This window comes from Aeribacillus composti (assembly GCF_031760945.1).
Taxonomy (GTDB): Bacteria; Bacillota; Bacilli; order Bacillales; family Aeribacillaceae; genus Aeribacillus; species Aeribacillus composti.
In genome coordinates this window covers 618,186-675,856 of sequence record NZ_CP134501.1, presented here as the reverse complement: position 1 = coordinate 675,856, position 57,671 = coordinate 618,186, and the positions used below count along the sequence as shown (strand labels likewise).

Here is a 57,671-nt window from a genome sequence, read left to right as displayed (position 1 = left end):
TTAAATTGGTAAACTGACAGTCGCCTGCTTGCTCTGCTTTATCATATGTTAAGCTTTGGTGAAGGAGATTCGGCGAACAGTTTTGAACCTGCAGCGGAAAGGATTCCGTTATTTTCTGCAAATCTCCGCTCCAAACTTTCAAACTCAGCTCCTCTCCCTCTTGTAAAATGATGCCGACAAAATCACATGAAAACTGGGAGCGGAAGGAATCAGCCAAAAATTGCAATGCCTCTTCCTCCGTATCAATTTTCACTAGATGTCTAGCCGTTTTTCGCAAATGATTTTCAATCTTTCTCATTAATTTTTCCCGTTTTGATTCTGTCAAAGAGGACTCCTCCTTTTTGAAGAAGCTTGTGTCAATATTTCAAAAAATGAAAAACATGCTATAATTCAATTTAAACAAAAACAAATGCTGCGTACAAATTTTATTTGAAAAATGAAAACGTTGATGGTAATTTGTTAAATAGCTGTGGCTTTATCCACGCTTTTAAAAATTTTGCTACGATCTTTTGCGAGGATGGTACAAATGATCAATATTCTTGTCACACTGAATTCAAATTATATTCCCCCGCTGAAAGTTATGTTAAATTCATTATTCCAAAATAATATTGAAGAAAAATTTTCGATATATATCATGTATTCAAATATTTCCGATCAAGATTTACACGAATTGGATCAATTTGTAAAACGTCATAACCAAAGTTTATATCCAATATACGTAGACCCTAAGCTCTTTGAAGATGCACCCGTTTTTCGCCATTATACATCAGAAATGTATTATCGATTAGCTTCCCATCAATTTTTGCCAGACGATTTGGACCGAATTCTGTACCTTGATCCCGACATCGTTGTAATCAATCCCATCAAAGATTTTTACTATAGTGATTTTGAAAATTGCTTGTTTATTGCTTCTGAACATACACATTCTACAAAAGTTGCCAACCTTTTTAATAAATTAAGGCTTAAAACCCCGAATGCGAAAGGATATTTTAATACGGGCGTTTTGCTTATGAATTTGGAACGGATTCGGAAAGAAGTGAAATTGGAAGATATCTATGCATTTATTAATGAAAACCGTTTAAAGCTTGTCCTTCCTGATCAAGATGTGCTCAATGCTTTATACTGGGATAAAATTAAACCTGTTGATTGTTATCGATACAATTATGATGCAAGATATTATGAAATTATTAAATTGCTTCCAAATGCAAAGCATGGGATGGAGTGGATAAAAGAGAATACTGTTTTTATCCATTATTGCGGGAAAGACAAGCCTTGGCAAAAAAACTATAAAGGAGAGCTGGGAGCTTTTTATAAAAAGTACGAAATACTATAAAGAGCGGCAAAAAACATTTATCATCACATCTCCGCGTTAATAAAAGGGGCTTGTCTAATAAGTCGTTTTTTCGGCTTATTGACACCCCTTTCTTACATTTAGTCAAGTACTTTTTTAAATTCTTTTGGAGATATGAATTAATGTTTTAGAAAACGTTGATATATCGACGTTAATGATTTTTTGTTTTCAATGGGGATTTGACTTTCTGGACGGCTCTTTTTGACTAAAACTTTCCTGACTTAAAAATGGAAAATAACAGCCACAAAAACATGAGCGTTGCTACGCCAAAACCGATTTCAATCGCTGGAATTTTCCAAAGCAGTGTTGATTGCCTTCCCATTGAAGAACCAATAATAATCCCTACCATAATAATACTGAATGCCAATAGCACGATGCTGAACGATAACCGATTGCTGATGCGGTCAAGTTTTTTCAGAAAAAGATCTAATTCCGGAATCGTGATCTCATGGCGGAGTCTGCCCCGCTTCATTAAAGAAGCGATCTCTGCTACATAAGCTGGAAAATCCATTAGCAGTTCTGTATAATCTGTTACGTGTTTCCATGCATTTTCAGCGATATACTTCGGATGCAAGCGCTCCTTTGCCAGCCGGCGACCAAAAGGCTCAGCAACATCGATAATTCTAAAATCTGGATTCAATTTTTCGACCACGCCTTCAACCGTCAAAAGCGTTTTTCCTAATAGTGTTAAATCAGAAGGGATTTTGATGGAATGTTTGAAAGCTGCTCGAAAAAGGTCGTTCACAGCTTCACCGATGCTGACTTGGTGTAACGGAACACCGTAATACTTTTCCCGTAAATCTTCGATGTCCGCTCTCAATTGCTTTAAATCGATATCTTCAGGAACGATGCCCATGCGCAAAATGGCTTTCATGACGCCATCCGTACTCTGCCTCATTAAAGAAATCACTAATGATGAGAAATGATGCTTCATGTCCGATGTAAGCCGGCCGGTCATTCCGAAATCAATGAAGGCAATGATTCCGCCCTGCTTAATGATGACATTTCCAGGATGGGGATCGGCATGAAAAAAACCATCTATAAATATTTGCCGGAAAATTTCTTTTGATAAAATTTCTGTAATATGATCCAAATGGTATCCATTTGTTTTTAGTTTTTCAATCTCATTTAGTTTAATTCCTTCTACATATTCCATTGTTAATACTCTTTTCGTCGAGTACTCCCAAAACACTTTCGGAATGTAGACAGCTTGTTCATTTGCACTCTGTTTAGAAAATTTGTCTGCATTTCGGGCTTCAATGGTATAATCGAGCTCAGCACGAAGAGCCTTTGAAAACTCTTCAATCATGTCCCTGACCTGATACTTTGCAGCCCATTTTAGCCTATGCTCCGCTAATACCGCTAAATCTTGAAGAATTTCTAAGTCCGTTTCAATCACATTCGAAATATGAGGGCGTTGAATTTTTATAGCCACTTTTTCACCCGAATGCAAAACGGCTTGATGAACTTGTCCTATTGAAGCAGCAGCTAACGGAGCATGATCAAAGTGCCGAAAAATTTTTTCTATTTCACCGCCCAATTCTGATTGAACAATCTCACGCACCTCATCAAAAGAAAAAGGCGGAACTCGATCCTGCAATTTTTCCAATTCACTAATAATCTCCTCCGGCAGCAAATCAGGACGGGTGCTCGCAATTTGACCTAATTTTATAAATGTCGGGCCTAATTCTTCCAATACAAGCCTTACCCGTTCACCTATCGTTTTGGAATGATGCTCAGTTTTTCTGCCAAAAAAAGCTTTTTGCGGCAAAGAAAGAAATTGCGAAATACCCATTTCCTCTACGACGAATCCAAATCCATTGCGAATTAAAGCAGACGCGATATCCCGATAACGGCCAATATGCCGCATCCTTTTTCCAACCACTTTACCGCCTCCTCAACAACAAAGGACCTTTTAACAGGTCCTCTTTTACTCATCTTCCTTTTCCAATTTGCGAATCTTTTCTTCCAGTTCTCGGATATCCTCCTTCGTTGCTATATCTAGTTTGTTGATCACCTGAGCCACTTGCTCTCGAACAAGACGCTGCAGTTCAGTTTTTTCTTCTTCACCGCGCTTGATTAGCTGGTTAAAAACTTCTTTTGATTCTTCAATCGATATCTCGCCTTTTTTCACGAGTTCATCTACAAACTTTTTCACTTGTTCTTTGCTTGCTACAGCTAAACCAAGTCCGAACGCCAATCCCTTTTTGAATAAATCCATTATGCTTGCCCTCCATTTCTTTCGAATTTCAACACGAGGCTTTATCCTTGTTATCACCTTAATCTTCTATTTTATTCAGTAAAATTCCTTCACTTTCTTTTCGAAGTGTAAAACAACAACCACATCTTATAAAATTCGGCTATTTTTGTTATTTCGTCACATCTTCCAGCTTCGCTTCTGTTACTTGCTGCAAATCTTTGACGCTGAGCTCCATTTGCACGCCGATTTTGCCCCCGCTGACAATAATATGCTCGTGTTCCAATGCAGTTGAATCGATAATCGTCGGGTAATGTTTCTTCATGCCGATCGGCGAACAGCCTCCGCGGATATAGCCTGTCCATTTTTGTAAATCTTTTACTGGCAGCATTTCGATTTTTTTCTCTCCTGTTATTTTCGCAGCTTTTTTTAAATCTAATTCTGCCTCAACAGGGATGACAAATACATAAATGTTGCCGGCGCTGCTCTTAGCAACTAATGTTTTATATACTGATTCAGGGCTTCTGCCAATCATTTGTGCAACAGAAATCCCATCAACCTTCCCCTTTTGGACATCGTAAGTAATCACGTTGTATTGTATTTTTTCTTTATCAAGAATTCGCATTGCGTTTGTTTTTGTGTTCATTGTTTATACCTCTCCAAAAGCAGAATATTTTAGGATGAGCGATGTGATGAAAAATATAAATGGACGGCATCTCCAATACAGGCTGTTGTGTCTCAATCGTTAAACAGTTCACTTAACACCTTTTTTCTATTTTCGAGAAACCGCCTAGTAATAATATAATGCATAGTTTCTTCATATTTTACTTCCTTTAGCGGATGTTCATCAAAATTTAAGATTTGGGCATTTGGATAGCCGAGTAAAATGGGAGAATGAGTAGAAATAATAAACTGCGCATCGTTTTCCAAATCTTTTATGATTCTTAATAAAGTCAGCTGTCTAGCAGGTGAAAGTGCTGCTTCAGGCTCATCCAACAGATAGATCGCTTTTTTTCCAAAACGATTTGTTAAAAGTGAGAGAAAAGCTTCCCCGTGCGACTGTTTGTGAAGAGAACGGCCTCCATAATAAGGGAGACTTTCAGGAATTGTATCGAGATACGACGCAAAATGATAAAAGGTCTCAGCTCGCAAAAAAAACCCGTTCGTCACTTTTGGCATCCATGACAGCCGTATGTATTCCCCAAGGGCCGCATCGGAAGCATCTACATGAAAATTATTGTTTTTGCCTCCTCCGGCTGTATTAAAGCCACACTGATAAGCTATTGCCTCAAGGAGCGTTGATTTTCCGGAACCGTTTTCCCCGACAAAAAAAGTAATATTGGAACGAAACGAAATGGATTTTAAATTTTTTATTGCAGGAATCGAAAACGGGTAGCTATTTAAATCAATATCTTTATTTCTTAAAATTTCGAGGCTTTTCAAATACATTGAATTCATCTCCAAAGTCGTTCGTATTTTCATATTCACTGTGCACGTTTCACATAAAATAAACAACTGCCGATTGCTTGATGTTTTATGGAAAAAATTTTTTGGAATATTGCGACCTTTGAAGTTGATCGCTTTGAAAATCATCAAATGTTGTATTCCGACTTCCAAATTTCTGCATTCATTGAAAAAGTTTCATTATAAACGAAACGGGCGATGGAGATTTTCGTCTCAACGCTGCATATTTTCTTAGTTTTTGATAAATATGTCGCAAAAACTTATTGTTTACAATTAAAGCTCGCCAACGAATAAATGATTTTTGTATGGTGGCCATTGATTCGAAAAAGTGTTTTTTCCTATCTGATCATCGTCTTGTAAATATGATAATTTTCGTCATCAAAACAAACGAACAATATTGATTGAATGCTTCGGATGAATTGATTTTGAATACACTCCTTAACGGTCTCTAAAGCAATTTGGGCCGCTTCATGCTTTGGAAAACGATAAACACCAGTACTGATATTTGGAAATGCGATCGTTTTCACGAAATGCTCTTCCGCAAGCTTTAAGGAGTTTATGTAGCAATTTCTTAGCAACTCCCTTTCTTGATAGGCTCCGCCTTTCCATACTGGTCCGACAGTATGAATAACGTATTTGGCGGGCAAATTTCCTGCAGTAGTAATAACTGCTTCCCCGGTCGGACATCCTCCTGTTCTTTCCCTGATCTTTTTGCATTCCTCCATAATCTCCGGCCCGCCTGCTCTATGGATCGCGCCGTCGACACCCCCGCCTCCCAAAAGTCCGTTGTTAGCCGCATTAACAATCGCGTCAACAGTACACTTTGTAATATCGCCTTTTATTACCTCCAATTCAGTATCGTTAATAACGATTTTCATTAATATCAACCTCCGTTTTTATACAAATATGAATTTGTATACTGACAGTCAGCTCCTAGTTACGGAAACCCTATTAGACGATACTTTAAACCTTATTGTGTTATATCCACGATCGTTTTTTGAACGAATTTGAACAATTCAATGATGTCTCAATTGTGCGACCTTTAGGAGTTTTCATATTGACATCATACAACCATTTCTTCTTTGTCTTATCATAACAAATATAAATCGGAAAATACATATAAGACCAACTGTTACAATAAAGCTTGCATATTTTTTTACCACACAAATCAAACTATAAATACTTTTAAAAATAAATTGCGGAGGACATGAAGTGAGACGTGCTATAAACAGTTTAAATGAATTTTTAAAAGGAAATTATATGGCAATTCACGCTTATAATGAATATATAAATCGTGCTAAGCAACCGGAACTTAAATTACTGTTACAACAGTTACAGCAAAATCATCAGCAACATGCGATGGAGATAACGAAAAGAATACAAGATCTTGGCGGAAAACCAGTTGATCATCCTGGAATCAAAGGGAAAAGTATGGAGATATTTAAAATGTTAACAGACCACAACAATGAACCGGACCATATAGTAAAAGATGCACTAGCTGGTGAAAAACGTGGTATTGAAATATCACAGAACATTGTAAATGGAACTTTAGATGACCAAAGCTACAGACTTGTTCAACAAATTTTAGATAAAAACATAAAACATCTTGACCTTTTGAATCAGGCTTTACATGACATACAAAAAAAAAAGCCGATTGATACAATCGGCTAAAATGTGTGTACAATGATAATGTCATATACCCGTGGTGCTAGATAAAATCTCGAGACATAAAAACAGCCCTTGCATAAGGATCTCCTTTAAAATGAAAGTGCGAACAAACATTCAAAAGGAGAAGTTCCATGCAAGAGCACTTTCATTTTACAATAAACCAAGCAAAAATTCAAAAGCAATATACCGCGATCTTATTCGTTGTATCAGCACAACTGTCTTGTATTCAGATGTATTTGCAACGTCGAAATCGTCATTTGTTGAAGCAAGAGGATGAGGTTATCATCGCCATTCACGTTCTTGGAAAATTGCTGGGTTTTACTTCGGAACGGGCTTGGCATCGATTTGTCATTGGAAACCTGTTCACCAAGGAAAAGTTCCTAGAGCGCTCTCGATACAACCGTCGATGCCGTTCTTTGCGTTGGGCGATCAAATGGATTCGTCACCAACTCGCCAAACGTGGACAACATCACGCTTATGCGGTAGTGGACAGCTTACCCATTGAACTCTGCCACCACGCACGAATGTATCGCGTCAAACGATTTCAAGGAATCGCAGATATTGGGTATTGTGCATCCAAAAAGATGGTTTACTATGGGTTTAAGCTTCATCTTCAGATTACCGACCAAGCGCTTCCGATGGGATATGTCCTGACCGAGGCATCCTGCCACGATCGGACAGCTGCGGAAACAGTGATGACTCAACTTCCTCATCCGTATACACTTGGCGACAAAGGATATGTGAGCCAAGCCCTGCAAAAGAAGCTGTACGATGAATACAAGATCGCTTTTTGGACGCCTGCCCGAAAAAATCAACGTGTGGTGCAATCAAAAGAATGGAAACAATGGATGAAGTGAAAACGCAAAATCGTCGAAACCGCGTTCTCGGTTTTAGTGGATTCATTTCGGATCACGAAAATTCGCGCCAATTCGATCTCTGGATTTGAAACGGCGCTTGATGCCATTTTATTGGCCTATTCGCTCGTTGTTCTTGGGCTAGTTGAGCGTTGACGCTCAACTAGCACCATGGGTAATGTCATATACATTTTTGTAGGTTATTTCTCTTTTGCAAGAATTTAGGAGGTAAAAGCCAACGGATAAATGTAAACCATCTTAACTAACCGAATTTCATTTCTCCTCCCGGTGATCTTCATTCTTTATGAAAAGTGAACATCTTTAAACATGATCAACTGCTTATGAAGAATGAACTTGCTTTGTCTCCCCAAGTTTTCTTTTGCGAATGGGAATTAGGATCAAAGTAACGAAAATTGTCATGATCGCTAAGGTTACGGCAGAATAAAAGAGTCCATTGTAACCATCTTGTGCTGCCATTAAGGTGATTTGATCGACACTCGATTGGATCACTTCTTTTAACCCTGGATCTTTGACTTGATTGATGATTCCCAGCATCTGATTTTCGGAAAATTCCCCAGATGACGTACCAAATTGTTGAGATAGTTGGTAAAACTCCTTCATGGCTTCCGAACTTAAACTCGTCCCTCCTATCTTTTCCTTTAGTATAATAGGAAAATGGGATTTAAATAACTCGGGAATGTGATTGAATCCCCTAGCGATGAAACCTGCGTAGATCGTTGGAGCGAGGGTCATACCGATTTGTCGGCTTAACGATAAGGTAGAAAGTGCGGAACCTTTATCCGACTTCAGCGTTTCTGTCGCTAAAATATTTAACGGGGCACCGAGAAGTATTCCCATTCCCAAACCTGCAACCGACGAAGAAATAATGAACTGCCATTTTGAATCAATCCATGTCGGGAACAAGAGAAAACCGATGGAAGTTATGATTCCCGATAATATCACCGCTGAAATTGGTCCTCTTTTATCAACGAATGCTCCACCCATAGATGCACCGATTCCCGCCATTATTGCAAGGGGTGTTAACCAATACCCGGAATTTTCTGACGCAATCCCGAGCACTTGTTCTGTAAATGCCGGGATAAAAATCATGGCTGCCAGCAACGCCCCAGAGAAAGTCCCTATTAATAAAGTTAAAAGGTACGTAGGTTGTTTTAACAAACGATAAGGAAGAACAGGGTCGCCGCCATTTCTTTCGAGTTTGCTTTCATGAAAAATCAAAGCAATGAAAAGAACAATCCCCGATAAAATAAAACCATACACATTTGGGCTCAACAAGCTGTCTACAAATTCGACACCTTCGATATTCGTCAATCCATACATGATTCCTAAAACGGAAAGAGATAGTAAAACCGTTCCGAACAAATCGAGACGCCCAGTTTCCGGGTCTTTCGTTTCTTCTAATTTTACCCATCCAAAGATAATTAAAAATATCGCTATCGGGACATTGATAAAAAATAATACATGCCATTTACCTGTTAAATCTAATAACATGCTGCCAATATTCGGTCCCAAAACGGCGGCAATCCCATTCATTCCACCCAACATTCCAAGGGCTTTTCCTTGTTTTTCAACCGGCATCGTACTTAGTACATGTGAACTACCGATAATGAAGATTCCCCCTCCACCAAGAGCCTGTAAGAATCGAGCACTTAAATAAAAAATAAAATTTGGGCTTAAAGCAACAAGTAAAGATCCCAAACCAAACAAAGCAATTTCAACAATAAATAATTTTTTTCGTCCATATCGATCCGATATTTTTCCGATGATCGGGACACTGATAGCTAATCCTAATGTATAAAGGGTAACTCCCCATGCCCCCCAATTAGCAGAAACTTCGAACGAATTGTTAATCGTTGTCAGTGCAGCACTAATGATTCCATTATCTAAAGCAGCCATAAACACGCCAATTGTAAATAATATCATTGCCCATGTTTGGCTAGATGCTTTTTCTTTCAAATAAGTCACTCCCTTACTTTAAAAATACAATAAATAACTATAGTTACGCCATGTAAATTACACAACAATTGTCATCTAAAAAAAACAACAAACAAGTATCCCTTTTGCTATATGAAACTGTTTTTTTGGGAGTATCTTGCTTTGTTTTCTGATAAATAAACTCGACAAAGATGCGTCCCTTCTAGTTAAAGTCGCTGTTGGATTTCTCGTCATACTGTACACATAAACTAATAAAACTAGAATCCAATACCGTTTCACCGCCCAACGCCTGCTAATACGGTACCCATCGGGCTTAGTGGTCTTTCGCTTGATGGAAAAAGAATCGATCGACCAACGTCGACATAGTAGCGCAAAGATGTCTTTGTTACATAGCTTTCGATCGGTACTCAAAACGCAATGAAGATTGTCAAGCGTCATGGTTGATCGTCTTTTTAAGCAGAGTAGCACCACGGCATATCTGATACTTTTGTGCGCCCCTTCGTAGCGGTCAACGCGATAACGTTCTTCTCCCACCATGGACGAGATGAGTGTCTTTCAAAGAGAGTGGTCAAACTCCTTTGCCTGAACCGCCATGTCTTTTGGATAAAAAACGATTGGTCTTGAGCGTTGCAATCACGTGGAATCTTTTTTTCAAGCAAGCTTCCATGAGCGTTTGAGATTGATACCAAGAGTCCATTAGCACATAAACGGGACGGTTCACATCCAAAGAAGAAGGCATTTCAACCGCAAGTTTCCACTTTTTTCCCCAGCCGTATTGTCGTAGGGGCGAAACACGAAAGAGAAAGTCTTGAGTCATCACATGAACCGTGAGCCAAGCGAGAGAATGTACCCAGATTAACTATTTATCGGCGTGAGAATCATTCCAATCAACATCCTTGAATGATATGCTTTGTCCGTGACGAAGGATTTGTTTTTTTTTGCCAAATTGTATCGTCGAGCGAAACAAAAATGGATTGATTTTCATGTTTAGCAATGCGTTCAATGCGATGAAGCATCCCCTACTGATACTGAGTTTGCGAAGTAATGTCTCTTCATTCCAGGTTTTTTTGAGAAAAATGGCTAAGTGTCGAGCGATGATTCGGTGAAAGTTCCCAGGTAGTGATCAGTAAATGTTTTAGAAAGCCTTTCATAATCATCGCATCTTCAAGATGAACGGAATGCTTCATGATAGGTTTTTAATAAATAAAGTGCCAATGTGCTAATCTATTCATAAGACATGAACCTTCTTGTATAAATGGTTTGTTGGCACATCTATTTTAACCAAGGAGGCGGGGGCATGCCTATTTTCTTATTTGGATGTAAATATTTGTTAGATAATTTGCTCACCTACAGATTATGTAGTTCATTTGCCCATCTACAGTAAAAAGTAAAATTACTAGCACACTGCTTTGATATTTTATGAATAAACTGTAACAATCGATAAAAGAGCTTGTCAAGTTACCCTATTAATCTACTACGAAAAGTACATAAATGGTTTCAATTTCTTCTGTTTCCCCCTAGTTTGTATATTCTTTCCTCAAACAGTAATTACAATGTTCTTTTTAGAATGTATGTGCCATCTCACCAGTATTCTCTTCTCGACTATTTGAAGCATTTTGGGCTTACCAAATAAGGATATATGCCTTTACTCTCTATAATAAAGTTGCGAACGGGCTAGTACCCGTCATATCAAGTGAAGTAGAAATCCTTCAGCTCTGAGGAGTAATTTTGTATATCACACCCCTTTTTATGGAAAATGTCTTAGTTACATTGAATTTTTTGTCAATTTGTTTTTCCGCTTCTACAGTAAAAACGACCCGAAAATCTTTTATTTCTTTTTTAAATCGTCAATACCAATAAAAAACGTACATTTAATATACATTAAATAGAATGGAGATTACAGCAACTTTACTGGAGCAACGGACATGATTGCCTGCCGATGTTTTACACATCTCCTTCTTGACAGAAGAATCACGCCCGCAGAGGCTCATTGTCGAGTGTCACTGCCTTACCACACTTATACGGACAGGAACTTCATGAAAAAATTTGTGTTCAAAAATCTGACTTATATCCATAAATCTTACATTGCTGAACTGTTGTTATTATGTATGCTGCTGTACACGCATGTATTTAGAAAAAAACATTTTTTTCAATTTGTATTCTGTATCATTTGACTGCTTATCACTTATGCGTACCTTTACTATGATTCCTACATAATGACGGTATGCGAATCAATCAAATGAATCGATATTTAGGGACTCCTCCGAAACAACAATGCCATCATTGTCAGCATACACATACGCATTTGGGGTCCAGCGCACTTCACCAAATTCAAGTGCGACATCACGGCTTCCTTTCCCTTCTTTTTTACTTTTAACCGGACAGGTGCCGAGTGCCTTTACCCCAATCGGCATCGTCGCAATTTCAGCGGAGTCGCGTATACATCCATTTATAATCACGCCAGATAATTCACGTTCACATGCAATCTGAGCTAAACGATCTCCTAAAAGCGCGCAGTTTCGTGAACCTTTTCCATCCACAACAAGAACTGAACCTTTTGGGATCGTTTCTAGAGCTTGACGAACTAGCACATTATCTTCAAACACTTCAACCGTTGCAATTGGACCTGAAAATTTCTTTTTTCCCCCATAACTGATAAGCGGCAATTTACAAACTTGAAGCTTTTCTAAATATTGATCGCATAAATCAGCAGTTTTCATGATGAATTCTCCTTTCCCATCTATGATTGATACAAAAATATATTTTGACAACCAAGAAGTAAATCCCTTTCAAATTGAAAAAATAATCAAAGGTCAAGATTCGCGCTCGCTTTTCGTTGTTTGGCCGGGCTTGCTGGATACTAGCCGGCGCAACACAAAGCCAAACTCTTCTCTATTGCACTTAGTGATTCATTAATTCTTTCTTTAAAATATTTCGATGCATTAGCATTGCATAAATATAGTTAGAATTTTCTGTTAATTATTTTTTGTGAATTTGTGCCAAAAAGACAAAACCTAAAGAAAGGTGGCACTGCCCATTTGGTAAATATATACAGTTAAACCAGAGCGACAACGACAAAAGGGAGATTATGGACTGGCTCGCCCATCAAATTTTCGCAACCAAACATAAGCTGGTTTCCACAGAGCTCTCTTTAACCAACGAGTAATTCGAAGTAGGGATTTCTTACTTTTCATCTCCAATTGAATGAGAACATGTAAGCAATACGTGATAAGGGCTAAGAAAATTTGATTTTGAATAGCTGTTTCACTCATTCCATAAAAGTGCTTAATTTCTACGTGTTGCTTGAGCCATTTGAAAAAGAGTTCAATAGCCCAGCGAGATCGGTAAATATCACTTATCTCTTCTGGTTTTAAATCAAATCGGTTGGTGATGAAACGAAGTAAGTTCCCTTTTGTGTCCATAACTTCTAGTAGACGATAGACATTTTCAGTACGATTTTGTGTGGTACCAATGTAGACCATTTTATCGGATAGAACGTGACAATCATCAGGAAGTGAAAATGTATAGACTTCACGAATGACTGCGTTTTTCTTCAGTCTTGAAACGAAGAAATAGCCATCATCTGTCATCCGGTCAAAACGTTCATAGTCCACATAACCGCGGTCAAACACATACATGGCTTCTTTATCATCCACTAGGACTTCGAGTTGATTTCGGTCATGTTCTTTTGCTGTCGTAATCACTGCTTTTTCAGGATAGACGGTGTCTTTATCCATGAAAACGAGCCGTAAGTGTAGCTTTACACCAGCTTTTGTTTTACGGAATTTTGCCCATTTATAATGGGTCAAATTCAACGGGAGTGTACTTGAATCAATGATTTTCAGTGGCATATTCTTTCCGTTTTGATAATGGTACCGTTGAATTTTCCAAACAAGATCCAAGAACAAATTTGCAAGAATTAGTGGGTTGATCTGATTGTTTTTTCGGGATAGCTGAGAGGCACTTATCGATTCAAATCCGAGTGCTTTTTGAAGATCTTCGTCTACAAGTGCATCACTCATTTCCTCTAAGCTCGTAAATTCGAGCAGCTGGGCTACCAATAAAAGTTTAATATAGGCTTCTGTTGTCAGCTTTTTTGTGTAATAGTCCTGTTTCAATTCTTTGACTTGTTCGCTAAGTTTTTGAATATTTATGGGTGAAACCCATTTACCAAATGATGAAATTAGTGTATTCTTGTCCATAACGGTTATCCTTTACGATTGGATTTGGACAGGAACCACCTGTACTTCCATTGTAAAGGATTTTTTTGTTTTGAAATCAATAAAAAATTGAACATTCTTAGCATTTTGAATCATCAGATTTAATTACTGCAATGCTAGTGATTTCGATGAACTCCCCCCTCCCACTTGCTTAGAGGCGGGCTTCATGTAACCGTTTTAATGATATGAAAAGGACTGAGCCGTCAAATCTGTTCCACTTAGACAGCCGCAATTCTTCCTTTCCATACAATTTCAAAATTTAAATCAATTTTTTCAAAAAATATATTGATTCTAACGTTACGTCAGGTTTTAAGATAAAACTAAGAAGGAGAGAAGCTATCCAGCAATCCTGATTCAAAATGGCCCGAACGTAAAGGAGAGATTCGTTGTGGAGAATTTTGAAAAAAATCAAACTTCATGGCAAAATTTTAAAAAGTTGATAAAAATGGCTAACCCTCCTTTCTGGATTTTTGTTGCGGCAATCGTATTAAGTCTTTTGGAAGCAGCTACAGGATTAGTCGTTCCGATCTTTACACGGGATTTGATTGATCGTTTTTCAACTTCAAGTATTGAAACTCATTTAATCTTTTTATTGATTGCAGTTTTTATTCTTCAGTCAACTACATCAGGCTTCTCCTATTATCTTATGTCTTATATTGGCGAATATATTGTGGCAAAAATCCGTTCAAAGCTTTGGAACCATGTGCTGTATTTGCCGATACCTTATTTTGACCGCCATGAATCTGGAGAATTGATGAGCCGCATAACACAGGACACTTATACAGTAAAGTCGCTCGTGACCGAGCATTTAGCTAATTTCGTTTCAGGAATTGTTACGGTCTTAGGGGCTGTCGCTATTTTAATTATCATTGATTGGAAAATGACGCTCATTCTGTTTATTTTTGTACCGCTTGCTATCGTATTGGTTCTTCCACTTGGACAGAAAATCTATAAAATTTCCATGCAAACCCAAGACGAAATGGCCACTTTCAGCGGCAATCTAGGCCGCGTGCTGAGCGATATCCGGTTGGTAAAATCAAACATTGCCGAACCTGTCGAAAAACAAAACGGAAATCAAAAAATTCAGCAGTTGTTCCGATTCGGCTTGAAGGAAGCAAAAATCCAAGCGATTATTTCACCTTTAATGACAACGATTATTATGGCGGTGTTAGTCGTCATTATCGGCTATGGAGGAATTCGTGTTGCCAGAGGGGAATTATCCGCAGGTTCGCTCGTTGCCATCATAATATATATGGTGCAAATTATTGTACCTTTTAGCCAAATGGCAGGATTTTTTACAGCTTTCCAAAAGGCAATGGGTGCGACAGAACGAATTCAGCAGCTTTTGAATACAGAAACAGAACATAATAATGGAAATACAAGAATTGATGTTCATAAACCAATCGTGTTTCAAAACATCTCGTTTGCTTATGAAAAAGGAAAAACGATTTTGCAAAACGTTCATTTTGAAGTGAAGCCCGGCCAAACCGTCGCGATCGTCGGACCAAGCGGTGCTGGTAAAACAACTATTTTTTCCCTTATTGAACGGTTCTATCAGCCAACAAACGGGGCAATAAAATTAGGGAATACCGACATTCGCGAATTTCCGCTTTTTGAGTGGCGCCAACAGATCGGTTACGTTTCTCAAGAAAGCCCGATTATGTCTGGCACGATTCGTGAAAATATTTGCTACGGGCTAAATCGTACAGTCAGCGAAGAAGAAGTGAGAAAAGCCGCGCAATTGGCTAATGTAGATGAATTCATCGAACAAATGCAAGACGGCTATGAAACGGAAGTCGGCGAAAGAGGGATCAAGCTATCCGGTGGGCAGCGTCAGCGCATTGCCATCGCGAGGGCACTGTTGAGAAATCCAAAAATTCTTCTGCTGGATGAAGCTACATCCAATTTAGACAGCAACTCCGAGCAAAAAGTGCAAAACGCTCTCCTTCATCTTATGAAAAATCGTACAACATTTGTCATCGCCCATCGACTTTCAACTATTATTAATGCAGATTTAATCATCGTCCTCGAAAATGGTAAAATTACCGGTCAGGGAACACATAATGAGCTGTTGCAGTCCCATCCGTTGTATCAAAAGCTTGTCAGCCGACAAATGCAAAATTTTGCTCCCGCCAACGATTAAGGCGGGAGCCGCATATAATTTACAAATGGAAGCTGACCGCTTAAGCCCGTTTCCGCTCCATAATGTTGATCCCTAACCCCATGAACACAACAGCCATCAAGAATAGGATGCTCATCGGATAGAGCAAATCGCTGAATGAGTAGCCGTAAACTACCGCCCCTTTTAACAGGTCCATTCCATACGTAACGGGGACAAATTTTGAAAGCAAGAGAAGTGCATCCGAAGAAACAATTTCCAGCGGCCAATAAGCTCCTCCGAGCATCGCCATGCTGACAGAAACAAGCGGAAGCACCGCATGAAACTGCTGCTCATTATTGACAATTCCTACTATAAAAATTGATATTGCGACAATTGCCAGTACATAAGGGATGAGCAATACGAGCACAAACCAAAATTTATCGCTGAAATCTACATCAAACACAAAGTGAAAGACTGCAAAAATAAGCGCCACCTGAATATAGCCGGTTGCAAAACTGTAAATTAAATTTCCGGTATACATCTCCCATTTTTTGACCGGCGACAAAATCATTCGATCCCAAATGCCGTTTCGCTTTTCCATTAATATATTGAAAACGTTGTACGCAATCGTATAAATGACAAAAAATAAGACACTGCCGAAAATCGATTGCATTTTGCTGTTGATGATAACAGTTTCATCCGCACGGAAATGTTTTGTCTCTACGGTAAACACCGGATCGTTTTTCGCTTCCGCAAGCGATTTTGCCACTTGCTTTGCGCTTGATTCTCCTTGTTTTTCCTTCACCTGATCGATGATCGACTTGGATTGTAATGCTTTTGCGTAAACTTTTTGAACCGTTTGCTGAACCAAATAGCTATTGGGGGTATTGGAAGCAACGATTATGCGGAAATCGTCCTTTTTAAGCTCCACACCTGCTTCCGCCTTACCTTCGCCAACCAGCTTTTCAACTTCCTCTTTTTTCATCCTTTTAAACGAAAATAGATTATACTGCTCAAGAGAGCGAATGATTTCCTTCACTTCACTTTCAGGCAGTGCGCTGTATACTGGGACAACTATAGTCTGTTTGTTTACGGAACTGATGAGCATAGCAAAAACGACAGAAAGGATCGACACCATTAAAAATAGCCAAGGCTTCCGGATAAAAAGACGCAGCTTTGCTGTCAAAACTCCGATCACGCCATTTCACCCCTTTTTGGGAAAACTAGCAAGCTCAATACGAACATAACAAAACCGAAAAGACATAAGTATATGACAGTCCAAATAAATTGCGACAGATCATAGCCTTGCAAAATTTTTAAATAAGCTGTCATGCCGGCTCCATTTGGCGTCATATCCCCCAATTTGTGCATAAATTCCGACATTTGCGAAACCGGGAAATAGCTGCCGCCAAGAAAAGCCAAAATAGAAACGACTCCGCTTGAGAAGAAAATGGAAACATTATCTGAATTTATTCGATAGCTCAATGATGTTAAAAAGGTTCCTATTCCTCCGACTGCCACACAAAGAGCAAGCGTAACAATGATAAACGAGACGAGATCCGGCCACTTGACACTGTAAAAAACGGCTGCTAAAGCATATAACAAGGAGAGCTGAAAAAAGGCAATGATCAAGGAAGTTATGAAAATAGCAGCCATGTATAAATTTTTCGGTACATTGGCAAGCAACAAACGATGGAATGCGTTCGACTGTTTTTCTTGCAAAGCATGAGACGAAATATACGAGGCCAGATACAACACAAACATAACGCTTATGCCGACTGTATAATAAGTAAAAGAATTAATTGGCTCCCGTTTTGTCACGGTTTCCATTTCTCCCTTTACTTTTGCGACAGGCAGTTCAAGTGATTCGTTTAAGCCAGCCTGATCCAGTTTAGAAATCAAAGAATATTGCTCTTGAAATTCAGTGATGAGCTCTTGAACAAATTGGGCTGTAATTTCTTTGCCTTCGTTGACATATATACTAAGCTTCGGCTTCGTTTTCTCGCCAAATATTAAATGGTTTAACAACGTGTATGAAAAATGCTCCGGCACTTCAACAATGACTGTATATTTGTCATTTTCACGAATTTCCTCCAATTCAGAAGGCTGAAACTCTGCCATTTGTATATACGGTTCCAGCCCTTTTGAGCCTAAAATTTCTTGTTTTAAAATGGAAATAGGCATCATTTTTTCCACTTGTTTTAATAGAAATTCCTTTTCCTCATCCGGCATTTGCACGTTTTTTACGTCGTTGGCGAATTTTTCGAAGTCCTCTTGTTCATTGCCATGTTCGACAATCGCTACTTTCGCTTGAATATCCATTTTTTTGCTGTCCATTACACTTGTGAGCGCAAAACCTAAAATAGATATAAGAGTGAACGGCATTACTAATAGAAGAAGCAATTCCTGCTTATTGCGGATCATTATTAAAAATTGTTTCTTAATAAATTGTCCAATCATGATCATCACCCTTTTAATTTCGTAATGCTCTTCCAGTTAAATGAAGAAACACATCTTCCAAAGTAGGTGTTTTAATCTCGATAGATGTCAACATTGTGTTTGTTTCCTCAGCAATTTTGAACAATATGGAAAAAGCATTCGCTTCTTTTGGCGTTAATACGGTAATTACCCGATCTTGCACAGTCACGCGATTGACAACCGGATGATCACGCAGCGCTTGAATAAATGAATCGTTCACGCGCTCGACAGTAATTTGGATTGTGTTTTCTGCCGATAAAATATTTTTTATCTCCTCTTTAGTACCGGCCGCCAAAATATTCCCTTTATCCATAATGTAAATGCGATTGCATAAAAATTCGACTTCCTCCATATAATGGCTCGTGTACAATACGGTCATTTTTTTCTCCTTATTTAACCTTTTGACCGTTTCCAAAATATAATTTCTTGATTGCGGATCAATGCCGACTGTCGGTTCATCCATAATGATCAATTCAGGTTCGTGCAGCAAGGCAGCCCCGATGTTCAATCTTCTCTTCATTCCGCCTGAAAAATTTTTAACAAGATCATGCTGGCGATCCGTTAAACCGATCATTTCCAAAACTTCCTCTACCTTCTGTTTTAATTGCGAACCTGACAGCCGATAAATTTTGCCGAAAAACAGCAAATTTTCCCGCGCTGATAAATCGGGATATAATGCAATTTCTTGCGGTACAACCCCTAAAATTTTTCTGAGCTTTTCCGGCCTTTTGATGACACTTTCGTTATTCAAACGAACATCACCGCTTGTCGGCGGAATCAGAGTAGAAATAATTGAAATGGTGGTCGATTTGCCGGCGCCGTTTGGCCCCAAAAGCCCGATGATTTCCCCTCTTTCCAAAAATAAATTCACACCGTTTACAGCATGCGTTTGTTTAAACCTTTTCGTTATTTCAACAGCTTCCAGCATTTTTTATCCTCCCTCTCAACGTTCTATTTGTATATTACAGCGTCCGCACTTTCTCACATACTATCTGCAGTCACTCTTTTCACTGAAAAACTATGACTTAGGTCATACATTTACAAAGTCTCTAGGAATAGCGCTGAAAATCAGCAAACATTCCGAGTCGAAGCAAACATTTTTCAATTATGAACGCTTCATTAACATAGAGCTTTAAAATTTCACGGCATTATTTCAATACAAAAAAAGACCGGCCTAAATAGCCGATCCTAATCAAACAGCTAGCAAATATCATGTTTAATGGCATAAATAGCGAGCTGTGTTCTATCCCGCAGCCCAAGCTTATTTAAAATTTGCGTCATATGGTTTTTGACAGTTCCGATGGACAAATGAAGGTCAGACGCAATTTCTTTGTTCGTTTTTCCTTCGCCGACAAGCTTCACAATCGCCAGCTCACGCGGTGTTAAAGGAACGTTCACCATCTCTTTTTTTGGCTTTTCCAGCAGCTTCGGTACCATTTTTGCCGCTACATCTTCATGAATGGACATTCCGCCTTTCATACAGCTATGTATCGCATCAATCAGCTTTGCCGGTTCAGATGTCTTCAGCAAAAAACCGCTTGCCCCATCCTTCAACGTCTGTACGGCATATTCCTCATCATTAAACGTTGTTAAAATAAGAATTTTCGCATCAGGCCACCGCTCTTTTATTTTTTTAGTCGCTTCTACTCCGTTCATAACTGGCATGCGAATATCCATTAAAATCAGGTCTACAATTGTCTTTTCCATTATTTCGATTGCTTTTAACCCATGCTCAGCTTCCGCGACTACTTTTAATTGCTCGTCCTGTTCGATCATCATTTTCAAGCCTTGGCGGACAATGGCTTGATCTTCAACAAGTAAAATACGGATGGTCATCATTCATACTCCTTTATTGGCAAAGTCCCATGAACAACAAACTCATCATTTGTTTGAAATATGTTCAAGCTTCCTCCAGCTTCTTTCACACGCTCTTTCATATTCGTTAAACCGAAGCCTTTTTGAAACGGTTTGGCATCCGATATCCGGTTTTTTATCGTAAATTCCAAGTCACCGATCGCATTTTTTCCTAATATGATATACACTTCCCTTGATTGCGCATGCCGCATCGCATTCGTTAGCGCCTCTTGGATGACTCGGTACAAAACGACATTTTGCTGATTAGTAAGACGGGCCGATAAAACCCCTTGCTTCGTCGTAAAATGCACCATAATATGACTTTCCGATTCCAGCTTGCGAATGAGCTGAAGCACTGACGAAATCCCTTCACTTTCATCCATTTTTAGCGCCCTAACTGCATGTCTCGTTTCCTCTAAACTTTCGCGAACTAAAGATTTTAATTCTTCATATTCCTTCCTTTTCTCTTTGATCGAAAGCATCTCAAGCTGCATCAGCAATGCCGTTAATTTATGCCCGACAGAATCATGAATATCACGGGCAATTCTCGTTCGTTCTTCCAATCTGGCCGACCGCTCGTTTTCATAGCTGATACGCTTTAATCCTCTATATTCTCCCAATAGTTGTTCATACAGCTCCCTTTGTTCCTTCCTTTCAAAGATATATTCATTTAAAACAACAGAAATGAAAGTAAATATAGCAAACGCCGTCAGCCATTCAAAAGGATTAGGAAGGAATAAGGCGATCAGGATCGAAACAGAAACATGAATGACGGCAAACAGACGAAAGGGCTGTTTTTTTAGCTGAAAAATCGCTTCGACATAAAGATATAAAATTAATAAAAGAGAGGCATGATTGCCTGCAGCAGACTGAAGCCATCCCGCTGACAAAATAAAAAGATCCACGATGATGTACAACAGAAGAGTATTTTTGACAACAGGCAGAAAAAAATAGCAGCCAATTGTACAAGCACTTAAAAATACCAATAAGGTGAGATGTGCTGAATGATCCAAAAAAGCTGAAAATAAAAAGTACGTCCATAAAACGGCAAAAACGAACACTCTGAATAAAAAAGCCTTCACTGACATCCCACCCTTTGTAATCTACTATCAACCTACTGAAACTATAAAAGAATGTCAACGGCTTTTCAAAAGAAATGTCGGACATTTCTCAAATCATGTACCAATTAATTAAAATACTGAACTTCTCCCTTATTCTCTCCAAAATAATTACCCTGTGATTTTAGAATTCAACATTTCTAAATAACAACCTCTATAATTAAAGACACCGGTTTAATCTAACCGATGTCTTTAACTAAATCCTATAACTAACAATAACAATTCCTATATCTAATTAGTTAATGTAAAAACCGCATAAAAATCAATATTCCAGCGGTTTTTATAAATAAAATTTTTTCTTACTAGTATTCCATAGTATGTAAAAATATCCTCATACTCTCGAAATTACACATAATAGATATAATAATAAAATCCAGGAAAACAAAAAGGAAACTCCTTCAAAAAGGAATTCCCTTGAAAATTTACTTGCTGCCATACAACAGCACTTGCGCTATGCCGACAAAATATTCTGATTCACGAATAATATGGTTCAAAACAACTTTGGCGGTCGGATTTTTTCGAACAGCAGCGCTTTCCGTTTTAATTTGCCGGCATAATTTAATAAAATCGAGACTTTGCTTTAAGCAAAATGACACCAAATTCAATACTCGTTGATAAAGCTTTGCTGGAATATAGTAAGGGGAGCGTATGACAGACTCAATATAGCGCACAACCTTTTGATGCGTCTTCGACAATTCTTCTTCCCAATTTAACAAAGCATCTACATAGTTTTGCTCTAAATTTGCCACCAGCTCTCGGATCACAACAGTATGCTCTTCCTCTTGATGCTTCCAAAACTCCGCTTCATCCAATATGCGAAGCGGCATTTGCTGACCGTAATAAAATTGCATCATCCATCCTCCCATGATCGTCGTTCATTTCAATTGTATGGAAGGAATGGATAAGGTATGATAGCTCATGCTATTTGAGGATCTTTTTATTTTCAACACACTAGCTTCTATTAACTATGACACCGTAAAAAAAAAGCGCCTTGCCTAGGCATTTTTTTGTTTTAAAAAATTTGAGATGTGATGACATGTGAAGAGTTTAGTGAATATGATTGGATTTACGCGAGAAAATCGGCTTATGTTTGTTTTAGCTGATATTTTTTTAACTTCCGATAAAGAGTGGACCTGGCAATATTCATTTTTTTGGCGACAGCTGATAAATTCCAGCCTGTTTCCTCTAAAAGCCTGACAAGCACTTTTTGCTCTTCGATTTCAATTAAAGATAAATCTTTAAGCTGGTTATTGATGGAGAGGCTCATTCTGTTTTCAATAAAGTATGCCGGTAAGTCTTCTATCCTAATAACAGGAGAATCACTAAATATGACGGCATACTCAATGACATTTTGCATTTCTCTTATGTTGCCGGGCCACGAATATTCTAAAAAGTAATTTAAAGTTTCTTGCGCAATGGAAAGGGATTCTCTCGCATACTTTTTTGCAAATTTTTTTAAGAAATAATCAGCAATCAGAGGAATATCTTCCCTTCGCTCACGAAGAGGAGGAATATTAACCGTAACAACGTTAAGTCTAAAAAATAAGTCTTCGCGAAAAAGCCCTTGTTTACACAAGGCATATAAGTTCTTATTCGTTGCAGCAATAATTCTCACATTGATTGGAATCGTTTGAGATGAACCCAGCCTCATAATCTCCTTTTCTTGCAGCACCCTAAGCAAATGGACTTGCAGATCTAGCGGCATCTCGCCGATTTCATCTAAAAACAAGGTTCCTTCGTTTGCTTCCTCAAATTTTCCTTTCTTCCCTTCTTTCGAACCTCCGGTAAAAGTTCCACTTTCGTAACCGAACAGTTCACTTCCAATCAATTCTTTCGGAATTGCGCCACAGTTTATTGCTAAAAAAGGTTTGTCTCTTCTCTGACTAGATTGATGTATTGATTTTGCAATTTTTTCCTTTCCTGTACCGCTTTCTCCCAACAGAAGAATCGGAACATTTGAAGGAGCAGCTTTATAACATTTGTTTAGTGCTGTTAACAATGCATCCGATGTCCCAATAATATCGTTCCATGGTTCATCCTTGAGAATGTATCGCGCAGTGGTACGGAATACCTTTTTGTTATCCTTCAACACGACCATATATCCAGCAACTTCCCCTTTAAAATGAATCGGCTCGATTGCTAAAACCTTGAAATCTCGAACCATCAAATCGCTGGAAATATCGTTTTTCGCAGAGAATTTGGACATCCTTTTCATCTCATTTATTAAAGGATGAAAATCAGGATTTACCGCCAAATCTCCTGCATGTTTCAGGTTAAATAATTCCTTTAGCTTTTCACTGCTCTTCACAACATAAAAGGCATGGTTCAGTACTAGAATATGATCGTTTTTCCATTTATTTGCGCATTGAAAAAAATAATCTATTAAATAGTTATTCACTTTCATATAGACGTATGCAAGCTGTTTTTCAATCACTTGTGCAGTGGATACAGCTAAACCAAGTGTATGAGGCTGAGCATCTTCCCAAAATCCTGTAAAATCGATGACACCGATGACCTCTTTTGTGAAGGGATGAATGATAGGAGCTGAAGAACATGTCCATGGATGACATCCTTGACAAAAGTGTTCTGCAGAAAAAATTTGAATGGGATTTTGGGTGACGATACACGTTCCAATCGCATTTGTACCTGCTGCATTTTCGCTCCAGTCCATGCCAACTGTGAAATTCATTTTTTCCGCTTCCCGCAAAACATACGGTTCACCTTTTAAATAAATTATGCAACCGTTTTCATCCGTCAGCGTGATAAGATACCGAGTACCTTTCAACTTATAAAATAAATTATCAATAATCGGTTTCGCAATTTGATATAGCTCAGATCCTTTTAACAGATGATTTAATTCGTATTCTGTTAAAGCTGCCTTCGTTTGCAATTGCATCGGGTCAACTCCAGTTTCCTGACAGCGGCTCCAAGAATCTAAAACATTTTTTCGTATTTTGCCCGATATTTTATCTTCCCACGATCTTTCCACAAACATTTCCCATAAAGTTTCCAAATCTCTTTTTTTATCTGGCAAGTTGTGCGTAGAGAAAATAGATATATATGGATTGCCCATGTACTCCCCCCTCCTCTTGGACATATTATCAAAATTTTTCGAAAATAGATTATAAAAATACTTTATTCGGGGCTTTAAAAGCAAAAAACTTACCACCCCCGTAGTTCTTAAGGAATTACACACCAGTGATGATCAGCAAGGAAGTGACAAGTGTTACCACAATTATTAACGTATTTACTCGAAGATATCAAGTGTCTAGATTCGCATTTTTAATCTTTTGAATCAAATTCATGCGTTCACCATCGCTTTATCAAAACGATGTCAAATGTTTAACGCATTTGCTCAAGTGTGCATGCGACAGATTAATTTTGAGCAATACGTTTTGAACTGCTTGTCGTAAAAAATTCTGTTTCTTTATGGTATTCTCTCTAAAAATGAAATAATGTGTCAACTTTCTATAGTTTTTTTAAAACTGCTTTAAATAAAAGTGGATAACCTTTGTGATGAAAACACTAGGTTATCCACTTGCTGTTCGATTGTGTCAGCCTTTAGTCAGAAACGAACTCCTGGTTGATGGTTTATTTCACTTGAGGTATCGGACGCTTCAGCCATTCATTGTAAAATGCATCAATATCTGGTTCAAAATCTTTTAAGATTGGATACCAAGGTGTTACAGCTTCTACCTCCAGTTGACTTGCACAATTTGGGCAATAGTATTCACGTATAACCTGCCACTCCGGATCTGGAGCAAGCAGCTTCGGATACAGCTCCACCATTTTTTCCTCTGTATCACGAACGTGTATAAGCGCATGAAGTTTCCAGTTGTCACTTGCCTCACAAAATTCATGTCCGCAATCACACTTTACGACTCGTTTGCCATCTGGCTTCAAAACGATATAAAGGTGAAGTCCAGCCGGCAATAGAATTGGATCATCCCATGGAACTCTTTCCTGCAAAATGCTGATATATTTATCAAATCGGTCAGTATCCTTAAAATTTGAAAGCATTTCTTTTAATTTGTAAAAATCAATTGTTCCGTCGATCAGCTCTTCAATCGTCTTACGATCATATTGTGCCATGTTCTCACCCCGTTTTTTTCTGATGATTTATTTTTGCTCCGAAGGTTGGTACACCTAACTCCTCTTCTGATAAATGCCATTCTGTCGGCAGATTCCAGAACTGTTTAAACTCATTCGCAAATTTTTCACTTAAGGCAAAGCTGCCGGCATACATATGACGAACCTGTACAGCCGCTTCTTTGTTTAGAATTTTTTGTCTCTCCTGCTCCATCCATTCTTTTACAGGAACCCCGCGCTTTAGACGCTCTTTTCTCATTTTTTTGCGGCGTTTTTCTGTCGCTTTTTCATCAACGATATACTTGCCTTTTTCATTTTTGCTGACAACTGCTCCGTAAACGATTTCTGCATAACGCGGCAGCAGCAGTCCTTCATTTAAATCATCCTCAATCATTTTCGGCTTGCGCTCAAGCGGATCCCCAAAACCAGGGCCCCCACGAAGGTAATTTAAATACAGATCGTAATTTTCAAAAATTGTTTCTGTTGTAATGGATTGCTTATCACGGATAATTTCCTTTGCTTCCATTAAAGTATCGTATTCTGGATTATCCGGATCACTGTCTCCCCCTGTAGGAATAGGCAGTCTTTTTTCGATCCGTTCTTTCAAATTCGTTCCATGTGCTTCAAAACGGTATCCTGATGCTGCTGGATAGCCTCCCATTAAACCGCAGTCACTTGACATATAGCCATTTCCCATAAAGAACATCGTCCAGTCTTTTGCACCATATACCATCCGCAAAGTCTCGTAGCCGCTGCCTCCCCGGTATTTTCCATACCCTGCTGTATTTGGTTTTATGCTTCGTCCCAAATAAAGAAGCGGTTCTGCGAGCTCCCAAATTTCCATATCTCCCATATCACCTTCAGGATTCCAGATGGCTGCCGCATGGTTAATACCGTCTCTTACCGCACTTGCTCCGACCCCTTCGGCTGCTGATTCGAAGCTGTTAACGGCATGATTTTCGTTAAATTGGTTATATCCTCCTCCTTGCAGCCAGTTAGAAGTGTTGGCATTTCCGGCGTTAACTTCTTCTAAATACCCGCGTGCAAAGTAGTTGCGGCTAAGTGCACGCCATAATGGACTCCATGCAGATACAAGGAAGTGCCATGCATAGCTGTGAGCGGTCCGAATATCGTCCGGATTTAGCCATGAACCGTAAGGCAAGTCGAACTGGCTCGCATAATAAGCGCCATCATTAACCCGATCGTTCGGGATGAGCGTTTGCGACATCATGACCCATATTCCGCTCGTAATCGAAACAGGTGTAGCATTGTAGCTGTGCCATCCCCATCTGTTAACGCCTTCAAAGTCGATTTGGAACTTGCCATCTTTGTGAACAGTCAGTTCTGTTGGGGCATGCATAATCGTGTTTACACGAGCGTAAGGAGGAACATCTAGGTTTTTATACGGTACGTCCACAAATGAAACTTGGCGGTATTTACCCGGAATCAGCAACGTTTTTACTTGATTGACAAAACCGCGCCGTCCATCCTCAATTACCTCGCGAATAAATTGTTTATAAGTGTCGACACCTTCCTCCTTGACAATATCAAGGACAAGGTCTCTGATCATATGGCAGCCGGCTACGCGAGTCCGTTCATCAAGAAGCCAGTACTTTGTTGTTCGGACAGAACGCTGGCTTTCAATAAGCCAATCTTTTAAGAGCGTATCGTTTTTACCGATTTTACGGCAGGCCACTTGATAACCGTCATCGTAACGGCTAACTGGTCCAACGGTCATACTTCCTGGTGCAGTCGCCCCAACATCAATTACGTGGGTAACTCCGCCAACCCAGCCTATCAGCTCGCCCTCGTAAAAGATTGGAACAATTGTATGAACGTCACATGGGTGCACATTTCCGATCTGGCAATCATTGTTACAGAAAATATCTCCGTCTTCAATTCCCGGATTCTCTTCATAATCGTTTTTAATCATGTATTTAATCGCTGCGCCCATCGTCCCGACGTGAATGATAATTCCAGTAGAAGTTACAATCGAATCTCCTTCAGGAGTGTATAAAGTAAAGCATAATTCCCCTTCTTGCTCAACAATCGGGGAGGCCGCCACTCTTTTGGCCGTTTCCCTTGCATGCACAACTCCTCCCCGCAATTTTGAAAAGATCTTTTCATAGCGGATTGGATATGACTCTTTTAATGGCAATGTTTTTAAACCTGCGTAATGTCCTGTCTCTCGGCTGATTTCATCAATTTCTTTACGCATTTGCTTGAGTGTTTTTCCGTGCCAACCAATATTTTTCTGGCTTTGTATTGTTTTTTCAGTAATCGTCATGAAAAAATACCCTCCTTTTTCCTTAAAGTTCTTTTAAGTGGAAAATGCGATGCTCATCAAGATATGTTTCAAAACCAGGCGGAATCACAAACGTTGTGGCTGGAGATTCTAAAATTGAAAATGCACCGATTTTGTTCCCTGGCTTCAATTTTTCCATTTCCCAAATGTTTGCTTTGATCCACTCGCCCTTCCAATACACATCACGCTGGCCAAGAAACGCTTCTGACGGCGGAGTTTCTCCAGATAAAGGCTCCTCAGGAATTTTCGGCTTTGCCACTTCAACAATACCGCGTACGATTGCTCCTGTGATGCTGTAACCGAGTTCAGGCGATTTGGCCGCTTTTGCGTAAATTCTCGCATACGTTTCTTCGAATGCTTTGACAAGCTCTTCCCAGTCGTTAATATCCTTAAACTTTTGAATCGGCGATTCAATTTCAAGGTCGTTTAACTGACCTTGGTACTGCATGCGGAAATAAAGACGGAAACTCACATCTTGTCGTTTAAAGTTATTTTTCTCAAATTCAGCTGCCACTTTTTCGATTAGTTCATCCCAAGCATCCTGCAATTCTTTACCTGCCTTCAGCTTACTGCTGTCTTCATCTCCGTTGTTTACATTGATATCAAGTGTTTTATCATAGCGGTATTCAAAGTCTGCCGCACCGCAGCCAAAAGCAGAAAATCCAGCTGCCCACGCCGGTACTAGAACATCTTCAAAGCCAAGACCTTTTGTGTAGCCGGCAGTATGAAGCGGACCGCCGCCTCCATAAGAGAAGCATACATATTGAGATGGCGAATACCCTTTTCCAAGGATCATAGATTCAAGGTAATTGCGCAGTTGCGACTCAAGCAGATCGATAACACCGTATGCTGCGTCTTCAACAGATAATCCGAGCGGATCGGCGACCTGCTTCTTCAATGCTTCATAAGCTCTTTCCGGATATAGCTTAACCTCGCCGCCAAGGAAATTATCCGGGTTGATTAGTCCAAGAACAACGTGGCAGTCGGTTACTGTTACCGTTTCTATGCCGCCCTCCGGATAACAAACGCCGACTCTCGAACCTGCGCTGTCCGGTCCAAGTGTTAATGATTTGAAGTTCGGATCCACTCGCACAAAGCTGCCTGCCCCAGCTCCAACAGTATCCATGGAAACAAGCGGTAATGATAGTACAAGCCTTGCCATATCTGGGCTTGTATTAATACTCAAATCCCCTTGAGTAATAAGAGCCATATCAAAACTTGTTCCGCCGATATCCGAGCATGCAATATTGCGAATACCGAGTTGTTCACCGAGATATTTCGCGCCAACTACTCCCCCAATCGGACCTGAAACGAGCGTTCTTGCCAGTTCATTTGCACGCGTACTTATCGTTCCACCGTGGCTGGCCATGACCCGAAGATCAAATTTTGCCCCGTGATTTCTTAACATGTTATCAATTTTCGACAATGTCTCCCGAGACGGGTCTGCTGCATATGCTTCAATAATGGTTGTATTTGTGCGGTGAGACTCTTTTCTAACAGGGTAATAATCAACCGATGCAAACACAGGCACTTCTTTTCCGACTTTCTTCATGACTTCCTTTGCAATATCCCTAATTTTTCGTTCATGCTGCGGATATTTGTAAGAATGAAGCAAACTGATCACAATTGCTTCGACATCCTGTTCCAGAAGGTCCAATACTGCTGGTTCCACTTCATGTTCATAAAGTGGAATGACAACGTTTCCAAATAAATCGACTCTTTCTGTTACGCCTCTTGTCAATTCTCTCGGTACAAGTGGAGGATCGTAACGATGAGTATTCAAGTGTAAACGGTCTGAATAAGAATATCCTAGGTAAGCCTGGATCGCCCGGCCCATTCGATGGAAATCCTCCATCCCTTTATTAACGATCAGACCGACGCGGCGTCCTTTCCTTGACACGAGACGATTCAGCATCGCTGTTCCGGAGTAGACACCCGCAAGCAATTTAGGAAATTCTTCTTCTACTGTTGTGTTCCAGTAAGTTAGTGCATCCCTTGCAGAGTTGAGAAGACCAATTGATTCATCTTCAGGTGTGGATTGTGCTTTTCCGACGACAAATTCACCATTGTCGTCAATAATGAAGGTATCTGTCATCGTTCCCCCTGCATCGATAGCAAGTATTTGTGCATTGCGAGTTGTTACTGCTTCCATCCATTTCTCTCCTTTCTTTTTTCAAAAATTGATTTTGTTTTCGCTTTTTACTTTGCAACATTCGTGCCAATATTAAAAATTATCAAAAAATTAAGGAGAGAAAAGGCTTTCGAAAATTAGAGAATGGTGAAAGAGAATGATGAATTGTAGCGAATCGCTACACTGTTTCGCTACAATTTTTTCGTACAACAATACAGCTAAAAAAGAATTTGTTGCAATTCGCCCATAGAATTTTGTTGCTTGCTCCATACAATTCGACAGACAGCTTAAACTCGATCAAGAGATTTTTTGTAAAAAAATAGACCATCTTTTAGTCTAGTAAACATAAAAATAACGACAAGGAATTTTCCAAGGGACAACAAAGACGACTTGAATGACAAAGCCACTATTGTACCGTCCTAATTTTATGATGGAAAATTTGATGAACAAATAACTGCAGTTTCATTTTGTTTCTAAGTAAAAAACAAGTTTGAATGTTCTGAAATTTTAGTTGGAAACAGTTGATACTTTGATGAAAGTCGCCATTATCGAAACGATAAATACGTTTGAAAAATCATAATGGATTTTCTTTAAGCATTTCCAGCAATTTTTTTAAAGCAAATGAGTGATATCTGCCTTTTCTCGTAATGATGCCGAGTCTCCAAAGAAGAGGCGGATCTTTAAGCGGAACAATCGTGATGTTGGGGCTGTTCTGTTTATGAAAAATCATTTTCGGCATTAAAGTAATACCTAGTTTTGATGAAACAAGCTCAAGAATTAAATCCCATTGCGAGCTTTCATATGAAACAATTGGAGTAAAGCCTGCATTTTTACATGTGTTGATGATGTAATCGTGGAGTTTGAAGTTTTTCGAAAACAATATAAACGGTTCATCTTTTAATTCATGTACTGAAACTGTTTGTTTTTGTGCAATTGGGTGGTCACGATGAATAAACAAGACAAATTCTTCTGTAATAAACGGATGAATATGAAAAACGGATTCGTCTACAGGCAGTACAACTATGCCAATGTCAATCTCTCCTTCTTCCACTAATTGTTCGATGACCTTTGCCCCAAGCTCTATAAGTTCAAGTTTCACATTCGGATAGTTTTGATGAAACATTCTAGCAATAGAAGGAAAAAACAAAGTTCCAATGAGCGGCGGAACCCCCATCTTAATCTCTCCAGTCGCAAGATTAGAAAGTTCATCTAATAACATTTTCATTTCTTCCAACGTTTCAATCAATTTTTTTCCTTGCTGATATACAATTTGACCTGCATCTGTCAAACGGAGATGACGAGTTGACCTTTCGATCAGTTCAACATGCAGCTCAGCTTCAAGCTTTTTAACGGCTTTGCTCAATGAAGGCTGTGATAAGTAGGAATATTCAGCAGCCTTTGTAAAGCTGTTATGATTGGCAACATCAATGAAAGATTGAATATCACGAAATTCCACCATACTCCCCCCTTATTTATTCACTATTGGAATAAATTGTATTCTTTTTATCTATTTTACTTATAGATAATGGGAATGTAAACTCTTACATAAGACAAAGAAAGGAGGAGATGTTCATGAACAAAATCATGAATTCATTTTCGGAAGCGGTTTCAGACATTCAAGACGGTGCATCCATTGTTGTAGGCGGATTTGGGTTGTGCGGAATTCCAGAAAAGACTATTCAAGCTTTACGTGACAAGGGGACAAAGAATTTGACTATTTACAGCAACAATTGTGGTGTCGATGATTGGGGACTTGGTCTTCTACTCAAAAATAAACAAATCAAAAAAATGGTCGCTTCCTACGTCGGGGAAAATAAAATTTTTGAACAGCAATTTTTAAGCGGCGATTTAGAAGTAGAACTTATACCACAAGGTACTCTTGCAGAACGAATGAGAGCAGGCGGAGCAGGAATTCCGGCTTTTTATACCGCAACAGGTGTCGGAACGCCGATCGCAAAAGGAAAAGAAGAAAGAGAGTTCAACGGAAAAACATATTTGCTAGAGGAAGCCATCGTTGCAGATTTTGCTTTTGTAAAAGCGTGGAAGGCTGATACTTATGGGAATCTTGTGTATCGGAAAACAGCGCGAAATTTTAATCCGCTTGCCGCAATGGCAGGTAAAATCACCATAGCGGAAGTGGAACAAATTGTTGAACCTGGTGAACTTGATCCGGACGAAATTCACACACCATGTATTTATGTTCAACGCTTACTGGTAGGAACGAATTATGAAAAACGCATTGAGCGGAGAACAGTGGTTACTAAATAAAAGAAGGAGTGATCAGGATGTCTAACAATCGATTAAAGATTGTTAAGCGTGCGGTAAAGGAAATTGAAAACGGAATGATTGTCAATCTTGGCATCGGAATGCCAACACTTATTGCCAATGAGATTCCGTCCAATTTCAACATCTTATTACATTCAGAAAATGGGCTGCTTGGCATTGGACCTTATCCGGTTGAAGGGGAGGAAGATCCCGATTTGATTAACGCTGGTAAAGAAACGATTACTACAGTGCTCGGCGCTTCATTTTTTGACAGTGCCGAATCATTTGCAATGGTTCGTGGAGGACATATTGATCTTGCTATTTTAGGAGGTATGGAAGTTTCAGAGAACGGCGATTTAGCCAATTGGATGATTCCAGGAAAAATGGTCAAAGGTATGGGCGGAGCAATGGATCTTGTAAACGGTGCGAAACGTGTCATCGTCATTATGGAACATTTGAACAAGAGCGGGGAATCGAAAGTGAAGAAAGAATGTACACTTCCACTTACTGGAAAAGGTGTCGTCCATCGATTGATTACCGATTTAGCCGTGTTTGACTTTACAGATCAAGGGATGGTGCTGATTGAAACAATGGATGGTGTTTCAGTTGATGAAGTGATAGCAAAAACAGAGGCAAAATTCACAGTTTCTCCTGAACTTTCGGAGGTGAATTAAATGGTAAAGACAGTTATTTTAGAAGGAGCGCGTACCCCGATTGGAAAATTTAACGGATCGCTTGCTCAATTAACAGCATCACAGCTTGGCGGTATTTCGATGAAAGAGGCTTTAATGCGAGCAGAAGTAAAGCCTGAAGATGTGAATGAAGTCATTTTCGGAAATGTTCTTCAGGCTGGACAGGGACAGATCCCGTCGCGCCAGGCAGCACGTGAAGCAGGTATTCCTTGGAGCATTAAAACAGAAACAGTGAATAAAGTTTGTGCATCCGGTCTTCGCAGTGTAACAATGGCTGATCAAATCATTCGGGCAGGCGACGAAGAAATCATTTTGGCAGGCGGCATGGAGTCAATGTCAAACGCTCCATATGCATTGAAGAACGCAAGATGGGGGTTAAGAATGGGTAATGCACAGATGGTTGATTTAATGATTCATGATGGCCTGTCATGCAGTTTTACTGGTGTTCATATGGGGACGTACGGAAACAAAATTGCGAAAGAGTATGAAATATCGCGTGAAGAACAGGACAATTGGGCTGTGAGAAGCCATAAAAGAGCAATTGCAGCAATCGAAGAAGACAAGATGGCAGAAGAGATTGCAGCGGTTGAAATTCCACAGCGTAAAGGCAGCCCGCTTGTCATTTATAAAGATGAATCACCGCGAAAAGACACAACGAAAGAGATTCTGGCAACATTACCTCCTGTATTTGACAAAGATGGAACGATTACAGCCGGCAACGCACCTGGAATTAATGATGGAGCTGCAGCGCTTGTACTGATGAGCGATGAACGGGCAAAAAGAGAAGGTAAAAACGTTCTTGCAACCATCATTGGCCATGCAGAAGTTGCGGTTGAAGCAGAAAATTTTCCAATAACACCGGGCCTTGTCATTCTTGAGCTATTGAAAAAGACGGGGAAATCTGTCGATGATATCGACTTGTTCGAAATTAATGAAGCATTCGCAGTCGTTGCACTCGCTAGTATAAAAATTGCGGGAATCGATCCGGAAAAAGTGAATGTAAATGGCGGTGCTGTTGCCCTTGGTCACCCAATCGGCGCAAGCGGCGCGCGTATTCTTTTGACACTAGCGTACGAATTACGCCGTCGCGGAGGAGGGATTGGAATCGCAGCGATCTGTTCTGGAAGCGGTCAGGGAGATGCCGTGATGATTGAAGTAAAATAAAATGGATATAATTTGAAACCTATAAACAAAAAGAGTGAATTTGACCAAACTAATTATTATATTGATTTAATAGAAACATAATCGCCATTTTGCATCAAGCTTTGATTCTATTAAAACATTTAGCATCAGTAGTTTTGTGCGCCAGTGCAAAATAAAAAAAGAAGCCTCCATAAAATCAGGCCCCATTGAAAGCAAAAAATCATAAACATCGATATATCAACGTTTCAAAACATTAAAGGGGGCATCAATAAGCCGTAAAAGCGACTTATTAGACACCCCCGTATTTTGTATTAATTTTTTATTTTTTTCATCACATTGTTCGTTCCGCGGCCGAAATAGTTTACCAATTTTTTATACTCTTCATAATACAAATTATATTTTTCTACGTGATCCTGTTTCGGATAAAAAACTTTGTCTTTTAATTTGGCCATATTTGCTGCTGCTTCTTCGATCGTATCGTATCCACCTAGTTTTGATCCTGCAGCAACAGCTCCGAACATTGCAGCTCCGATGGCTGATGTGATTTTGTTAGATGCGATCTTGATTGGTCTTGCCGTTACATCTGCATATATTTGCATGAGCATTTCATTTTGATGAGGCAGTCCGCCGCATGCAACCAATTCATTAATTTCGATTCCTGCATTCTCAAAGCTTTCAATGATCAAGCGTGTCCCGAATGCTGTTGATTCAATTAATGCACGGTAAATTTCTTCAGGTTTTGTATTCAGCGTAAGACCGACTAATAAACCTGACAAATTGGCATCAACTAACGGAGTTCTATTTCCATTATGCCAATCCAATGCCAGCAATCCTTTTGATCCTGGAGGCAATGTGCTGGCTTTTTGTTCCAAATATTGATGAATAGATAGATTTTTGGCCTCCGCTTCTCTTTCGACATAACCCGGCACAAGCTCTTTGACAAACCATGCAAAAATGTCGCCAACAGCAGCCTGGCCTGCCTCATATCCGTAGTAGCCAGGGATTATTCCATCTTCGACGACTCCGCTGATTCCTTCGACAAACTCTTCTTTTGTGCTTAACAGCATATGACAGGTGGAGGTTCCCATAACCATAACCATGCTTCCAGGTGCGGTAACTCCTGCACCTGGAACAGCAGCATGAGCATCTATAATTCCAATGGCAACCGGTGTTTTTGGTTTTAGTCCAATTTTTGCTGCAAACTCTTCCGTCAGCTCGCCAGCCTTGCTGCCGATCGGAACCACTTCACCCGACAGTTTTGTTTCATAAATATTTTCCATCAATGGATGAAGTCTTTTTAAAAATTCTTTTCTTACATAGCCTTCCTGTTTATGCCACATTCCTTTATAGCCGGCAGAACAGCTATTTCGTTTCACTTCACCGACCATCAGCGACGTCAGCCAATCAGCTGCTTCAAGGAACAATGCCGCTTCATGATAGAGCTCCTCACGATCATGTATAATCTCTAATATTTTCGGCAGCATCCATTCTGACGAAATTTTTCCACCATAACGCTTTAACCATTCTTCATTCGACTCGCTTGCTAATTGATTAATTGTATCTGCTTCTGGCTGCGCTGCATGATGTTTCCATAATTTTACCCATGCATGCGGCTCATCTTTCCATTTTTCCTGAAAACATAATGGTGTTAATTGTTCATCGACAGGCAGAATTGTACAGGATGTAAAATCAATTCCTATGCCGACGATATCATCTTTGCTCACCCCGGAATCCTCTAACACTCTCGGGATGGACGTTTCCAGCACATCTAAATAATCTTGCGGGTGCTGAAGAGCTGTACTGTTTTTCAGCTTCTTCTGCTTATGAGGAAGAGTTTCCGTTATGACTCCATGTTTATATTGTGTGGAATGAGTACCAGCAACCTCACCAGTTGCAACATCTACTAAGACAACTCTTCCAGATTCAGTCCCAAAATCTACTCCGATTGCGTATTTTTTCATAAGCATCCCGTTCCTTTGTTACTTGTTATTTATAGATCGGCCCAAAGTTTTTACATGCTCTGTAATCAGCGCCTTCAAGATCTTTTGTTCCAAACATGCTCCAAGCATCTGGTCTGAATATTTTTTCCTCAGGTACATTGTGCATATTTACCGGAATGCGAAGAATGGATGCCAGCGTGATTAAATCGGCTCCAATATGACCATAGCTGATGGAACAATGGTTGGCTCCCCAGTTATTCATAACCGAGTAAACATCTTTAAATGCACCTTCTCCGGTTAGATTCGGAACAAACCAAGTGGTAGGCCAAGTTGGATCGGTCCGTTTGTCAAGCACGTCATGAACTTCTTCCGGCAAATCAACCGTATATCCTTCTGCAATTTGCAGAACAGGACCCAGCCCTTTAACAATATTTAAGCGCGAAATCGTTACAGGCATGCCGCCTTTTGTTAAAAAGTCAGTTGAATATCCGCCGCCTCTGAAGTATTCAGTTGAAGCAGGTCTAAATTGTGTTGCTTCCAAGCATTTTTTAATATCTTCATCTGTCAATTCGTAGTATGGTTTAATAACTGGTTTGCCGTCTTTTGTTTGTTCTCCTGTTCCATCCAATGCAGCCGCTCCAGAATTAATTAAATGGATGATTCCGTTTGCCGCTCTCCCTTCAAGAGTATAGCCAGTTACCCGCTTGACAGCCTCCGGACTCCAATAAGTTCTCACGTCGGCAAAAATTTGCGCCGTATTAGTTAAAAGGTAGCCGAACAACATGGAAATGCCGTTCAAGTTATCATTTTCCGTTGCAAAAATATATGGCGCTCTTTTTCCGTTCCAGTCAAAAGATGAATTTAAAATCGTTTCCATAAAATCTCCATTTGGGAAATAGTCGGTCCATTGACGCTGTCCTTGGAAACCAGCAACAATGGCGTTTCTTCCTAGAGCTTCTTCTCCATATCCCATTTCTTCTAATTTTTTATTGCCAACCATTAAGTCGCGTGCGATAAGAGCCATTTTTACGCTGATTTCCCAATCTTTTTCCTTCTGCTCTTCTGTTCTTTTAAAGCCGTCGCGATTGTTGTCCGGACCAACTTTACAGTTTTCCTTCACCCATTTTAAGGCTCTTTCATATTCCTCTTTATCGTAAATTTCCAGTTCAATTCTGCGCACGAATTCGCTCATATCAACATATTCATTTCTCATTCCAAGATAGTTTTGGAAAAAGTCTTCTTGCACAACACTTCCTGCAATTCCCATTGATACAGATCCAATGGAGAGATAAGATTTACCCTTCATCATAGCAACAGCCAGTCCTGCTTTTGCAAAACGAATGAGCTTCTCTTTTACATCTTCAGGTATATTCGTATCTCCTGCATCTTGAACATCCTTACCGTAAATTCCAAAGGCAGGAAGTCCTTTTTGGTTATAACCTGCTAGAACAGCAGCTAAATAGACAGCGCCAGGTCTTTCTGTTCCATTGAATCCCCAAACTGCTTTCGGAATGTGAGGATCCATATCCATTGTTTCAGTTCCATAGCACCAGCATGGAGTAACAGTAATCGAAACGCCAACGCCTTCTCTTGCAAACTTTTCAGCTGCTTCTGCCGCTTCTTTTACTCCTCCAATACATGTATCTGCAATCACACATTCCACTGGCTGTCCATTATAATAAAAAACATTTTCCTCCAGTAATTTAGCTACAGCTTTTGCCATGTTCATTGTTGTTTCTTCTAATGATTCACGAACTCCTTTTCTTCTGCCGTCGATCGTCGGGCGTATTCCTATCTTTGGTAGATTTCCTACATATCGTGGATCTTTTGCCATCTTTCATTCCTCCTGTATGTTATTTATTTAATGATTGCTAGAAATGATTTATAATGTTTTTCCCAATGATCACAGTTTTCGGGTTCATATGTTTTAAAGCTAAAGGAGTTGGTAACAATTTTTCTTGCTTCTTCTAAGTCTGCAATTTCTCCAAGGGCAATTAATTGAGAAAGCATATTGCCGATTGCGCTGGCTTCCACCGGCCCTGCATAAACGGTACGCTTTGCGGCGCCAGCAATAAATCGACAAAACCATTTGTTTTGTATTCCCCCGCCTCCCATATGAATCGACCGGATGTTATGATGGATTAAATTTTCCAGCCGTTCGATCACGAAACGGTATTGAAAAGCTAAGCTTTCCAATATACATCTCAAAAATTGCCCTTTCGTTTCCGGAATAGGCTGTAAAGTTTTTTGACAATAATCTTGAATAGCCTTCAGCATGCTTGGCGGGTTAAAAAACGATGGATCATTTGGATTTATAAAAGAACGGAACGGTTCTGCTTCTTCTATCAGCCGGCTTTCTTCTTCATAGGAGATGCCTTCGCCATTATCGTTCCATTCTTTTTTACACTGTTGAATAAACCATAAGCCGGTATTGTTTTTTTGCAAACGGAACTTCCCGTCAAATGTTCCTTCATTTGTGAAGCCCCATTCATAAGCTTCATCTGAAACAACCGGCTTTTCAACCGTCACACCGATCAGCACCCATGTTCCGCAGCTCATAAAACAGCTTGTTTGATCATTTTGAATCGGCATGGCACCTAAAGCACAAGCTGTATCGTGTCCTGGAACCGCGATGACATTGGCCGGATCGATCCCTAATTCCTTATTAATAGATGCTTTCGTTTTGGCCAAAATGCGATTCGTTTCTACCAGAGGTGCAAAATTCACCTTATCTGCAAACAGCTTATTTAAAATCGTCTCATCCCAATCTTTTTTTTCCCAATTTAATAGTTGAGAAGTCGACGAGATTGTAAATTCATTTTTGATTTCACCTGTAAACAAATAGGCGAACAGACTCGGTGTCATTAATATATATTTTGCCTTTTCTATTAGCTCAGGCCTTGTTTTCAAAATCGCATACAGCTGATAAAGCGTATTGATGGCAGCTGGCTCTACGCCAGTCATTTGAAAAAGTTTTTTCTTATCTATCTTCTCATGGACTTCATCCATAAAGAGAACGGTATGTGTATCCCGATAAGAATACGGGTTTTCTAATAGATCTCCTTCCTCAGAAATGAGACCGAAATCTACTCCCCATGTATCAAAACCAATTCCATCGATCCTTTTTCCATAAACCTCGACAAATTTTTTTATTCCTTTTTTCATTTCAGTAAATAAGTAGTTTAAATCCCAATGCAAATGATCTCCGATCGTGATGGGGTTATTTTGAAAACGGTGAATTTCTGTTATGTTTAATTTTTTATTTTCATATTCTCCGAGTATTAATCGACCATTCGAAGCACCCAAATCAAAAGCTAGTACTCTTTTCATGTCATACGCACTCCCGTAAAATAAGCCTGTTTATGACTTCTTCTTTAACAGACTGGCCCGATACTTTTCGGATGATAAATTTCGTAAATCTTCGCACTCTTGTTCCGTTAAAATTCTCGGAGTACCGACAGTTGAAGCGATGGTAAATACTTTTGCTGATTCTTCGGTTAACTGCATATAAAAAAATGCTTCTTTCATCGTTTTGCCGACTGTGAGCACCCCATGATTCCTCATCACAATGACATCGCTGTCATGGATGACTTCTCCAACAGCTTCTGCTAAAAGATTGGTTGTAGGAATAATATAATCTAAGTAGGAAACTTTCTTTACCATTGCAGGAAAATCGGGGAAAAGCATTGGGATATCTTTCCCTGCACTAGAGACTCCAACAGAGTAGCTAGGATGCGCATGCAACACTGCATTGATTTCTGGATTTCGCCGAAAGCATTCTAAATGCATGAGCAATTCGGAGGAAGGTTTTAAATCTCCAAAAACTTCTCCAGTGTCAATTTTTACTTTAACCCATTGATCATCTTCAATCTCCTTTAAATCAAAGCCGCTTGGTGAAATGTACATATATTCACCATCACGCATGCTGAGATTTCCACCGGCTCCAACAACTAAACCAGCATCTACAATTTTATGTGCATATTTTTTTAGTTCTCCGATTACTGCTGACATTAAATTCCACCTCTAGTATATGTTTATCATCTTGAAAACAATTTTTAAGTTTCGTTTCACCCTGTTTTTATGAGCTGGTTAATCTTTTTCCCCTTCAAGTATTTGTATAACTGGGGCTGCAAAATGCATCCCCAGCTTTCAGGTTATTATTCGTAAATGGCAGATTTAATTTCTTCATTATCAAGATTGGTTTTGTCATACCAATAGAATCCTGTGTCAATAACCTTTTCTACTTTCTCGCCATTGATTGCTTGAACAGCAGCTTTTACTGTTTCATAGCCGATACCGACCGGATTTTGTGTAATGGCTCCTGCCATTGTACCGTCTTTAATCGCTTCAATTTGCTGTTTACCAGAGTCAAAGCCGATGACAACAATTTTGCCTTGTTTATTCATTTCTTTTACTGCATTAATTACACCGATCGCTGAACCTTCGTTGGCACCATAGATCCCTTTTAAGTCAGGATGCGCTTGGATGATTGCTTTCGCTAAGTCTGTAGATTTTAATTGGTCACCGCCGCCATATTGAATGTCGACAATTTCAATATCTGGATATTTTTCTTTTATTCTCTCAACAAATCCATCTCGGCGGTTAACACCAGTTATACTTGTTTGGTCATGAACAATTAGCGCAACTTTTCCTTTGCCTCCAATTTTTTCAGCCATTTTGTCTGCCGCTAACGCTGCAGCAGCTTTGTTATCTGTAGATGCAGTTGCCAAAGGAATATCGCTGTCAACCCCTGAGTCAAATGCAATAATCGGAATACCTTTTTCATCAGCTTCTTTTAATAAAGGAATTGATGCTTGGCTGTCTAGAGCAGCAAAACCAATTGCATCCGGCTTTTTATCAATAGCTGTTCTTAACATTTCAATTTGTTTGTCGACTTGAGATTCACTTTCTGGACCTTCAAACGTAATTTCTACGTCAAACTCTTTTGCTGCTTGTTCAGCACCTTTTTTAACAGCTTGCCAGAATTGATGCTGGAATCCTTTAGAAACAATAGCGATATAGGGTTTTCCACTGTCGCCTCCTGCGGATTCAGAGCTTCCTTCGCTCTCGTTTTTCGAGGAGCTTCCGCATGCTGACAAAACGAGCGACAACATTAAAATACCGCATAGAGTTAACAACCATTTCTTCACTGAATTTTCCCCCTTATAATTTTTTTATTTTTTAACTCTAGTTTGTAACTAGAGATAAAAAACGGAATTTAACTGCTTTTGCCTCGACGGATAATATCGATATAAACTGCAACCAAAATGACAAATCCAACAACAACTGTCTGCCATTCTTGAGGGATTGACATAATTCTCAAACCGTTTGTTAATACGCTCATAATAAGAGCCCCAATAACTGTTCCTAAAATAGTTCCTTTACCACCACTTAACGAAGTCCCTCCGATAACGACAGCTGCAATTGCTTCCAACTCATACCCGGCTCCCAAAGCAGGCTGTGCTGAATTAAGCCTTGAAGCCATTAAAACTCCTGCTATTCCTGTAAACACACCTGCAACCGTGTAAATGATGATTTTCCATTTATCCGTATTGATACCGGATAATCTTGTCGCTTCTTCATTGCTTCCAATAGAAGTTGTAAAGCGGCCAAAAATAGATTTCGTTAATAAAATTCCTGCAATAATTGCCATAATAATGAAAATTAGGACACCGTTAGGCAAATTAAATCCTGGTATAATTGAACCTAATGCAATTTCACTGAAGCTAGGTTTATCACTAAAATAAATTGGAGTTGCATCTGAAATAACAAGTGCTAATCCTTTCGCGATCATCATCATCGCCAATGTTGCAATAAATGGAGGAATTTTTAATTTTGAAACACTGAATCCGCTTATAAATCCCATTAAAGCACCAGTCAAAATTCCGCCTAAAATGCCGACTATAATTGGCAAATCCCAAAAGACGATAAATACCCCTGTCATAACAGCACATAGCGTCATTCCTGTACCAATGGAAAGGTCAATTCCTCCAGTCATAATAACAAATGTAGTTCCTAACGCCATGATTCCGATAACTGTCGTTGATAATAATATCCCGGTAATATTAGTCCAATTTAAAAAGTTATCGGAGGAAATGGTAAAAAACAGAATAAGTACAATTAAACTAGCAAATGCCAATATTTGTTGCAGTGCATTGGATTTTAATAGATTTCCACTCTTTTTTGTTTCTGTGTTAGGTGCAGTTCCTGTACTCATATTGATCCTCCTCGTTTTGTATTCCAAATCCTTTTGACATAAATGATACTTAAATCGGACTCCAATTTATGATCTAGTTCGTGTTGCATAATCCATAATCTTTTCTTGAGATGCTTCCTCGTTCGTCAACTCTCCGGTGATTCTTCCTTCACACATGACGATGATTCGATGGCTCATTCTTAATATTTCCGGTAATTCGGAAGAAATCATAATAATGGATTTTCCTTGCTGAGCCAGTTCATTTAGCAGCTGATATATTTCAGTTTTCGCCCCAACATCAATTCCGCGTGTAGGTTCATCAAAGATTAAAATGTCGCAGTTTTTAGCAAGCCATTTGGCAATGACAATTTTTTGCTGGTTTCCTCCCGATAAATTCTTCGCTAGCTGTTTGATGCTTGGCGTTTTAATTTTCAGCGACTTTACATACTCTTCTGATGTTACATATCCTTTTGAGTCATTGACAAAGGTCAGCCAATTCACATAATTGCTCAGTGAAGAAATTAAAATATTCGAATTCACGTCCATTTCAAGCATTAAGCCATATCGCTTTCTGTCCTCAGACAAATAGGCGATTCCGTGCTTTACTGCATCTTCAGGCTTATTGATTTTCACTTCTTTTCCATTGATAAAAATTTGCCCTTCATCGATTTTGTCAGCACCGAAAATGGCTCTTGCTACTTCTGTGCGTCCAGCTCCCATTAAACCGGCAAAGCCTAAAATTTCTCCTTTTTTCAAAGTAAAGCTGATATTTTCTAAAAAGTTTTTGGTCGATAAGTTTTTCACTTCCAGGACTGTTTCAGCCTCTTTTGAAACCGTCGTTGTAGGGCGAGATTCATCCTGGATGTGACGGCCTACCATTAACGAAATAACCTTTTTCATATCTGTATCTTTCGTATATAACGTGTCGATGTATTGACCGTCGCGCATGACTGTTATTCGGTCAGAAATGACTTTCAATTCTTCCATTCTGTGTGAAATATAAATGATGCCAACACCTTTGTTTTTCAAATTTTCAATTAAATCAAATAATGTTTTAATTTCAGATTCCGTCAAAGCGGCAGTTGGTTCGTCCATCACGATAATTTTCGCATTGTAAGATAACGCTTTCACAATCTCCACCATCTGCTGCTTTGCCACTGTTAAATCTGATACTGTTTCTTTAGGATTTAAATTAATATTGAGTTTCTCAAGCAACTCTGCTGTTTTTTCATTCAATTCCTTTTCCTTCAAAAAGAAATTAAATCCGGTGCGAGGCTCCCTGCCAATAAAAATGTTTTGGGCAACCGTTAAATCAGGCATTAAATTTAGTTCTTGGTGTATAATGCTAATGCCCATTTCCTGTGCTGCTTTCGCATTAGGAATTTCAACTTTGTTGCCTTCTAAGTAGATTTCACCTTCATCTTTTTGATAGACTCCAGACAAAATTTTCATTAAAGTCGATTTTCCAGCACCATTTTCGCCAACTAATGCTAGAACTTCCCCATAATTTAAATCCAGTCGAACTTTTGATAATGCCTTTACTCCAGGAAAACTTTTGCTTATCCCTTCCATTCTTAATAATTGAGCTGACATCCTATCACCTACTTTACGTAACTGTCATTATCCGTCCTGAATTTTTGTTCCACTTTTACATTAATAAGATTTTTCAGATTTTTTCGCGGATTGGTACTGCTTCCAATCATTTAAAAACCCTTTTAACCCGATATTTGTAAGATCTGACGCAAACATTTTCTTAAAAATATAAAATGGCATCGTTACAGCATCTGCGCCTGATTTTGCAAGATCAACGACAACCTGCGGATTTCGGATGCTTGCTCCAATAACTTTCGTTTCCGCATGCATTTGATGAATAATTTCTTTTGCCTCTTTAATAAATTGCAGCCCGTCAATCGCATGATCATCCATTCTTCCGATGTAAGGGCTTATAAAATCCACCCCTGCTTTGGCAGCTAATACAACTTGAGGCAGTGTATAAATAAGAGTCATATTCACCTTTATGCCTTCCTGTTTCAATTGATAAGCTGCGGATAATCCTTCTTCAGTCATCGGGAGTTTAATGACAATATCTTTTCCCCATGTGGACATTTCTCTCCCTTCAAGGATCATTTCTTCAGCTGTTTCTCCTGTTACCTGGCACCAGACTTCTCCATTAATTTTGGAGGAAATATCCACAATAATTTGCCGAAACTCTCTATTTTCTCTTGAAATAATGCTTGGATTTGTTGTAATCCCTGCTAAAAAGCCATATTTTGAAGCAAATTCTATTTCTTGTTCATTTGCGGTGTCTAAATAAATGTCCATGATTTTCCCCCTTTCTCGCACAATTGTTTGTACATTTATTCAATCCCGTTCCATTGATTAAAAATCGGCTCCACTTGTTTATAAACTTGTTCAAACGCTTTCAAAGCTGTTTGATAAGATTGATGGTTGCGTTGATCTGGTTCAAATGATTCAGCTTCAACACACCAAGCTTTCGCTGCTGTCAAATCTTTCAGAAGGCCTACTCCTACACCGCCTGCAACCGCAGCGCCCATTGAGGTCGTTTCATCCAAAATTTTCGGTATACGGATGGTAACACCGAAAAGATCAGCCAGCATTTGCCGCCATATTCTGCTTTTCGCTCCGCCTCCAAACAGCCATATGTCTTGAAATGGCCGATCATAATTTTCTTGCAGAGCATCGAAAATAAGTTTTAAATTCATTGAAATCCCTTCCAAAACAGCACGAATCAAATCAGATCGTTTATGATTGATCGTCAATCCTATGAAACTGCCTTTTGCGTTTGGATTCCACCAAGGAGACCGCTCCCCCATTAAATACGGAAGAAAAATCAATTGATTGGAGCCGATTGGTGAGCTTTCAGCTTCTTCATTCATCATTTCATAAATATTCTTCGCTGCATCCGTTTTCAAAACGTCTTGAAACAGTATGTCTCTTAACCATTGAAAGGAAGTCCCTGCTGCTTGCATCGTTCCGATGGGAATATATTTATTTTCATCCAAATGGATAAAATTGAATGTCCGCATTTCTTGATCAAAAACTGGACGAGATGACGAAAATGAGATCCAGGAAGAAGAGCCAATGTAATTAAAAATATCTCCCTCATCAATCGCACCTGCACCTAATGCAGCACAGCACCCATCTGCACCGCCCATTACAACAGGTGTACCAGGCATCAGACCTGTTTCTTCCGCCGCCTTTGAATGAACTTCACCAACAACCGCTGTTGAAGGCAAAATCTCAGGCAATTTTTCATCATCAATTTGCCATAATTTTATTAATTCTTCCGACCACTCTTTCTTTTTAATATTTAATAGATTCGTGCCGCTTGCATCAGAATAGTCGGTGGCAAATTTACCCGTTAGTTTAGCAATTATATAATCTTTTGCTTGTAAATATTTAAATGTTTCTTTATGAACAGCTGGTTCATTTTCTTGAATCCAATTAATTTTTGCTGCAGAATAGGATGGGGATAATCTGTTTCCAGTAATTTCATAGTGTTCTTTCATTCCTATCTTTTCTGCAATTGCTTCTGTTTTTTGCGCCGAACGCATATCAGCCCAAATAATTGCATTTCTTACAGCTTCTCCTTTATGATTGACTGGGACAGCCCCCATCATCTGGCCGCTGAACGTAATGCATGCAATTTGTTTCGGATCAATTTTTGCTTCTGCAATAAGTTGTTTTGATGCATTTGCCACGGCATCCCACCAATCATTCGGATTTTGTTCGACCCAATGCTGCTTCAAAAAAATGGTGGAATATTGATAGGTAGTATGAGCTATGATTTCACCGTCCGGCGATATTAATGTGGATTTATTTCCGCTTGTCCCCAGATCATGAGCAAGAATAAATTTTTGCACCATATTGTCTCCACCATCCTATCGCTTCCATCTTGAACGGAAAATGTACTAGTTTCCCAATGAAATCTATTATGAAATGACACCTTTTTTTAAAATGATATTGGCATAAAGCGCACTCTCGCTCGTTGCGATAATTGCATAAGCATTTTTGGCTCTTTCATAAAAGCTGAATCTCTCCATAAATTCTATATCCCATGGTTCGGAACATTTTTTCTCCAGAAGTTTTTTATATTCGTCCCAAATGGCCGGTTTGCTTTCATTTTGGTTTACTACTTGCATGAGAGCCACCGGTTTATCCACAAAAGTATCCAACGGAAACAAATCTAAGATAGAATCCAACAGCTCAGGAACACCATGTCCGTCAGCTCGAACCAATCTTTGAGCAAAATTTGCTGCCGGAAAATTCCCGTCTGCAATGACAATTTCGTCACCATGGCCCATTTCCATCAAAATTTTTAACAGCTCAGGAGAAAGATTCTTTGGAATACCTTTTAACAACGCTTACACAACCTTTGTTTATTTTTGTTTGTTTTTATATTATCAAATATACCAAAAAAAATAAAGAGTGTTATTATAAAAAATTTTTTGTTTTTTTTGTTTTATTTTGAAACAATTTGACTCCTTTTACGATAAAGGAACGATTGTGATTTTTGTGTTTTTTCCTTCAAACTCTTTTTTATATGCTGGATGGATATTGGAATCTGTAATAATTTCGTCCACTTTCTCAATATGATTGATTAAAGCGAACGTCCGAACGCCAAACTTGCTGGAGTCAACTAGTAAAATGGTTTTATCTGCTATCTCCATCATTTGCTTTTTTATTAATGCTTGCCATTCATTCGAATCGCTGAGACCGCCTTCAAGATGCACACCTTTGCAGGATAGGAAAGCTTTATTGACATGGTATGTTTCCAAAGATCGTTCTGCGAGAGGACCAATATACGATAATGATTTTGAAGAGAGCATTCCGCCGGTTGACATTACCTTTATTTGATCTTTGACACTTAATTCAATTGCTACTCTAATGGAATTTGTTATAACTGTTAGTGGTACATTCGGCAGTTCCTTTGCCATATACCATGCCGTCGAACTTGCATCTAAAACAATCTGGTCTCCTGGTTGTATGAGCTTAACTGCTTCTGCAGCGATTGCTTTTTTTTCTTTGGCATTTGTGACTTCACGTTCTAAATAGGACAATTCGAGCTGCTGGTCTCTTTCAATGCTGACCGCTCCCCCGTGGCTGCGCAGAAGCCTCCCTTCCTTTTCCAGCTTTTCTAAATCTCTTCGTATCGTCTCCTCCGTGACTGAAAACATTTTGCTAAGCTCCGATACTCGTACACTTAATTTTTTGTTAACGATTTCAACTATTTTCCTATGTCTTTCGGCTACAAGCACCTTGCACGTCCCCCCAATATGTTCAAAAGTTTTTCAATAGTTATCAGAAAATAATATACCACATTACCCCAATATGTCCTAAAGATTTCAAGCGCTGCCAGAAAATAATATACCACATTATAAAATGAATCATTAAATCATTGTCACCAATATTTTTAGCGCATCAGGCTCAAAGCAGTTTTCTCACAGCGCATCTATTATCTTTTAAAGCGGAAAAGGTTTTTATGCCCTTTTCCGCTTTCCGGAAGCCTCCTGATGGTTAAGTCTCCGTACGTTGTTGAAGGGGGATGACCTGCTGCAATGATTAAATCTTTCTTATTCACGAATTCGTTATAATAACCGATAACTGTTATGTGGAGAATTTTCATGAAGAGCAATGGCCAATAGGCTATTGCTCTTTTGTATTGTCGAAAGATTATCTAGTAAATGCCGCTGGAACACCTCCGTCAACTGTGATCATGCATCCTGTTGTTTTTTCAGCTTTAGAAGATGCAAAAAATGCAATCGCCTCTGCAATGTCTTCAGGATACACATTTACTAATAATGTTGTTCGTTTTTTATAATAATCTTCTAATTCATCCGGTGAAATTCCATAAGCTCTTGCACGCTCTTCACGCCACTTGGAATCCCATATTGCAGAGCCTTGAAGAACGGCATCCGGAAGAACGGAGTTTACACGTATTCCGTATTGGCCGCCTTCAGCAGCAATACATCTTGCCAAATGAGTTTCAAGCGCCTTTGCAGCACTGTAAGCAGCCGCATTCTTTCCAGCATAAATTGAATTTTTCGAGCCAACAAATACCATATTCCCGCCAATACCTTGCGTCTTCATTTGTTTAAACGCTTCGCGAGCTACTAAAAAGTATCCTGTACCAAGAACGTTCATATTTAAATTCCATTCTTGCAAAGTTGTTTCATCGAACGGACTGGATGTAGCAAGTCCAGCGTTGTTGACAATAATATCGACTCCGCCGAAGGCAAGGGCAGCTTCTTTAAAGGCAGCTTGCACTTCTTCCTCTTTTGTTACGTCCATTTTGACGGCAATTGCACGATTTTCGCCATATTTTTCGTTAATTTCTTTAGCTTTTTCCTCTGCTCCTTCGATGTTTAAATCAGCGATAACAACATGTGCGCCTTCGCTGGCTAGACGTCGGCACGTCGCACTGCCAATTCCTCCTGCACCGCCTGTGACAAAAGCCACTTTGCGCGAAAATTCTGCTTCTGGCGGAGCAAGCGTTAATTTGTAGAGCTCAAGCGGCCAATATTCTACATTATAAGACTCATTTTCGTTTAATGAGACGAACTTCCCGATCGCATCTGTCCCTTTCATGACAGCGATGGCGCGATGATAAAGAGCTCCGCTGATCCTTGACATTTTTTCGTTTTTCCCTGTATTCACCATTCCAATACCAGGAATTAAGATTACTCTAGGGGCAGCTTCAAACATTTTGTCCCCTTCGTTTTTGTTCCGCTCAAAATAAGCTTTGTAGTCTTTTTTATAATTGGAAACTCCTTCTTTTATTTTTTCCTTTAATTGCTCTTTATTTTCTGTTTGCGGATCCCATTCGATGTATAAAGGAACCCGCTTCGTGTGAACTAAATGATCAGGGCATGCTGCGCCTATTTGAGAAAGTTCTTTTGCGTTTCGACTGTTAACAAACTGAAGAACATCCTCTCCGTCATCCCAAGTTAAAATCATTTTTCTTTCATCGCTTACAGCACCACGAATAACTGGCAGTATTTCCGCTAGGATTTCTTTTCTTTCATCTTTGGAAAGGGCTTTATATTTTAATCCGCCAAATGCTTTTTCTTCATCGATTCGCTCTTTTATATAGTTTTCTGCTTCATTAATAATAGAAATCGTTTTTGCATAGCATTCCTCTGAAGTATCGCCCCATGTGACTAAGCCGTGTTTTTCCATCAACACTAACTCTGCATTCGGGTTGTTTTTCACGCCTTCAGCAATCATTTTGGAAAGCGTAAATCCAGGACGCACGTAAGGCACCCAAACAAATCGGTTGCCGTAAATCTCCTCAGCAATTTGCTTTCCGTTGTCCGCACAGCAAATGCTGATAATCGCATCAGGATGCGTGTGATCAACATGCTTGAACGGAAGAAATGCGTGCAGCAAAGTTTCAATCGAAGGGCGTGGATGCTTGTGATCAATCATGCAATGAGATAAATAAGCTACCATTTCTTCGTCGGACATTTCATCTCGTTCTATAAGCGGGCGGATATCGTCCAATTTAAGTCCTGTAAAATTGTGCGCTTTCATTGTCGCTAAATCTGAACCGCTTCCTTTTACCCACATGACTTCAATTTCACGGCCGCGGAAATCGCTTTCAATTGTTTTCATTGAAGTGTTGCCTCCGCCCCAGTTGCATACAGCGCGATCAGCTCCGATTAAATTGGAACGGTAGACTAACTGTTCTAAACCTTCCGACAATTTCTTAGCTTTTTCTGAATCCCACAAACTTTTGACCATCTGTTGACCTCCATTTTTGTTTTTATTTATTTTAAATATAACATATGATTGTTTATTATTGAATATATTTTTTTATTTTTGTTTTTTTTGTTTTGAATATTTTATTTATAGCTAAGGTTTGAAATGTATATTGTTTACTTGTTGATTTCACGTCTATTATTTTGGGATTTTTCAATCAAGGGAAAAATAAAAGGTAAATCAACATAAAAAAAAGGGATCAAAATATGAAGGGAATATAATCAGGCAGGATCATATAGTTGCTCTCTTTTACAAGACGAGGGGAATAATGTATAATGAAGTTGAAAAATTGCATCAACAACCAGACGACCAAAGGTGCTGCGACACCTTTGGCCCTGCAACAGACGGTTCCCTTCAAGGGGATCAGGCAGCAGGTAAAAAATAATCCACCACTGCTATCAACTCAAGGGTGGATTATTTTTTTTGCGGATTTGACAGCATTGTAATTATAAGGCTTGAAAAACTGATCGCAAACATTAACGCTTCGAATACTGTCATCGGCACACCCCCTTTCTGTACGGGGTAAATGCCAACCACCCTTGAGTCTACCGTTCTATTGCATTTTCATTATATCAAATACTAAATTTTGAATCTATAAAAAACAGAACATTTGTTCCTTTTTTACTAGAAATTAAATTTTTAGCAAATAATTATTGAAAATTCTGTAAATGGGGTATACATTTGTAGTAAGGGGAGGGAGAAGTATGAGCCGTTTAATAAAGAAAAAAGCTGCTCAACAAGCACTCAAAAAAGTCGTGCATGTAAGCGATATCATTAAGAAACAGCTAGATCCTCAGCTTCCGCTAACCGAACAGCTCGACAAAATTCGAAAAACGTTCGATGAAAGGCTGGACCAAGACGAATATTTTTTGGTCGTAGATGAAACAGGATATTCTCCGCTACATACCAATCGCCTTCGTGAAGGAAGAGTATTTTCGGATGAGGTCGGCAAAAAAGCCGCTACAACAAAAGAACCGCTTTTGCAGCTGTATATCCGTGATACAGGAGAAATTCTTGTTGATGCGAGCTGTCCGCTCGTTACAGACAGTACTGGAAAACGTTATAATATCCGGTTAGGAAGACTCATTCATCGCCCGTATTTGCAAATGAATTTTGCCATGCTATCGTTTTTGCCAAGCTTTCTTTGCCTCATGACAGCTTTATTTATGCAATTATCTTTTCGTCAAGCAATTATTTTATTTTTCGTAACTATTTGCGCCAGTGCAGTAAACAGCTTCTTTGTTTACCGCTCGTTCACTTCTAATCTTAGACAATGGTATAACGTCACTCGTACTGTATCATCAGGCAACCTTCATGTCGAAGTAGATATTGTCGGCAAACGCAATGAGTTTCATCAAATAGGTTATGAAATCAATAAAATTATTTTTGGAATCCGGTCGATTTTAAGCGAGTTTGCCAATGCCGTCAAAACTGTCAAGAAGGTCAGTCAAGATCAAAAAAAAGAAGCGAATCGCTTATCGGAAATTTTTGATGAAGTTGCTGCAACAATGGAAGTGTTCCGCGAAGGCTCCAAACAGCAGACCGATTCGTTTAAAAAAGTTAGCGAACTGGCAAATTCGATGATAGAAGGTGTATCAAATATGGGATCGGAAATTGAACGTGTTGTTGAATACGCTCAATCAACGATGCGTTCAGCAGATGAAGGGCAACAAATGATTGAAAAAACGGAACAGCTTATGCTAAATATTGAAAATGACACGAAAAAGGCAACTTCTCTCATCCAAATGGTATCCAAAAAAGCGGATCAAGCGATGGAAATGGCTTCTGCGATCACAGCAATTGCCAAGCAAACGAACCTTTTAGCATTAAATGCTTCCATTGAAGCAGCGAGAGCAGGTGAATCTGGAAAAGGCTTTGCGATTGTAGCTGCAGAAGTGAGCAAACTGGCAGATGATACAAATTCTTTTGCGGCTAAAATTTTATCTTCGTTGGAAGAAACGAGAAATGATTTAGCTCATGCCGTTACTGCCGTCAAAAAAAATGAAGAAAGTGTTGATCAAGCTTCCTTGTCTATATCTGGAACAAAAGAAAGCATGCAGACATTTAAGCGAATGTTTTCAGACATTCATTCTCTGTTAAAGCATAATCGAGAAAACGTCATAAACATTCGTGAAAACGGCAACAATTTAAAAGGTTTAATAGAAAATGTAAACTTAATCGCACATGATTTCACCAACACAGTCAACGAAACAACGGCAGCATTGGAGGAACATATTGAAGGGATCCATGAGCTTGCAAAGGAATCAGTTATTCTTTCCGATGCTGTCATACATCTTCAAAAAATTTTAAACCGCTTTCAATTACAATAAATGTCTTGATTGACTGGGGATTTTCTCTTTACTATTAAAAATCACATCGTCAAGAAGCGAATATTTGCAGGAATAATCGAAAATGCAAAAGGGAGATCCCCCAACTTCGGTAGTTGAGAAAAAATACTGCGCAGAAATTGACTCATTTTCATCATTATCAAAGCTTCCAAAAAATTAAGCAGCCAAACTCCTAGTATATAGGAATCGGGCTGCTTGCTACGTTTATTATTATCTGCTCAAAATCAAAAGAAAACCATTTTGCGTAATGTCTTCTTTATTTATTTTTCGATAGCTGCAAAGCTTTTTTAATATCTTTAAGCGCATTGGATTTTCCGTACATCAATACGCCGCCTTTGTAAACTCTTGCCCCGAAGACAGCTAATATAGCAATGGATGCTATTAATAAACCGATTCCTAAAAGCGGCTCCCAAATTGGAAGATCCAGCATTCCAACCCGCAAAAACATCAGCATCGGGGTAAACGGCGGAATGTATGATGTGATCGTAACATAGGAAGCTTCCGGATTGCTCAAACCAAATATCGCTAGCATAAAGCCCGCCACAACCGTTAAAATCATCGGAGTGATCAACTGCTGAACATCTTCTATACGACTGACCAGCGAGCCTAGAAAGGCAGCCATCGTCGCATATAATAAATAGCCTAAAATAAAGAAAATGACTGCATATAGAATGGTCGACAACGACGTGTTTTGGAATCCAAAGAAAGAGAAAAATCCTCCATCCATCGATTCTAAATTCTGTTTAATGGAAACGTAGCCGACAATAAGCCATAAGGCAAGCTGCGTTAAACTCAATAGAGCAACACCTAAAATTTTCGCAAACATTTGTGTAATAGGAGGAACACTGGAAATTAAAATTTCCATCACTCTAGAAGATTTTTCTACTGCTACCTCCATCGCAATCATATTTGCATACATGATCACTGCAAAATATATTACAAATAAAAGTACATATACGAGACCTCTCGCTTGATTCAATTCTTCCACCGTTTTTGCGTTGGCATTCAACGCTTCCATTTCAAAAGATACTGGCGCATTCAGCTTCATCAGTTCCTCTTGCGTCAATTTCAATTGACCTGCTGTCCATACCATGCTCACTTGTTGGAGGGCATATTGCAAATCGTTTGGAACGGTTGAGTCTGCAAGAGACGCTGCTTTATATACCGCCATCGGCCGGTTTTCATCATTTAAAGATAAAACGAGATACCCTTTGATCTCATCATTTAATACATTCTTTTTCAGCTCTTCTTCGGAAGCATTAGTTTTTTGCAATTGAATGTCCGGATTAACTTCTTTTAATTGCTTTTTAAACGGTTCAAATAAAGAATTTGATTGATCAATGACTGCAAGGCGTTCTTGATTTTCACCAGAATTAAAAAAATCAATAATTTTTGATATGTTTCCCAAAACTAGAATAATAAGCAATGTAATAACCGTGGAAATGATAAATTGCTTCGATCTTAGTTTGGTAAAATAAGTGTGGAACAAAACAGTCCAAAAGTTATGCATAGGCCGCACCCACTTTCTCTATAAAAATATCATGTAATGAAGGCTCTTCTATTTGGAATTTGCGAATAAATCCTTTATCGACAATCTCCTGTAACAATTGTTGTGCGGTCTCTTCTCTTTCAATTTGCAATTGAATCCCTTCAACTGTTGTCTTGGCTTTTACGACACCTGGGAAATCCTTCAAGAAATTGAGATCAAAATCCGCATGAATCACGAGATTTTTTTTGCCAAAGGAACGTTTAATTTCTTTGAGCGACCCATGAACTACAGGGCTTCCCCTATGTAATATGCATAAATGTTCACATAATTCCTCAACGTGCTCCATCCGATGGCTGGAAAACACAATGGATGTACCGGCATTTTTCAAATCAATGACAGCCTCTTTCAATTGCTCAACATTGACCGGATCCAATCCGCTAAACGGTTCATCCAAGATGAGCAGCTTCGGTTTATGTATGACAGCAGCAATAAATTGAATTTTTTGCTGGTTTCCTTTCGACAGCTCTTCGACTTTTTTTTCAGCGTACTCCGGCACTTTAAACCGTTCGAGCCAATTTGCCAGCTCCTTCAGCGCATCTTTTTTGTTCATCCCTCTTAATCTGGCTAAATAGACAATCTGATCCTTTACCTTTAATTTCGGGTACAATCCCCGCTCTTCGGGCAAATATCCGATATACGGGCTCGTGCTATAATCAATTTTTTCTCCATTCCATGTAATGGTTCCTTCAGTTGGTGCCAGCAGCCCTAAAATCATGCGAAATGTTGTCGTTTTTCCGGCACCGTTTGCCCCTAAAAAACCAAACATTTCTTTTTCCGGAATGGATAAAGACAGCTTATCCACAGCGGTGAAATCGCCAAATTTTTTCGTCACTTGCTCTAGCTTCAACGTCATGTATTTTCCTCCTCTCATCTTTTAATACGGATCAAACAAGAAAAAAGTTCAGTATCGTTTTAAATTTCTGTCTAACTCACAAGTGAAACATCGTTAGTGACAATGATGATATGAAAACTATGTTAAAAATATTTAAACCACATAATTAAAACAGGAGGATGCTTCACAAAAGTTGTTCAAACTTTTGGAAGCATCTCTCCATTTAATAAATGTTGAGATGAACAAAAAGGCAGAAACCTTTTTTTATTACTTAAAGGTTCACTGATTTGATTTTAGAATCCGAACTGAGATGGATTTTGAAGAAATACAACTGTGAAGGACAAAAATAATCTAATAAAATTTATAAACGTCCTTCATGGAGGTGATGGAATCCAAAAAAAGGAAATTGCATATACTGAATGTCCGTCATAACTTTTGAAGGACAGAATGAAAATGGCGTGCATAGAAAAAGTCCTTCATAAGATTCCCGAAGGACATGATCAAGATAGGGAAACATAGGAAAAGCAGTTGTCCAGAAAGCCAAAATCTTTTGGAAACGAAAAACATAAACATTGAATATTGAAAGGGCACCTATAAGCCGAAAAAATCGACTACTTTGACAGCCACTTTTGCCATTATGATTCGGCTTCTTTTCGGCAATAGGAACGCCATCCTCCAAAATCTGTAATATCCTCGAATCGATTGGCGATATACGCCTTCCAAAAGAAAGCCCGACACTTTGTTTCCGTTGATCAGTTCTACTGTTCCTATACTCTAAAGGATTTGTATCCCTAATTTTTTACAGAATACTAAAACCATTTCTTCTTGCCTCTCTTTTTATCGATGACAGCTAAAGCTCTAATGGGAAATTTATCAATAAACGGTTCTACTGAAATACTATAATGTGCCTCGATATCTTTTTTTAATTGATCGCGTAATTCTGTCAATTGGTTCACTATATAATCCATCTTAAATACAGGATCAAACGGTTCCTTTCTCCAAATAGATGTGAGTCGAGCCTTATCGTTATTGTCAAAAGGGATGATTGAAATCAACGGCTCATCTTCGTCAATTTCAAGAGTATAATAATGAAATTCCGGGATATCATATTTGTCACTTTCGATAATGGCGAGCCATCTCTCTAGGTATAAATAAAACTCCAACAATGCGATATCATCTCGGAAATAGGAGATTCCATCTACTTTTATGTCAAAATCTCCACTAACTCTAAGCACAATGGCAGCATTCTTTTTCAACTTTTTAGGAATATAAGATTCATCGGTTGTAAAGTGATAGACAAATTCTATTTGACTGGATATGCTGTCCATATTTCACCATCCCATCCCCTATTACTCTTTCGTACCTATGTTTTACCGAGTGGTTATCACTACAATGATAAATCAGCATTCTTTGTTTCTACCTCTGGATTTATAGAATTGAATCCTTTTCATTCGATTGCGTACTTGGCTTTTATCAGTAGTGTTGAATTAGCATAATTCGGACACTTTTTGAAAAAATAAATGGGGCTTCAAAAATAATAGGCAGCCCCAAGAAATGTTATCAACTACAAACATTGACATAGTCTTTAACAAGTAACGTTCAATGACTAAAGCCATTTCGTCTTACCCTTTTTTTTGTCTACAACTGCTAAAGCTTTTATCGGAAATTTATCAATAAACGGTTCTACTGAAATGTTATAATGTGCCTCGATATCTTTTTTTAATTGATCGCGTAATTCTGTCAATTGGTTCACTATATAATCCATCTTAAATACAGGATCAAACGGTTCCTTTCTCCAAATAGAAGTGAGTCGAGCCTTATCGTTATTGTCAAAAGGGATGATTGAAATTAACGGCTCATCTTCGTCAATTTCAAGAGTATAATAATGAAATTCCGGGATATCATATTTGCCACTTTCGATAATGGCGAGCCATCTCTCTAGGTATAAATAAAACTCCAACAATGCGATATCATCTCGGAAATAGGAGATTCCATCTACTTTTATGTCAAAATCTCCATCAACTCTAAGTACGATAGCAGAATCTTTTTTCCACTTTTTAGGAATGTAAGATTCATCGGTTGTAAAGTGATAGACAAACTCTAATTGATTGGATATGCTGTCCATATTTCACCATCCCACCCTACTACAATTTTTATTTTTTCTGACCTTTTGTACCTATTACTTTACCAAGGTCCGCTATAACTACAAATGACAAATCCGCATTCTTTTTTTCTTCCTCTGGATTTAAAGAATAAGATGCGTTCTTAGAATTTAATCCTTCTTTAACCCAATTACGTATTTGGCTTTTATCAGTAGTATTGAATTTAGAAAAATTACCTCCAGCATTTTTTAAATGCTTATTACTTACATTGAATTTGGAAACTTTACTTTTTGCTGCTTTAACGGCTGCCTTTGCAAATGTGTTAAGAACGGCTTTAGAGCTTTTTATCGACTTAACGATAAGTTTTTTTCCAAATTTTTTTATGGCATACTTGATTCCATGTTTTGCAACTACTCCGATTATAACCGCCGGCAGAACCGAAGCTTGAGCATCAATGGTATTGATCTGGTAAGATTCTCCAGTATCTTGATCAATGAGTGTTGCAATAAAATCGGTGCCGTCAATTTCTTGCAACACTACATCAAAATGTTGAGTAATGATTTCTCCATTCTCTAATGATACTAGCAACCGCTGTACCATGTCCGTATGAATCTATTTGATTATTTTTCTCGTTGAACCTTTTTGATACTTTGACACGAGCCTTTTCTTCATCAATTCCACTATCAATAATGGCAATTTTTATAGGTGTGTCTGTTAAAGAGTTAGGATCAGCATATTCCTTCTGTATGGAGCATAGAGCCCAATTCTGATTACAATCAATTTTTTGATCATAGGATAATTGATGATTGCATGAAGCTAAGAAGATGAAGAATATTATAAAAAAAATAGTTTTCTTAATTTTTATAAATTCCCACACCCCCTAGTTATTTTTACAATATATAGTAATTTTACCAAAATTGTAATTTAAATACAATATTTTAAAATTTTATGTAATAAATCTAACTAAGAGGAAATACTATTTTTTCAAGCAATTTGGAAATGAATTGATACATTGGTATTTTCAATATTCAAGTAA

The 57,671-nt window shown here is 38.9% G+C and carries 46 protein-coding genes and 2 pseudogenes (1 of these 48 only partly in view); 9 read left to right on the top strand and 39 right to left on the bottom strand.

Going from position 1 to position 57,671, the window contains the following annotated elements:
* A protein-coding gene (locus RI196_RS03275; protein ID WP_130158384.1) for a helix-turn-helix domain-containing protein crosses the window boundary here: on the bottom strand, positions 1-325 show its beginning. It extends 1,895 nt beyond the left edge of the window; 325 of the gene's 2,220 nt are visible here — the first part of the coding sequence; it begins with the start codon at positions 323-325; its stop codon lies off the left edge, out of view.
* Positions 326-526: 201 nt separating this feature from the next.
* Between RI196_RS03275 and RI196_RS03270 the strand changes: the two genes are divergently transcribed.
* Positions 527-1,333: a glycosyltransferase family 8 protein gene (locus RI196_RS03270; protein ID WP_066248838.1), complete on the top strand. Its 807-nt coding sequence runs from the start codon at positions 527-529 to the stop codon at positions 1,331-1,333.
* Between the two features lie 223 nt (positions 1,334-1,556).
* Here RI196_RS03270 and RI196_RS03265 read toward each other — a convergent pair whose 3' ends face one another.
* The 5 genes from RI196_RS03265 to RI196_RS03245 form a co-directional block, all read right to left on the bottom strand.
* On the bottom strand, positions 1,557-3,236 hold the full coding sequence (locus tag RI196_RS03265) for an ABC1 kinase family protein (RefSeq protein ID WP_144597365.1): 1,680 nt from the start codon (positions 3,234-3,236) through the stop codon (positions 1,557-1,559).
* Between the two features lie 45 nt (positions 3,237-3,281).
* Positions 3,282-3,572 (bottom strand): phasin family protein, encoded by a 291-nt coding sequence (locus RI196_RS03260; protein WP_063389222.1) that lies wholly within the window; start codon positions 3,570-3,572, stop codon positions 3,282-3,284.
* Between the two features lie 148 nt (positions 3,573-3,720).
* Positions 3,721-4,194, bottom strand: a complete 474-nt coding sequence (ybaK, locus tag RI196_RS03255; RefSeq protein WP_066248834.1) for a Cys-tRNA(Pro) deacylase — start codon at positions 4,192-4,194, stop codon at positions 3,721-3,723.
* A 92-nt stretch (positions 4,195-4,286) separates the two neighbouring features.
* Complete coding sequence (locus RI196_RS03250) at positions 4,287-4,997, bottom strand: AAA family ATPase (RefSeq protein ID WP_063389224.1); 711 nt, start codon at positions 4,995-4,997, stop codon at positions 4,287-4,289.
* Positions 4,998-5,350: 353 nt separating this feature from the next.
* Positions 5,351-5,890 carry an O-acetyl-ADP-ribose deacetylase gene (locus RI196_RS03245; RefSeq protein WP_144597367.1) on the bottom strand — a complete coding sequence of 180 codons (540 nt, stop codon included), beginning with the start codon at positions 5,888-5,890 and terminating at the stop codon, positions 5,351-5,353.
* Between the two features lie 334 nt (positions 5,891-6,224).
* Between RI196_RS03245 and RI196_RS03240 the strand changes: the two genes are divergently transcribed.
* Together RI196_RS03240 and RI196_RS03235 are read left to right on the top strand one after the other, a co-directional pair.
* Entirely contained in the window at positions 6,225-6,683 is a 459-nt protein-coding gene (locus tag RI196_RS03240) for a ferritin-like domain-containing protein (protein ID WP_130158378.1), read from the top strand.
* Positions 6,684-6,811: 128 nt separating this feature from the next.
* Positions 6,812-7,690 (top strand): annotated as a pseudogene (locus tag RI196_RS03235) (IS982 family transposase).
* 183 nt (positions 7,691-7,873) lie between these two features.
* Here RI196_RS03235 and RI196_RS03230 read toward each other — a convergent pair.
* The 4 genes and pseudogenes from RI196_RS03230 to RI196_RS03215 all read right to left on the bottom strand — a co-directional run bounded on the left by RI196_RS03230 (position 7,874) and on the right by RI196_RS03215 (position 13,692).
* Positions 7,874-9,478: an MFS transporter gene (locus tag RI196_RS03230; protein ID WP_066248868.1), complete on the bottom strand. Its 1,605-nt coding sequence runs from the start codon at positions 9,476-9,478 to the stop codon at positions 7,874-7,876.
* A gap of 76 nt (positions 9,479-9,554) precedes the next feature.
* A pseudogene (locus RI196_RS03225) lies at positions 9,555-10,775 on the bottom strand (transposase).
* 946 nt (positions 10,776-11,721) lie between these two features.
* Positions 11,722-12,210, bottom strand: a complete 489-nt coding sequence (gene rraA / locus RI196_RS03220; protein ID WP_066248830.1) for a ribonuclease E activity regulator RraA — start codon at positions 12,208-12,210, stop codon at positions 11,722-11,724.
* A gap of 366 nt (positions 12,211-12,576) precedes the next feature.
* The gene (locus tag RI196_RS03215; protein ID WP_311066883.1) at positions 12,577-13,692 is read right to left on the bottom strand and encodes an IS4 family transposase; all 1,116 of its coding nucleotides are present in this window, start codon (positions 13,690-13,692) and stop codon (positions 12,577-12,579) included.
* A gap of 463 nt (positions 13,693-14,155) precedes the next feature.
* On the opposite strand from RI196_RS03215, the gene RI196_RS03210 reads away from it, so the two are divergent.
* The gene (locus tag RI196_RS03210) at positions 14,156-15,853 is read left to right on the top strand and encodes an ABC transporter ATP-binding protein (protein ID WP_130156726.1); all 1,698 of its coding nucleotides are present in this window, start codon (positions 14,156-14,158) and stop codon (positions 15,851-15,853) included.
* A 40-nt stretch (positions 15,854-15,893) separates the two neighbouring features.
* On the opposite strand, the gene RI196_RS03205 is transcribed toward RI196_RS03210, so the two are convergent.
* From RI196_RS03205 to RI196_RS03155, 11 genes are all read right to left on the bottom strand, one after another.
* Positions 15,894-17,009, bottom strand: coding sequence for an ABC transporter permease (locus RI196_RS03205; RefSeq protein ID WP_130156724.1), 1,116 nt, complete (start codon positions 17,007-17,009; stop codon positions 15,894-15,896).
* A complete protein-coding gene (locus RI196_RS03200) occupies positions 17,006-18,271 on the bottom strand; it encodes an ABC transporter permease (protein ID WP_144597369.1) in 1,266 nt (421 codons plus the stop codon). Before RI196_RS03200 ends, RI196_RS03205 begins: the two co-directional genes overlap by 4 nt.
* Positions 18,272-18,284: 13 nt before the next feature.
* Positions 18,285-19,217, bottom strand: coding sequence for an ABC transporter ATP-binding protein (locus RI196_RS03195; protein WP_063389232.1), 933 nt, complete (start codon positions 19,215-19,217; stop codon positions 18,285-18,287).
* A gap of 272 nt (positions 19,218-19,489) precedes the next feature.
* Positions 19,490-20,125 carry a response regulator gene (locus RI196_RS03190; RefSeq protein ID WP_044895620.1) on the bottom strand — a complete coding sequence of 212 codons (636 nt, stop codon included), beginning with the start codon at positions 20,123-20,125 and terminating at the stop codon, positions 19,490-19,492.
* On the bottom strand, positions 20,125-21,225 hold the full coding sequence (locus RI196_RS03185; protein ID WP_130156720.1) for a sensor histidine kinase: 1,101 nt from the start codon (positions 21,223-21,225) through the stop codon (positions 20,125-20,127). Before RI196_RS03185 ends, RI196_RS03190 begins: the two co-directional genes overlap by 1 nt.
* A gap of 458 nt (positions 21,226-21,683) precedes the next feature.
* Positions 21,684-22,112, bottom strand: a complete 429-nt coding sequence (locus tag RI196_RS03180; protein WP_063389235.1) for a DUF2935 domain-containing protein — start codon at positions 22,110-22,112, stop codon at positions 21,684-21,686.
* Positions 22,113-22,345: 233 nt separating this feature from the next.
* Complete coding sequence (locus RI196_RS03175) at positions 22,346-24,334, bottom strand: sigma-54-dependent Fis family transcriptional regulator (protein WP_311066882.1); 1,989 nt, start codon at positions 24,332-24,334, stop codon at positions 22,346-22,348.
* Positions 24,335-24,852: 518 nt separating this feature from the next.
* Positions 24,853-25,353: an acetone carboxylase subunit gamma gene (locus RI196_RS03170; RefSeq protein WP_144598056.1), complete on the bottom strand. Its 501-nt coding sequence runs from the start codon at positions 25,351-25,353 to the stop codon at positions 24,853-24,855.
* Positions 25,354-25,357: 4 nt separating this feature from the next.
* Positions 25,358-27,637: a hydantoinase B/oxoprolinase family protein gene (locus RI196_RS03165; RefSeq protein WP_311066881.1), complete on the bottom strand. Its 2,280-nt coding sequence runs from the start codon at positions 27,635-27,637 to the stop codon at positions 25,358-25,360.
* 22 nt (positions 27,638-27,659) lie between these two features.
* Positions 27,660-29,807: a hydantoinase/oxoprolinase family protein gene (locus RI196_RS03160; protein WP_063389238.1), complete on the bottom strand. Its 2,148-nt coding sequence runs from the start codon at positions 29,805-29,807 to the stop codon at positions 27,660-27,662.
* 553 nt (positions 29,808-30,360) lie between these two features.
* The gene (locus RI196_RS03155) at positions 30,361-31,242 is read right to left on the bottom strand and encodes a LysR family transcriptional regulator (RefSeq protein ID WP_063389239.1); all 882 of its coding nucleotides are present in this window, start codon (positions 31,240-31,242) and stop codon (positions 30,361-30,363) included.
* Positions 31,243-31,358: 116 nt separating this feature from the next.
* Between RI196_RS03155 and RI196_RS03150 the strand changes: the two genes are divergently transcribed.
* The 3 genes from RI196_RS03150 to mmgA are packed head-to-tail and all read left to right on the top strand — an operon-like array spanning position 31,359 to position 33,907.
* Positions 31,359-32,054, top strand: coding sequence for a CoA transferase subunit A (locus RI196_RS03150; RefSeq protein ID WP_094245162.1), 696 nt, complete (start codon positions 31,359-31,361; stop codon positions 32,052-32,054).
* A 17-nt stretch (positions 32,055-32,071) separates the two neighbouring features.
* Positions 32,072-32,725 carry a CoA transferase subunit B gene (locus RI196_RS03145; RefSeq protein WP_063389241.1) on the top strand — a complete coding sequence of 218 codons (654 nt, stop codon included), beginning with the start codon at positions 32,072-32,074 and terminating at the stop codon, positions 32,723-32,725.
* A complete protein-coding gene (gene mmgA, locus RI196_RS03140) occupies positions 32,726-33,907 on the top strand; it encodes an acetyl-CoA C-acetyltransferase (RefSeq protein WP_311066880.1) in 1,182 nt (393 codons plus the stop codon).
* Positions 33,908-34,197: 290 nt separating this feature from the next.
* Here mmgA and RI196_RS03135 read toward each other — a convergent pair whose 3' ends face one another.
* The 12 genes from RI196_RS03135 to RI196_RS03080 form a co-directional block, all read right to left on the bottom strand.
* Entirely contained in the window at positions 34,198-35,847 is a 1,650-nt protein-coding gene (locus RI196_RS03135) for a ribulokinase (protein WP_130156712.1), read from the bottom strand.
* 25 nt (positions 35,848-35,872) lie between these two features.
* Positions 35,873-37,660, bottom strand: coding sequence for an L-fucose isomerase (locus tag RI196_RS03130; RefSeq protein WP_063389244.1), 1,788 nt, complete (start codon positions 37,658-37,660; stop codon positions 35,873-35,875).
* Positions 37,661-37,683: 23 nt separating this feature from the next.
* Positions 37,684-39,156, bottom strand: a complete 1,473-nt coding sequence (locus tag RI196_RS03125) for a rhamnulokinase (RefSeq protein WP_311066879.1) — start codon at positions 39,154-39,156, stop codon at positions 37,684-37,686.
* Positions 39,157-39,186: 30 nt separating this feature from the next.
* Entirely contained in the window at positions 39,187-39,837 is a 651-nt protein-coding gene (locus RI196_RS03120; RefSeq protein ID WP_063389246.1) for a class II aldolase/adducin family protein, read from the bottom strand.
* A 146-nt stretch (positions 39,838-39,983) separates the two neighbouring features.
* On the bottom strand, positions 39,984-40,940 hold the full coding sequence (locus tag RI196_RS03115; RefSeq protein WP_063389293.1) for an ABC transporter substrate-binding protein: 957 nt from the start codon (positions 40,938-40,940) through the stop codon (positions 39,984-39,986).
* Positions 40,941-41,044: 104 nt separating this feature from the next.
* Complete coding sequence (locus RI196_RS03110; protein WP_063389247.1) at positions 41,045-42,043, bottom strand: ABC transporter permease; 999 nt, start codon at positions 42,041-42,043, stop codon at positions 41,045-41,047.
* 66 nt (positions 42,044-42,109) lie between these two features.
* Positions 42,110-43,615, bottom strand: a complete 1,506-nt coding sequence (locus RI196_RS03105; protein WP_063389248.1) for a sugar ABC transporter ATP-binding protein — start codon at positions 43,613-43,615, stop codon at positions 42,110-42,112.
* Between the two features lie 60 nt (positions 43,616-43,675).
* On the bottom strand, positions 43,676-44,344 hold the full coding sequence (locus tag RI196_RS03100; RefSeq protein WP_066246789.1) for a transaldolase family protein: 669 nt from the start codon (positions 44,342-44,344) through the stop codon (positions 43,676-43,678).
* Positions 44,345-44,379: 35 nt separating this feature from the next.
* A complete protein-coding gene (gene xylB, locus RI196_RS03095) occupies positions 44,380-45,909 on the bottom strand; it encodes a xylulokinase (RefSeq protein ID WP_311066878.1) in 1,530 nt (509 codons plus the stop codon).
* A 66-nt stretch (positions 45,910-45,975) separates the two neighbouring features.
* The gene (locus RI196_RS03090) at positions 45,976-46,404 is read right to left on the bottom strand and encodes an RbsD/FucU family protein (protein WP_063389250.1); all 429 of its coding nucleotides are present in this window, start codon (positions 46,402-46,404) and stop codon (positions 45,976-45,978) included.
* A 126-nt stretch (positions 46,405-46,530) separates the two neighbouring features.
* Positions 46,531-47,301, bottom strand: a complete 771-nt coding sequence (locus RI196_RS03085; RefSeq protein WP_066246791.1) for a DeoR/GlpR family DNA-binding transcription regulator — start codon at positions 47,299-47,301, stop codon at positions 46,531-46,533.
* Between the two features lie 415 nt (positions 47,302-47,716).
* Complete coding sequence (locus RI196_RS03080) at positions 47,717-49,786, bottom strand: bifunctional aldolase/short-chain dehydrogenase (protein WP_144598060.1); 2,070 nt, start codon at positions 49,784-49,786, stop codon at positions 47,717-47,719.
* A 293-nt stretch (positions 49,787-50,079) separates the two neighbouring features.
* Here RI196_RS03080 and RI196_RS03075 point away from each other — a divergent pair, with 293 nt between their 5' ends.
* Positions 50,080-50,250 (top strand): hypothetical protein, encoded by a 171-nt coding sequence (locus RI196_RS03075; protein WP_158640191.1) that lies wholly within the window; start codon positions 50,080-50,082, stop codon positions 50,248-50,250.
* Here RI196_RS03075 and RI196_RS18495 read toward each other — a convergent pair.
* The gene (locus RI196_RS18495) at positions 50,219-50,302 is read right to left on the bottom strand and encodes a putative holin-like toxin (protein WP_375338799.1); all 84 of its coding nucleotides are present in this window, start codon (positions 50,300-50,302) and stop codon (positions 50,219-50,221) included. The genes RI196_RS03075 and RI196_RS18495 overlap by 32 nt on opposite strands.
* 206 nt (positions 50,303-50,508) lie before the next feature.
* Between RI196_RS18495 and RI196_RS03070 the strand changes: the two genes are divergently transcribed.
* Positions 50,509-52,134, top strand: a complete 1,626-nt coding sequence (locus tag RI196_RS03070; RefSeq protein ID WP_094245152.1) for a methyl-accepting chemotaxis protein — start codon at positions 50,509-50,511, stop codon at positions 52,132-52,134.
* Between the two features lie 274 nt (positions 52,135-52,408).
* Here RI196_RS03070 and RI196_RS03065 read toward each other — a convergent pair whose 3' ends face one another.
* From RI196_RS03065 to RI196_RS03045, 5 genes are all read right to left on the bottom strand, one after another.
* Positions 52,409-53,662, bottom strand: coding sequence for an ABC transporter permease (locus RI196_RS03065; protein WP_063389255.1), 1,254 nt, complete (start codon positions 53,660-53,662; stop codon positions 52,409-52,411).
* Positions 53,655-54,554: an ABC transporter ATP-binding protein gene (locus tag RI196_RS03060; RefSeq protein WP_144598061.1), complete on the bottom strand. Its 900-nt coding sequence runs from the start codon at positions 54,552-54,554 to the stop codon at positions 53,655-53,657. Before RI196_RS03060 ends, RI196_RS03065 begins: the two co-directional genes overlap by 8 nt.
* A gap of 788 nt (positions 54,555-55,342) precedes the next feature.
* Positions 55,343-55,861: a DUF7878 domain-containing protein gene (locus RI196_RS03055; protein WP_144598062.1), complete on the bottom strand. Its 519-nt coding sequence runs from the start codon at positions 55,859-55,861 to the stop codon at positions 55,343-55,345.
* Between the two features lie 278 nt (positions 55,862-56,139).
* A complete protein-coding gene (locus RI196_RS03050; protein ID WP_144598063.1) occupies positions 56,140-56,658 on the bottom strand; it encodes a DUF7878 domain-containing protein in 519 nt (172 codons plus the stop codon).
* Between the two features lie 28 nt (positions 56,659-56,686).
* Positions 56,687-57,235 (bottom strand): SAR2788 family putative toxin, encoded by a 549-nt coding sequence (locus RI196_RS03045; RefSeq protein WP_130156700.1) that lies wholly within the window; start codon positions 57,233-57,235, stop codon positions 56,687-56,689.
* Between the last annotated feature and the right edge of the window lie 436 nt (positions 57,236-57,671).

Excerpts from the sequence above, each read along its gene's own strand:
- RI196_RS03215 (WP_311066883.1), bottom strand. The coding sequence starts at position 13,692 with ATGGACAAGAATACACTAATTTCATCATTTGGTAAATGGGTTTCACCC.
- RI196_RS03150 (WP_094245162.1), top strand. The coding sequence starts at position 31,359 with ATGAACAAAATCATGAATTCATTTTCGGAAGCGGTTTCAGACATTCAA.
- RI196_RS03105 (WP_063389248.1), bottom strand. The coding sequence starts at position 43,615 with ATGTCAGCTCAATTATTAAGAATGGAAGGGATAAGCAAAAGTTTTCCT.
- RI196_RS03125 (WP_311066879.1), bottom strand. The coding sequence starts at position 39,156 with ATGAAAAGAGTACTAGCTTTTGATTTGGGTGCTTCGAATGGTCGATTA.
- RI196_RS03250 (WP_063389224.1), bottom strand. The coding sequence starts at position 4,997 with ATGTATTTGAAAAGCCTCGAAATTTTAAGAAATAAAGATATTGATTTA.
- RI196_RS03180 (WP_063389235.1), bottom strand. The coding sequence starts at position 22,112 with ATGCAATTTTATTACGGTCAGCAAATGCCGCTTCGCATATTGGATGAA.
- RI196_RS03050 (WP_144598063.1), bottom strand. The coding sequence starts at position 56,658 with ATGGACAGCATATCCAATCAATTAGAGTTTGTCTATCACTTTACAACC.
- RI196_RS03120 (WP_063389246.1), bottom strand. The coding sequence starts at position 39,837 with ATGTCAGCAGTAATCGGAGAACTAAAAAAATATGCACATAAAATTGTA.
- RI196_RS03055 (WP_144598062.1), bottom strand. The coding sequence starts at position 55,861 with ATGGACAGCATATCCAGTCAAATAGAATTTGTCTATCACTTTACAACC.
- RI196_RS03175 (WP_311066882.1), bottom strand. The coding sequence starts at position 24,334 with ATGGGCAATCCATATATATCTATTTTCTCTACGCACAACTTGCCAGAT.
- RI196_RS03045 (WP_130156700.1), bottom strand. The coding sequence starts at position 57,235 with ATGGTACAGCGGTTGCTAGTATCATTAGAGAATGGAGAAATCATTACT.
- RI196_RS03065 (WP_063389255.1), bottom strand. The coding sequence starts at position 53,662 with ATGCATAACTTTTGGACTGTTTTGTTCCACACTTATTTTACCAAACTA.
- RI196_RS03245 (WP_144597367.1), bottom strand. The coding sequence starts at position 5,890 with ATGAAAATCGTTATTAACGATACTGAATTGGAGGTAATAAAAGGCGAT.
- RI196_RS18495 (WP_375338799.1), bottom strand. The coding sequence starts at position 50,302 with ATGACAGTATTCGAAGCGTTAATGTTTGCGATCAGTTTTTCAAGCCTT.
- RI196_RS03260 (WP_063389222.1), bottom strand. The coding sequence starts at position 3,572 with ATGGATTTATTCAAAAAGGGATTGGCGTTCGGACTTGGTTTAGCTGTA.
- RI196_RS03135 (WP_130156712.1), bottom strand. The coding sequence starts at position 35,847 with ATGAAAAAATACGCAATCGGAGTAGATTTTGGGACTGAATCTGGAAGA.
- RI196_RS03100 (WP_066246789.1), bottom strand. The coding sequence starts at position 44,344 with ATGGACATTTATTTAGACACCGCAAATGAACAAGAAATAGAATTTGCT.
- RI196_RS03230 (WP_066248868.1), bottom strand. The coding sequence starts at position 9,478 with ATGATATTATTTACAATTGGCGTGTTTATGGCTGCTTTAGATAATGGA.
- mmgA (WP_311066880.1), top strand. The coding sequence starts at position 32,726 with ATGGTAAAGACAGTTATTTTAGAAGGAGCGCGTACCCCGATTGGAAAA.
- RI196_RS03115 (WP_063389293.1), bottom strand. The coding sequence starts at position 40,940 with ATGTTGTCGCTCGTTTTGTCAGCATGCGGAAGCTCCTCGAAAAACGAG.
- ybaK (WP_066248834.1), bottom strand. The coding sequence starts at position 4,194 with ATGAACACAAAAACAAACGCAATGCGAATTCTTGATAAAGAAAAAATA.
- rraA (WP_066248830.1), bottom strand. The coding sequence starts at position 12,210 with ATGAAAACTGCTGATTTATGCGATCAATATTTAGAAAAGCTTCAAGTT.
- RI196_RS03170 (WP_144598056.1), bottom strand. The coding sequence starts at position 25,353 with ATGGCACAATATGATCGTAAGACGATTGAAGAGCTGATCGACGGAACA.
- RI196_RS03130 (WP_063389244.1), bottom strand. The coding sequence starts at position 37,660 with ATGGCAAAAGATCCACGATATGTAGGAAATCTACCAAAGATAGGAATA.
- RI196_RS03190 (WP_044895620.1), bottom strand. The coding sequence starts at position 20,125 with ATGACCATCCGTATTTTACTTGTTGAAGATCAAGCCATTGTCCGCCAA.
- RI196_RS03160 (WP_063389238.1), bottom strand. The coding sequence starts at position 29,807 with ATGGAAGCAGTAACAACTCGCAATGCACAAATACTTGCTATCGATGCA.
- RI196_RS03200 (WP_144597369.1), bottom strand. The coding sequence starts at position 18,271 with ATGATTGGACAATTTATTAAGAAACAATTTTTAATAATGATCCGCAAT.
- RI196_RS03210 (WP_130156726.1), top strand. The coding sequence starts at position 14,156 with ATGGCTAACCCTCCTTTCTGGATTTTTGTTGCGGCAATCGTATTAAGT.
- RI196_RS03270 (WP_066248838.1), top strand. The coding sequence starts at position 527 with ATGATCAATATTCTTGTCACACTGAATTCAAATTATATTCCCCCGCTG.
- RI196_RS03075 (WP_158640191.1), top strand. The coding sequence starts at position 50,080 with ATGAAGTTGAAAAATTGCATCAACAACCAGACGACCAAAGGTGCTGCG.
- RI196_RS03195 (WP_063389232.1), bottom strand. The coding sequence starts at position 19,217 with ATGCTGGAAGCTGTTGAAATAACGAAAAGGTTTAAACAAACGCATGCT.
- RI196_RS03070 (WP_094245152.1), top strand. The coding sequence starts at position 50,509 with ATGAGCCGTTTAATAAAGAAAAAAGCTGCTCAACAAGCACTCAAAAAA.
- RI196_RS03110 (WP_063389247.1), bottom strand. The coding sequence starts at position 42,043 with ATGAGTACAGGAACTGCACCTAACACAGAAACAAAAAAGAGTGGAAAT.
- RI196_RS03080 (WP_144598060.1), bottom strand. The coding sequence starts at position 49,786 with ATGGTCAAAAGTTTGTGGGATTCAGAAAAAGCTAAGAAATTGTCGGAA.
- RI196_RS03165 (WP_311066881.1), bottom strand. The coding sequence starts at position 27,637 with ATGACGATTACTGAAAAAACAATACAAAGCCAGAAAAATATTGGTTGG.
- xylB (WP_311066878.1), bottom strand. The coding sequence starts at position 45,909 with ATGGTGCAAAAATTTATTCTTGCTCATGATCTGGGGACAAGCGGAAAT.
- RI196_RS03060 (WP_144598061.1), bottom strand. The coding sequence starts at position 54,554 with ATGACGTTGAAGCTAGAGCAAGTGACGAAAAAATTTGGCGATTTCACC.
- RI196_RS03145 (WP_063389241.1), top strand. The coding sequence starts at position 32,072 with ATGTCTAACAATCGATTAAAGATTGTTAAGCGTGCGGTAAAGGAAATT.